50 protein-coding genes (1 of these 50 running past the window's edge) are annotated in these 57,671 nt (G+C 64.3%); 31 read left to right on the forward strand and 19 right to left on the reverse strand.

The features are described from left to right. The 5 genes from F757_RS33430 to F757_RS0112360 all read right to left on the reverse strand — a co-directional run. On the reverse strand, window positions 1-347 hold a 347-nt coding region (locus F757_RS33430), incomplete at its 3' end, for a pyridoxal-phosphate dependent enzyme (protein WP_035466727.1). Window positions 348-470: 123 nt separating this feature from the next. Continuing rightward, window positions 471-842, reverse strand: a complete 372-nt coding sequence (locus F757_RS0112345) for a hypothetical protein (RefSeq protein ID WP_013338002.1) — start codon at window positions 840-842, stop codon at window positions 471-473. A gap of 46 nt (window positions 843-888) precedes the next feature. After that, complete coding sequence (locus F757_RS36150) at window positions 889-1,065, reverse strand: hypothetical protein (protein ID WP_013338003.1); 177 nt, start codon at window positions 1,063-1,065, stop codon at window positions 889-891. 54 nt (window positions 1,066-1,119) lie between these two features. Beyond that, a complete protein-coding gene (locus F757_RS0112355; RefSeq protein WP_027211657.1) occupies window positions 1,120-1,326 on the reverse strand; it encodes a hypothetical protein in 207 nt (68 codons plus the stop codon). 83 nt (window positions 1,327-1,409) lie between these two features. Next, the gene (locus tag F757_RS0112360) at window positions 1,410-1,916 is read right to left on the reverse strand and encodes a hypothetical protein (protein ID WP_027211821.1); all 507 of its coding nucleotides are present in this window, start codon (window positions 1,914-1,916) and stop codon (window positions 1,410-1,412) included. On the opposite strand from F757_RS0112360, the gene F757_RS33435 reads away from it, so the two are divergent. From F757_RS33435 to F757_RS0112460, 20 genes are all read left to right on the forward strand, one after another. Beyond that, entirely contained in the window at window positions 1,915-3,393 is a 1,479-nt protein-coding gene (locus F757_RS33435) for an SDR family oxidoreductase (RefSeq protein ID WP_035466729.1), read from the forward strand. The genes F757_RS0112360 and F757_RS33435 overlap by 2 nt on opposite strands. Before the next feature lie 8 nt (window positions 3,394-3,401). After that, complete coding sequence (locus F757_RS0112370) at window positions 3,402-3,866, forward strand: DUF2269 family protein (protein WP_027211658.1); 465 nt, start codon at window positions 3,402-3,404, stop codon at window positions 3,864-3,866. Between the two features lie 740 nt (window positions 3,867-4,606). Next, window positions 4,607-8,701, forward strand: coding sequence for a DUF3683 domain-containing protein (locus F757_RS0112375; protein WP_027211659.1), 4,095 nt, complete (start codon window positions 4,607-4,609; stop codon window positions 8,699-8,701). A gap of 34 nt (window positions 8,702-8,735) precedes the next feature. Then, window positions 8,736-9,164 carry an HIT family protein gene (locus F757_RS0112380; RefSeq protein WP_013338009.1) on the forward strand — a complete coding sequence of 143 codons (429 nt, stop codon included), beginning with the start codon at window positions 8,736-8,738 and terminating at the stop codon, window positions 9,162-9,164. Window positions 9,165-9,243: 79 nt separating this feature from the next. Further along, a complete protein-coding gene (locus tag F757_RS0112385) occupies window positions 9,244-9,657 on the forward strand; it encodes a gamma-butyrobetaine hydroxylase-like domain-containing protein (RefSeq protein ID WP_027211660.1) in 414 nt (137 codons plus the stop codon). A 68-nt stretch (window positions 9,658-9,725) separates the two neighbouring features. Then, window positions 9,726-10,457 (forward strand): bifunctional demethylmenaquinone methyltransferase/2-methoxy-6-polyprenyl-1,4-benzoquinol methylase UbiE, encoded by a 732-nt coding sequence (gene ubiE, locus F757_RS0112390; RefSeq protein WP_027211661.1) that lies wholly within the window; start codon window positions 9,726-9,728, stop codon window positions 10,455-10,457. A gap of 38 nt (window positions 10,458-10,495) precedes the next feature. Continuing rightward, window positions 10,496-11,488: a Tim44 domain-containing protein gene (locus tag F757_RS0112395; protein WP_027211662.1), complete on the forward strand. Its 993-nt coding sequence runs from the start codon at window positions 10,496-10,498 to the stop codon at window positions 11,486-11,488. Between the two features lie 312 nt (window positions 11,489-11,800). Further along, window positions 11,801-12,445: a ubiquinone biosynthesis accessory factor UbiJ gene (locus F757_RS0112400; RefSeq protein ID WP_027211663.1), complete on the forward strand. Its 645-nt coding sequence runs from the start codon at window positions 11,801-11,803 to the stop codon at window positions 12,443-12,445. A 15-nt stretch (window positions 12,446-12,460) separates the two neighbouring features. Continuing rightward, window positions 12,461-14,038 carry a ubiquinone biosynthesis regulatory protein kinase UbiB gene (ubiB, locus tag F757_RS0112405; RefSeq protein ID WP_013338014.1) on the forward strand — a complete coding sequence of 526 codons (1,578 nt, stop codon included), beginning with the start codon at window positions 12,461-12,463 and terminating at the stop codon, window positions 14,036-14,038. Window positions 14,039-14,062: 24 nt separating this feature from the next. Continuing rightward, entirely contained in the window at window positions 14,063-14,692 is a 630-nt protein-coding gene (locus tag F757_RS0112410) for a methyltransferase domain-containing protein (RefSeq protein WP_027211664.1), read from the forward strand. 202 nt (window positions 14,693-14,894) lie between these two features. Next, a complete protein-coding gene (locus F757_RS0112415) occupies window positions 14,895-15,272 on the forward strand; it encodes an FmdB family zinc ribbon protein (protein ID WP_027211665.1) in 378 nt (125 codons plus the stop codon). 72 nt (window positions 15,273-15,344) lie between these two features. Next, window positions 15,345-15,998 carry a DUF502 domain-containing protein gene (locus F757_RS0112420; RefSeq protein WP_027211666.1) on the forward strand — a complete coding sequence of 218 codons (654 nt, stop codon included), beginning with the start codon at window positions 15,345-15,347 and terminating at the stop codon, window positions 15,996-15,998. Window positions 15,999-16,062: 64 nt separating this feature from the next. After that, window positions 16,063-17,862 carry an aspartate--tRNA ligase gene (aspS, locus tag F757_RS0112425; protein WP_027211667.1) on the forward strand — a complete coding sequence of 600 codons (1,800 nt, stop codon included), beginning with the start codon at window positions 16,063-16,065 and terminating at the stop codon, window positions 17,860-17,862. A gap of 190 nt (window positions 17,863-18,052) precedes the next feature. After that, a complete protein-coding gene (gene nudB / locus F757_RS0112430; protein ID WP_027211668.1) occupies window positions 18,053-18,538 on the forward strand; it encodes a dihydroneopterin triphosphate diphosphatase in 486 nt (161 codons plus the stop codon). Continuing rightward, entirely contained in the window at window positions 18,535-19,794 is a 1,260-nt protein-coding gene (gene clsB / locus F757_RS0112435; protein WP_027211669.1) for a cardiolipin synthase ClsB, read from the forward strand. Before nudB ends, clsB begins: the two co-directional genes overlap by 4 nt. Window positions 19,795-20,079: 285 nt before the next feature. Continuing rightward, window positions 20,080-20,679, forward strand: coding sequence for a TetR/AcrR family transcriptional regulator (locus F757_RS0112440; RefSeq protein WP_027211670.1), 600 nt, complete (start codon window positions 20,080-20,082; stop codon window positions 20,677-20,679). Window positions 20,680-20,812: 133 nt separating this feature from the next. After that, the gene (locus tag F757_RS0112445; RefSeq protein WP_027211671.1) at window positions 20,813-22,600 is read left to right on the forward strand and encodes an acyl-CoA dehydrogenase C-terminal domain-containing protein; all 1,788 of its coding nucleotides are present in this window, start codon (window positions 20,813-20,815) and stop codon (window positions 22,598-22,600) included. Between the two features lie 114 nt (window positions 22,601-22,714). Further along, the gene (locus F757_RS0112450) at window positions 22,715-25,150 is read left to right on the forward strand and encodes a 3-hydroxyacyl-CoA dehydrogenase/enoyl-CoA hydratase family protein (RefSeq protein WP_027211672.1); all 2,436 of its coding nucleotides are present in this window, start codon (window positions 22,715-22,717) and stop codon (window positions 25,148-25,150) included. A 30-nt stretch (window positions 25,151-25,180) separates the two neighbouring features. After that, the gene (locus F757_RS0112455) at window positions 25,181-26,380 is read left to right on the forward strand and encodes an acetyl-CoA C-acyltransferase (protein ID WP_027211673.1); all 1,200 of its coding nucleotides are present in this window, start codon (window positions 25,181-25,183) and stop codon (window positions 26,378-26,380) included. A gap of 164 nt (window positions 26,381-26,544) precedes the next feature. Beyond that, window positions 26,545-27,315, forward strand: a complete 771-nt coding sequence (locus tag F757_RS0112460; RefSeq protein ID WP_027211674.1) for an enoyl-CoA hydratase — start codon at window positions 26,545-26,547, stop codon at window positions 27,313-27,315. 109 nt (window positions 27,316-27,424) lie between these two features. On the opposite strand, the gene fdhD is transcribed toward F757_RS0112460, so the two are convergent. Next, window positions 27,425-28,252, reverse strand: a complete 828-nt coding sequence (gene fdhD, locus F757_RS0112465) for a formate dehydrogenase accessory sulfurtransferase FdhD (RefSeq protein ID WP_027211675.1) — start codon at window positions 28,250-28,252, stop codon at window positions 27,425-27,427. Window positions 28,253-28,373: 121 nt separating this feature from the next. Between fdhD and F757_RS0112470 the strand changes: the two genes are divergently transcribed. Both F757_RS0112470 and F757_RS0112475 read left to right on the forward strand, forming a co-directional pair. Further along, a complete protein-coding gene (locus F757_RS0112470) occupies window positions 28,374-28,850 on the forward strand; it encodes a nitrate reductase associated protein (protein WP_027211676.1) in 477 nt (158 codons plus the stop codon). 537 nt (window positions 28,851-29,387) lie between these two features. Further along, window positions 29,388-32,498 (forward strand): sensor domain-containing protein, encoded by a 3,111-nt coding sequence (locus tag F757_RS0112475; protein ID WP_027211677.1) that lies wholly within the window; start codon window positions 29,388-29,390, stop codon window positions 32,496-32,498. Between the two features lie 248 nt (window positions 32,499-32,746). On the opposite strand, the gene F757_RS0112480 is transcribed toward F757_RS0112475, so the two are convergent. Beyond that, window positions 32,747-33,361 (reverse strand): glutathione S-transferase, encoded by a 615-nt coding sequence (locus tag F757_RS0112480; protein WP_027211678.1) that lies wholly within the window; start codon window positions 33,359-33,361, stop codon window positions 32,747-32,749. Window positions 33,362-33,531: 170 nt separating this feature from the next. Here F757_RS0112480 and F757_RS0112485 point away from each other — a divergent pair, with 170 nt between their 5' ends. Continuing rightward, window positions 33,532-34,452, forward strand: a complete 921-nt coding sequence (locus F757_RS0112485; RefSeq protein WP_027211679.1) for a LysR substrate-binding domain-containing protein — start codon at window positions 33,532-33,534, stop codon at window positions 34,450-34,452. A gap of 39 nt (window positions 34,453-34,491) precedes the next feature. On the opposite strand, the gene F757_RS0112490 is transcribed toward F757_RS0112485, so the two are convergent. Beyond that, window positions 34,492-34,887: an acyl-CoA thioesterase gene (locus F757_RS0112490; protein WP_013338031.1), complete on the reverse strand. Its 396-nt coding sequence runs from the start codon at window positions 34,885-34,887 to the stop codon at window positions 34,492-34,494. Window positions 34,888-35,087: 200 nt separating this feature from the next. Between F757_RS0112490 and F757_RS0112500 the strand changes: the two genes are divergently transcribed. Then, a complete protein-coding gene (locus F757_RS0112500) occupies window positions 35,088-36,998 on the forward strand; it encodes an ABCB family ABC transporter ATP-binding protein/permease (protein ID WP_027211680.1) in 1,911 nt (636 codons plus the stop codon). Window positions 36,999-37,026: 28 nt separating this feature from the next. On the opposite strand, the gene murU is transcribed toward F757_RS0112500, so the two are convergent. Beyond that, window positions 37,027-37,734, reverse strand: a complete 708-nt coding sequence (gene murU / locus F757_RS0112505) for an N-acetylmuramate alpha-1-phosphate uridylyltransferase MurU (RefSeq protein WP_198021388.1) — start codon at window positions 37,732-37,734, stop codon at window positions 37,027-37,029. A gap of 9 nt (window positions 37,735-37,743) precedes the next feature. Continuing rightward, a complete protein-coding gene (locus F757_RS0112510) occupies window positions 37,744-38,865 on the reverse strand; it encodes an aminoglycoside phosphotransferase family protein (RefSeq protein WP_027211682.1) in 1,122 nt (373 codons plus the stop codon). Between the two features lie 220 nt (window positions 38,866-39,085). Between F757_RS0112510 and F757_RS0112515 the strand changes: the two genes are divergently transcribed. From F757_RS0112515 to rsmA, 4 genes are all read left to right on the forward strand, one after another. Continuing rightward, the gene (locus F757_RS0112515; protein WP_027211683.1) at window positions 39,086-41,452 is read left to right on the forward strand and encodes an LPS-assembly protein LptD; all 2,367 of its coding nucleotides are present in this window, start codon (window positions 39,086-39,088) and stop codon (window positions 41,450-41,452) included. 67 nt (window positions 41,453-41,519) lie between these two features. Continuing rightward, window positions 41,520-42,881 (forward strand): peptidylprolyl isomerase, encoded by a 1,362-nt coding sequence (locus tag F757_RS0112520; RefSeq protein WP_027211684.1) that lies wholly within the window; start codon window positions 41,520-41,522, stop codon window positions 42,879-42,881. Between the two features lie 5 nt (window positions 42,882-42,886). Then, entirely contained in the window at window positions 42,887-43,897 is a 1,011-nt protein-coding gene (gene pdxA, locus F757_RS0112525) for a 4-hydroxythreonine-4-phosphate dehydrogenase PdxA (RefSeq protein WP_027211685.1), read from the forward strand. 164 nt (window positions 43,898-44,061) lie between these two features. Beyond that, entirely contained in the window at window positions 44,062-44,892 is an 831-nt protein-coding gene (gene rsmA / locus F757_RS0112530) for a 16S rRNA (adenine(1518)-N(6)/adenine(1519)-N(6))-dimethyltransferase RsmA (protein ID WP_027211686.1), read from the forward strand. A gap of 34 nt (window positions 44,893-44,926) precedes the next feature. Here rsmA and F757_RS0112535 read toward each other — a convergent pair whose 3' ends face one another. Then, on the reverse strand, window positions 44,927-45,865 hold the full coding sequence (locus tag F757_RS0112535) for a DMT family transporter (RefSeq protein WP_027211687.1): 939 nt from the start codon (window positions 45,863-45,865) through the stop codon (window positions 44,927-44,929). A gap of 340 nt (window positions 45,866-46,205) precedes the next feature. Between F757_RS0112535 and F757_RS0112540 the strand changes: the two genes are divergently transcribed. Beyond that, a complete protein-coding gene (locus tag F757_RS0112540) occupies window positions 46,206-47,318 on the forward strand; it encodes a porin (protein WP_027211688.1) in 1,113 nt (370 codons plus the stop codon). A 115-nt stretch (window positions 47,319-47,433) separates the two neighbouring features. Continuing rightward, a complete protein-coding gene (gene gloA, locus F757_RS0112545) occupies window positions 47,434-47,820 on the forward strand; it encodes a lactoylglutathione lyase (protein WP_027211689.1) in 387 nt (128 codons plus the stop codon). A 109-nt stretch (window positions 47,821-47,929) separates the two neighbouring features. Here the strand turns inward: gloA and F757_RS0112550 are convergent, their stop codons facing one another. The 8 genes from F757_RS0112550 to F757_RS0112585 all read right to left on the reverse strand — a co-directional run bounded on the left by F757_RS0112550 (window position 47,930) and on the right by F757_RS0112585 (window position 57,012). Next, entirely contained in the window at window positions 47,930-48,814 is an 885-nt protein-coding gene (locus tag F757_RS0112550; protein WP_027211690.1) for a M48 family metallopeptidase, read from the reverse strand. A gap of 44 nt (window positions 48,815-48,858) precedes the next feature. Continuing rightward, window positions 48,859-49,617 (reverse strand): lysophospholipid acyltransferase family protein, encoded by a 759-nt coding sequence (locus tag F757_RS0112555; RefSeq protein ID WP_027211691.1) that lies wholly within the window; start codon window positions 49,615-49,617, stop codon window positions 48,859-48,861. Window positions 49,618-49,657: 40 nt separating this feature from the next. Beyond that, window positions 49,658-50,212: a D-glycero-beta-D-manno-heptose 1,7-bisphosphate 7-phosphatase gene (gmhB, locus tag F757_RS0112560; protein ID WP_027211692.1), complete on the reverse strand. Its 555-nt coding sequence runs from the start codon at window positions 50,210-50,212 to the stop codon at window positions 49,658-49,660. Between the two features lie 10 nt (window positions 50,213-50,222). After that, window positions 50,223-52,325 (reverse strand): glycine--tRNA ligase subunit beta, encoded by a 2,103-nt coding sequence (gene glyS, locus F757_RS0112565; protein WP_027211693.1) that lies wholly within the window; start codon window positions 52,323-52,325, stop codon window positions 50,223-50,225. 15 nt (window positions 52,326-52,340) lie between these two features. After that, entirely contained in the window at window positions 52,341-53,348 is a 1,008-nt protein-coding gene (gene glyQ / locus F757_RS33440; RefSeq protein ID WP_084530841.1) for a glycine--tRNA ligase subunit alpha, read from the reverse strand. Window positions 53,349-53,491: 143 nt separating this feature from the next. Then, on the reverse strand, window positions 53,492-55,102 hold the full coding sequence (locus F757_RS0112575; RefSeq protein WP_027211694.1) for an FMN-binding glutamate synthase family protein: 1,611 nt from the start codon (window positions 55,100-55,102) through the stop codon (window positions 53,492-53,494). Between the two features lie 187 nt (window positions 55,103-55,289). After that, the gene (gene mnmA, locus F757_RS0112580; RefSeq protein ID WP_027211695.1) at window positions 55,290-56,447 is read right to left on the reverse strand and encodes a tRNA 2-thiouridine(34) synthase MnmA; all 1,158 of its coding nucleotides are present in this window, start codon (window positions 56,445-56,447) and stop codon (window positions 55,290-55,292) included. 85 nt (window positions 56,448-56,532) lie between these two features. Further along, complete coding sequence (locus F757_RS0112585; RefSeq protein WP_027211696.1) at window positions 56,533-57,012, reverse strand: NUDIX hydrolase; 480 nt, start codon at window positions 57,010-57,012, stop codon at window positions 56,533-56,535. A 476-nt stretch (window positions 57,013-57,488) separates the two neighbouring features. Between F757_RS0112585 and F757_RS0112590 the strand changes: the two genes are divergently transcribed. Then, window positions 57,489-57,671: the 5' end (the start) of a Re/Si-specific NAD(P)(+) transhydrogenase subunit alpha gene (locus F757_RS0112590; RefSeq protein ID WP_027211697.1), read on the forward strand. Its footprint extends 960 nt past the window's final position; 183 of the gene's 1,143 nt are visible here — the first part of the coding sequence; it begins with the start codon at window positions 57,489-57,491; the stop codon falls past the right edge of the window.

Genomic DNA, 57,671 nt, shown 5'->3' on the forward strand with positions numbered 1-57,671 from the left:
CCGCCGTGGGCGCGTACCGCGTCGACCTTCACCTGCGGCGTGGTGACCGGCACCACGATGATCGCCTTCACGCCCATGCGCGCCGCCGAGAGCGCCACGCCCTGCGCGTGATTGCCCGCCGACGCGGTNATCACGCCGCGCGCGAGCGCGTCGGCGGGCATGTGCGCCATCTTGTTGTACGCGCCGCGNACCTTGAACGAGAACACCGGCTGGTTGTCCTCGCGCTTCAGATACACCGGATTGCGCAGCCGCGCCGACAGATGCGGCGCGCGTTCGAGCTCGGTCTCGCGCGCCACGTCGTAGACGCGCGCGGTGAGGGTTTTTTTCAGGTAGTCGTGGGAGGCCATGCGGGTGGCGCGATGCGCTCTGGAAGGCGGAAAAGCATCAATGATAGCGCCAACGGTGCGGGCACTGGCCCGAGTGGCGTCGGGCCCGCGACGAGGCCCGGCCTGGTGCGTCATGCACGCGTGCTAGAAGATGTGCGGCGGCTTGCCGTCGGTGAGCTCGCGCGGCAACGGTTCGTCGAGCTGCCATTCGACATGCGGCAAAGCGAACAGGTCGCCGTGAAAGTCGACGGGGCCTTCGCTCGTGAACAGCCCGTCTAGGTAATCGAAGCTGAGTTGCGAAGAGACGGCGCGCAGCGCGGCTTCCACCGAATGCGACGGTTGCAGCTCGAGCGGATCGACATCGAGCCGCACCGTGTGACGGCCGGCTTTCGTTTCCAGCGCGCCGATGTCGATCAGCTTGCCGTCGACGTTTTGCGCAAGAACGCGCTCGCCGTTCGCGAACAGCCTGAAAGTGGCCCGTAGCGCCGCGGATGCGGCCGGTTGCTTGCTTGCCATCGCGGTACTCCTTATGAATGCATGTCCAATGCGGTGTCGTGGCGGATCAACCGGCTTCGCCGACTTCCTTCGGGTCCGGCAGGCTCTCGCCGCGGCCCGGTGCGGGCGGCGCCGGCTCGTTCTTCGCAGACTGCTTCTGTTCGTCGGAAAGCGTGCGGTCGCCGGCGGTCGGGTCGTTCGGATTCTGGCGCGGCGGCGTCGGGCGGGCGGATTCGCTGGTCATGGTGAACTCCTTGTCGATGTGTATGAGACAAAGCCGGAAGGCTCGAGCCCGGGCTCAGTCCGGCGAGCGTGTGCGGTCGGCTTCGCTTTGCGTGCCGGGCGGCGTGCCCGGTTTCGTGTCCGGACTGGCGGCCGGTGCGGCGTCTTCGAGGCGTCGCTCGTTCGCGCGCTCGTCCGAGCCGTCGGTGGGAATGTTCTCGGTATGGCCGGGCACCGGTTGCTGCTCGATGTGACCGCCGTTCTTCGGATCGGGATCTGACATGCTGCACCTCCGCGGCTGGTTCGTCGGCTTGCTGGTTCGTCGAAGCCGGTTCGACACAGGTCAGCATGCCGCGTGCCGCGCCTCTATCGCCGGCGCTGCCGGCACAGATCTTCCACGACGAAGGGCGCCACCAGCCCAGCGCCGAAGGCAACGTAGACCGCCGCGATATGCGGCACCCGCAAGTGGAACTCGAAGCCCGGCGTGAAGCGCTTCGGCGCGATCACGTAGTCGCTGAAGGCGGCGACGGCCGTCAACGCGCTCGCGAGTGCAAAGCGCCTGCCGTGTGCGGCGCGCGAGGCGCGGCACGGCTCGACGGACTCCTCGATGGCCGCCAGCGTGTAGGCGTTGACGGCCGCCCACCCAACCGACATCAGGTGATGAATCGCCAGCCCGGTGACGAGGTGCCGTGGGCGCGGACGGGCAGTCTGGTTCACTTCTTGCGGCCATACCCAATGGCTCACGGCGCTCACGGGCGCGGCGGCGCGCTTGCCGACGAGCCGTGCGCAGGCGCTGAGCGCAAGCGTGGAGAGTACGCCGGCAACGAGGCCGGGCAGCACGATGTCTTCTAAAGGTCGAACGTCCAGAGCCATGGTGATTTTCCTTGCAGGTGCTACCGGCATGATCGGAGCGCGGGTTGCAGACGCGCTGGTGGCGGCCGGCCATTCGGTGGTGTGCGGCGTGCGCGATCCGGTCGCCGCAGCAGAGCGCTTGCGCGGCTGCCGGCTCGTTGCCTTGGACTTCGCGGACCTTCGCGATGTAGCAAGCGTGATGCCGCTGCTTGCGGGCGTCGACGTCGTGATCAATGCCGTTGGAATTTTCAGCGACGCGACCGGCCACGAATTCCGCCGCTTGCATATCGATGCGCCGGTCACGCTGTTCAAGGCCGCTGTCGCCGCAGGCGTGCGGCGCATCGTGCAGATCTCCGCGCTCGGCGCGGACGCCGCCGCGCAAAGCCCCTATCACCGCAGCAAGCTGGCCGCCGACGAGGCGTTGCTCGCGCTGCCCGTTTCGTCGCTGATCGTGCAGCCGTCGCTCGTGTTCGCGCCAGAGGGCCGCAGCACGCGCTTTTTCGCCGCGTGGGCGACGCTGCCGATCGTGCCGTTGCCGGGTGCGGGTGCACAGCGCATTCAGCCGGTTCATATCGACGATGTCGTCGCGCTGATCGTGGCAGGCGCGCTCGCCGCGCCGGTCCGCGATGCGCCCGGCACGGAGGCTGCGTTGCCGCGCCGCGTCGCCGCTGTCGGCAGGGAGCCGATGACGCTCAAGGAATATCTGGCCGTGTTGCGGAGCGTAGCCGGCGCCCCACGCGGGGGCTTTCTGCCGGTGCCTATGCCGCTCGTGCGGCTCGCGACCCGGCTCGGCGCGCTCCTGCCCGGCTCGCTGATGAGCGCGGACGCGCTCGCGATGCTCGAGCGCGGTAACGTCGCGCCGACCGATCGCTTCGAACGGCTCCTCGGCAGGGCGCCGCGCGCGCTGCGGGAGATGCCTGTTGACAGCGAAGGCTTCGGCGCGCGGGCGAAGCTGATGTGGCTGTTGCCGCTGTTGCGCGCGTCGATCGCGGCTGTGTGGATCTGGACCGCGATCGTGTCCGCCGGGCTTTATCCGCGCGCGTCGAGTCTGGAACTGCTGGCGCGGGTGGGAGCCCCGGCGGCTCTCGGGCCCTTGCTGCTCTATGGCGCGGCTTTCGTGGATCTTATGTTCGGCGTGCTGTCGCTCGCGTGGCCGCGCCGCCTGGGGCCGCGCGCGCGCCTTTGGGGTTTGCAGATCGCGCTGATCGTGCTTTATACGGCGCTCATCAGCTGGCGCTTGCCCGAATTCTGGCTGCATCCGTATGGGCCGCTTTCAAAGAACCTGCCCATGATCGCGCTGCTCATCTTGCTGATCCAGTTCGAGGAGGGCAGCGGCCGCCGGCCCCGCCGGCTGGCGAACACGGCAACCAGGCCGGTCAGCCGAACCGCAGCCACGGCACCTACCACCGCGCCTACCACGCCCCCGGCCACGCCCCCTACCACGCCCCCTACCACGCCCCCTACCACGCCCCCGGCCACGCCACCCGCGCGGCAATGAGTTCGCCCATGACTTACCTCGTCATCAAATGGCTGCATGTACTTTCGTCGACGATCCTGTTCGGCACCGGCATTGGCTCCGCCTTTTACATGCTGCTGACGAGCCTCGGCCGGGATGCCAGGACCGTCGCGCGCGTCACAAAACTGGTGGTGCTCGCCGACTGGCTCTTCACCACGCCCACTGCGATCGTGCAGCCGGTCACCGGGCTCTACCTCGTGCATCTTGCGAACATGCAGCTAGGCAGCCGCTGGCTTGCCTGGTCGATCGGGCTATATGTGCTGGCAATCGCCTGCTGGCTGCCGGTGGTGATCCTGCAAATGCGCCTCGCCGCGTCGGCCCGGGTGAGCGCCGACACCGGTCGGCCGTTGAGCGCCGCCTACTGGCGAATGCTGGCGATTTGGGCCGCGCTTGGCGCAGTCGCATTTTTTGCGTTCCTCGGCATTTTCTGGTTGATGGTTACAAAGCTGGCCTGACTGCCTTGAGAGCAGGGGACGCATGGGCCAATGCGCGCGAGCCAGAGCCGACCCCGAGCGAACCCGGAGCGAACCCGGAGCGAACCCGGAGCGAACCCGGAGCGAACCCCGGAGCGAACCCGGAGCGAACCCGGAGCGAACCCGGAGCGAACCCGGAGCGAACCCGGAGCGCGCCGGGAGCACACCTGAGCAGACCTGAGCAGACCTGAGCAGACCTGAGCAGACCGGAGCAGACCGGAGCAGACCGGAGCAGACCGGAGCAGACCGGAGCGGACCCAAAGCGGACCCAAAGCGGACCTGAGGCGGACCTGGGGAGGGCCCGAGGCAGACCTGAAGCGGACAGAAAGAAGACCGAAAGCACACCCAAAGCGAGCCAGCTCCTAGGCGTCACAGTGCTCCAGGGACGCTCCGCTTGTCCCTGCCGCTGCCATGGCGGCCGTCAACGCGCGACTGGCCGATGCGGTAGAATTCCATTTTGGAATAAGGATCGGAAGATGCATTGGCAGCCTCGGATCGCCCACTTGATGCCCGTCCCGCGTGAGTCTTGCCCCGCGGCGGAGCGTCACGTCCGCCACGCACGATCGTGTAGCAGTATCTGAGCGCCGCGAAGCGACCGACGTGGGTACACCGTCGGTGGCGCTTCGCTCCCAAAGAAGATTTCCAAGCATTGCGCCCCACGCGCACCGTCAGACGGCGCCTCTGCCTGAGCGCGCCGGACTGACCCACCGAGTCGTCCGCCCATGAACGCACCTCAAGTTTTCGACCCGCACGGAGCCGCCGCCGCGGTTGCCGCCGATCCCGAAGCGCGCCTGCGCGAAATTCCCTACAACTACACGTCGTTTTCCGACCGCGAAATCGTCATTCGTCTGCTGGGCCAGGCTGCCTGGGACGCGCTGGCCGAATTGCGCGCCGAACGCCGTACCGGCCGCTCGGCCCGCATGCTCTACGAAGTGCTCGGCGACATCTGGGTGGTGCGCCGCAATCCGTATCTGCAGGACGATCTGCTCGACAACCCCAAGCGCCGCGCGATGCTGATCGAGGCGCTGCATCACCGTCTGTCGGAAATCGAGAAGCGCCGCCGCGCCGATCTCACGGAGCATGGCGACGAAGCGGGTGTGGACCGGGCGGCGCGCGTCGAAACGCTGGTGCAGGCCGCGCGACGCGCCGTCGACGAATTCGAAAGCGAGTTCCAGAAGACCTACGATCTGCGCCGCCGCGCGACCAGGGTGCTCGGACGCGTCACGCAAAAGGACAACATCAAGTTCGACGGTTTGTCGCGCGTCTCCCACGTGACCGACGCCACCGACTGGCGCGTGGAGTATCCGTTCGTCGTGCTGACGCCGGACACCGAGGCCGAGATCGCCGGCATGATCAAGGCGTGCTTCGAACTCGGGCTGACCGTGATTCCGCGCGGCGGCGGCACCGGCTACACCGGCGGCGCGGTGCCGCTCACGCCGTTTTCCGCCGTCATCAACACCGAGAAGCTCGAGCAGCTCGGCGCGGTGGAAATGACCGAACTGCCTGGTGTGGATCGCAAGGTCCCTACCATTTTCTCCGGCGCGGGCGTCGTCACGCGGCGCGTGACCGAGGCGGCCGAGCAGGCGGGCTTCGTGTTCGCCGTCGACCCGACTTCGCTCGACGCGTCCTGCGTGGGCGGCAACGTCGCGATGAACGCGGGCGGCAAGAAGGCCGTACTGTGGGGCACGGCGCTCGACAACCTCGCCTGGTGGCGCATGGTCGATCCGGAAGGCAACTGGCTCGAAGTCACGCGTTTGGGCCACAACCTCGGCAAGATTCACGATGTGGAGGTGGCGCGCTTCGAGCTGAAATGGTTCGACGGCAACTACGCGCCGGGCGAGAAGCTGTTGCGCACCGAATCGCTCGACATCAAGGGCCGCGTGTTCCGCAAGGAAGGCCTCGGCAAGGATGTGACCGACAAATTCCTCGCGGGCCTGCCGGGTGTGCAGAAGGAAGGCTGCGACGGCCTCATCACGTCCGCGCGCTGGGTGCTGCACAAAATGCCGGCGCATACGCGCACCGTCTGCCTCGAATTCTTCGGCCAGGCGCGCGAGGCGATTCCGAGCATCGTCGAAATCAAGGATTACCTGTTCGAGACATCGAAGCAGGGCGGCGCGATTCTCGCCGGCCTCGAACATCTGGACGAGCGCTATCTGCGCGCAGTCGGCTATGCGACCAAGAGCAAGCGCAATGCGTTTCCGAAGATGGTGCTGATCGGCGACATCGTCGGCAATGACGCAGACGCGGTCGCGCAGGCGACTTCGGAAGTGGTGCGCATGGCCAACGGCAAGAGCGGCGAGGGCTTTGTCGCCGTGAGCGCCGAGGCGCGCAAGCGCTTCTGGCTGGACCGCAGCCGCACGGCCGCAATCGCGAAGCACACCAACGCGTTCAAGATCAACGAAGACGTGGTGATTCCGCTCGACCGCATGGGCGAATACACGGACGGCATCGAGCGGATCAACATCGAGCTGTCGATCAAGAACAAGCTGCAACTGGTCGACGCACTCGAAGTCTTTTTCAGGGGCGGCAAGCTCCCGCTCGGCAAGAGCGACGACGCCAACGAAATTCCGAGCGCCGAACTACTGGAAGACCGCGTGCAACAGGCGCTGGATCTGCTCAAGCGTGTGCGCACGCGCTGGGAATTCCTGCGCGACAAGCTGGACCTGTCGTTGCGCGAGGCGCAGCACTATCTGGTGGGGCTCGGCTACGAGGCGCTCGCCGAAAAATTCGCCGACCGCGCCGATGCGCAGCCCGACGCCACCGTATTCCACGTCACGCAGGACCGCACGATCCGCGTGTCGTGGAAGCAGGAAATTCGCGCTGAACTGCGGCAGATCTTCAACGGCGGCGAGTTCAAGCCGATCCTCGACGAAGCGCAGGCCATCCACAAGCACGTATTGCGCGGCCGCGTGTTCGTCGCGCTGCACATGCATGCGGGCGACGGCAACGTGCACACCAACCTGCCGGTGAACTCGGACAACTACGAGATGCTGCAGGACGCCCACACGGCGGTCGCGCGCATCATGAAGCTCGCGCGCTCGCTTGACGGCGTGATTTCCGGCGAGCACGGCATCGGCATTACGAAGCTCGAATTTCTCACCGACGACGAGATCGGCGAATTCCGCAAGTACAAGCAGCGCGTCGATCCGCATGGCCGCTTCAACGCGGGCAAGCTGCTCGAAGGCGCCGATCTGCGCAACGCCTACACGCCGAGCTTCGGCCTGATGGGCTACGAGTCGCTGATCATGCAGCAAAGCGACATTGGTGCGATCTCCGAGTCCATCAAGGACTGCCTGCGTTGCGGCAAGTGCAAGCCGGTGTGCGCGACCCACGTGCCGCGTGCGAACCTGCTGTACAGCCCGCGCAACAAGATTCTCGCGACTTCGCTGCTGGTCGAGGCGTTCCTGTACGAGGAGCAGACGCGCCGCGGCGTGTCGATCAAGCATTGGGACGAGTTCAACGACGTCGCCGATCACTGCACCGTGTGTCACAAATGCGTGACGCCGTGCCCGGTGAAGATCGACTTCGGCGACGTGACCATGAACATGCGCAATCTGCTGCGCAAGATGGGCAAGAAGAAGTTCAATCCGGGCAACGCGGCCGGCATGTTCTTCCTGAACGCGACAAACCCGCAGACCATCAACCTCGCGCGCACCGCGATGATGGGTATCGGCTACAAGGCGCAACGCCTCGGCAACGACGTACTCAAAAAGTTTGTGAAGAAGCAGACGGCGCACCCGCCCGCAACGGTCGGCAAGCCGCCGGTCACGCAGCAGGTGATCCACTTCATGAACAAGAAGATGCCGGGCAATCTGCCGAAGAAAACCGCGCGCGCGCTGCTGGATATCGAGGACAACAAGATTGTCCCGATCATCCGCAACCCGAAGACGACCACCGCCGACACCGAAGCGGTGTTCTACTTCCCCGGCTGCGGCTCCGAGCGGCTTTTCTCGCAAGTGGGCCTCGCCACGCAGGCCATGCTGTGGGAAGCGGGCGTGCAAACGGTGCTGCCGCCGGGCTATCTGTGCTGCGGCTATCCGCAGCGCGGCTCCGGCCAGTTCGACAAGGCCGAGCAGATCGTCACGGACAACCGCGTGCTGTTCCATCGCGTCGCGAATACGCTCAACTATCTCGACATCAAGACGGTGGTGGTCTCGTGCGGAACGTGCTACGACCAGCTCGCCGGTTATGAATTCGACAAGATTTTCCCGGGTTGCCGGATCATCGACATTCACGAGTTTCTGCTCGAAAAGGGCATGAAGCTCGACGGCGTGACGGGCACGCGCTACATGTACCACGACCCGTGTCACACGCCGATCAAGACGATGGACCCGGTCAAGCTCGTCAACTCGCTAATGGGCTCCGAGAAAGACGGCTACAAGATAGAGAAGAACGACCGCTGCTGCGGCGAGTCGGGCACGCTCGCGGTGACGCGTCCTGACATTTCGACGCAAGTGCGTTTCCGCAAGGAAGAGGAAATCCGCAAGGGCGCGGCGAAGCTGCGCGGCATTCCGCTCGTCGCCGAAGCGGGCGCGAACGCCATCAACCCGGCCAATGCATCGGCCGGCACGGCGGGCGCGGCGAATGGCTCGGTGCTGAAGGCCGGCGACGGTCCGCAACCGAAGGGCGCCACCGACGTCAAGATTCTCACGAGCTGCCCGTCCTGCCTGCAAGGGCTGTCGCGCTACAACGAGGACGCGGGTATCGAGGCGGATTACATCGTCGTGGAAATGGCGCGTCATGTGCTCGGAGAAGACTGGATGGTCGACTACGTGCAGCGGGCGAACAATGGCGGAATCGAGCGCGTGCTGGTTTAATGGCACGACTGACGATTTTTGCCTGAGGACGACGATGGATTGCGTTTTTTGCCGTGAAGAAGGCGGCGATGTGCTGTGGCAGGACGACACGCTGCGTGTCGTCCTCGCCGACGAACACGATTACCCGGGCTTTTGCCGGGTGATCTGGAACGAGCACGTAGCCGAGTTTTCGGACCTGGATGCAGCGGGCCGCGATCGCGTGATGAAAGTCGTGTATGCGGTCGAGTGCGCGATGCGGCGCGTCCTGCAGCCGGCCAAGGTGAACCTCGCCAGCCTCGGCAACCAGGTGCCGCACGTTCACTGGCACGTCATTCCGCGTTTCTCGAACGACGCTCATTTTCCGCTGCCTATCTGGGCGCCGCGGCAACGCACCGTGTCAGAAGCCATGCTGTCGTCGCGCCGCGCGCAAGCCACGCTGCTGCGTGAAGCGGTGCGGCACGAGATCGGGCAGGCGCTAGCCTGAGCGACACAACGCGCCGCTGCGTGCCGGGGTGCCTCGCGGGGCGCATCGGGCGCGGCGGCGCTTTCATATTGAGGCCATCATGAGCGGACTGACTCCCGATACGCCGGTGCCGAGCGGCGTAGTCGTGCATTCGAAGTCGCGCGTGCTCGAACTGCAGTACGCGAGCGGCGAATCGTACCGGCTGCCGTTCGAACTGCTGCGCGTGTATTCGCCGTCGGCGGAAGTGCAGGGCCACGGCCCCGGTCAGGAAACGCTGCAAACTGGCAAGCGCGACGTCACCATCACGATGATCGAGGGCGTCGGCAACTACGCGATCCAGCCGACGTTCTCCGACGGACACAACACCGGCATCTATTCGTGGGACCTGCTCTACGACCTGGCGCGGCGCCAGGATGAACTCTGGCGCGCGTATCTCGACAAACTGGCTGCGGCAGGCGTCGACCGCGACGCGCCGATGCCTCCGGCCGGCGCTGCGCACGGTCACCGTCACTGATACGATTCGCCAGACCCGCCGCACGCATGCGGCGCAACATTTCAGAATACGCGGAAAGGACAAGCGCGATGAGCAAAACCCACTTCGGCTTTCAATCGGTCGACGAACAGGAAAAGGCGCGGAAGGTGGCGGGCGTGTTCCACTCGGTTGCCGCCAACTACGACTTGATGAACGACCTGATGTCGGGCGGGTTGCACCGGGCGTGGAAGATGTTCACGATCGCCCAGGCCAACGTGCGGCCGGGCTACAAGGTGCTCGACATTGCGGGCGGCACCGGAGACCTGTCCAAGGCATTTGCGAAGCAGGCCGGCGACACCGGCGAGGTCTGGCACACGGACATCAACGAGTCCATGCTGCGCGTGGGCCGCGACCGGCTGCTCGACAAGGGCGTGATCACGCCGGCGCTGCTTTGCGACGCCGAGCAAATCCCTTTTCCGGACAATTACTTCGACGTGGTGACCGTGGCATTCGGCTTGCGCAACATGACGCATAAGGATGTCGCGCTGGCCGAAATGCGCCGCGTGCTGAAGCCGGCGGGGCGGCTGCTGGTGCTGGAATTCTCGAAGGTTTGGGACCCGCTGAAAAAAGCCTACGACGTCTACTCATTCAAGGTCCTGCCGTGGCTTGGCGAGCGCTTTGCAAAAGACGCCGACAGCTACCGCTACCTGGCGGAGTCGATCCGCATGCATCCGGACCAGGAAACTTTGAAAACAATGATGGAACAAGCGGGCCTCGATGGCGTCAAATATTACAATTTGTCAGCTGGCGTGGTAGCTTTACATGTGGGGACCAAATACTAGGGTCTCTAACCCGTCGATTTCTAAAGGAAAGTGCCAAAATGTCCGATTCATTGTCGTTATCTCCCCGTAAGGTTAGGCAATCGCTGGCGAGACGAATCGGACTGATCGCGATGGTCGGTCTGATCGCGGCCGGCTCCCTCGCCTCGCTGGACGCCGAAGCGCGCCGCATGGGCGGTGGCCGTAGCATCGGTCGCCAGTCGAACACCGTTCAGCAGCAGAGTGCGCCGTCGCAACCGTCGCCCACCAGTCCGGCCATGCAGCAGCGCGCGCAACCCGCGCCTGCGCCAGCACCGGCACCCGCGCCGCAGCCTAACCGCTCGCGTTGGCTCGGGCCGATCGCCGGTCTGGCAGCCGGCCTTGGCATTGCCGCGCTGCTGTCGCACTTCGGTCTGGGCGGCGCGTTCGCCGGCGCCATGGCCAACATCATCGTGATTGCCTTGCTCGCGATGATCGGCATCTGGCTGATCCGTCGCTTCATGGGCCGCAAGCGGGATGCGTCGCAACCGGCTTACGCCGGCCAGTCGCCGTCGCTGAACTCGGGTGCCACCGGCTACACGCAGGAGCCGCGCTATACGGCGCCGCCTGCCGGCTCTTATCTGGAACCGCAAGGTAATCCGCTGACCACGCCGTCGGTCGGCGCCACGCCGAGCGTGCCGGCCGGGTTCGATTCGGAAGCGTTCCTGCGCAACGCCAAGGTGTATTTCGTGCGCCTGCAAGCCGCGTGGGACGTCGGCAACATCGAAGACATTCGCGAATTCACCACGCCCGAGATGTTCGCCGAGGTGCGTGTCGATCTGGCTTCGCGCGGTGCCCAATCGAATCAGACCGACGTGGTGCAGCTGAACGCCGATTTGCTTGGCGTGGAAGAACGCGCGAACGAATACTTTGCGAGCGTGCGCTTTTCCGGCCTGATCCGAGAAGCGCCTGGCGCGCCGGCCGAGCCGTTCGTCGAGGTGTGGAATCTGTCGAAGGCGAATCGAGCGGGCGAGGGCTGGTTGCTCGCCGGCATCCAGCAGGTCGCGCAGCACTGAGAGAGCCGCTCGGGCAGAGCGGCGGCGTAGGGCACTTGGCTGGCGCCGCCGCCTGGAACGCTCTCTGGACGTTCGCTAGACGTTTGCTAGACGTTCGTTCGCTAGGCGTTTGCTCCAGGCTCGGCATTCGACGGCGCGCCGTTTGCCCAGTGCCCAGGTGTTGTCAAGCTGCCTCGGCGCGACGGTCGCTTCCGCCTGACTCACCGTTGAGCGCAGTTGGCCGTTCGGCCGAGCAGGCCGCGAAGCGAACGGACGTTACAATAGGAACCCGCGTGAGCAGTCGCTTGCGCGGGTTTTTTCTTGCCACCTTCAATGACCCTCGCCGCCAAGCCCTTCGTCGCCGCCGTCAATCATCTGCTCGCTCGCGAATCGTGGGCCCGCGAGCGCCTCGCTCCCTACGCGGGCAAGACCGCCAGGCTGTCGTCGCCGCCGCTCGTGCTGACGCTGCTGGTGCAGCCTGACGGATACCTCGGCACCGTCGGCGAAACCGACGCGCAGCAGTTCGACGTCACGCTCTCCGTGCCGGCCGACGCGTTCCCCGCCTTCGTGCAGGGCGGCCAGGCCGCCGTCATGAAACACGTGAAGATCGAAGGCGACGCCGAGTTCGCCACGGTCATCGCCAAACTCGCGGAGCATCTGCGCTGGGAGCCGGAAGAGGACCTTGCGAAGCTGATCGGCGACGGTCCCGCATGGCGTGTTGGGTCGATCGTGCGCACGCTGGGCGAACATGTGCAGCGCACCGGTCGCAATCTGCTCGACACAGCCAGCGAGTATCTGCTCGACGAGAATCCGCAGCTCGTGCGCCGCGCCGCACTGGCTGACTTCAACGCGGAACTTGCGCAGGCGCGCGACTCGCTCGCGCGGGTCGAAAAGCGCCTCCAGCGTCTTGAACAGAAGGTCGAAGCCCGCGGCGCCATTGCGCCGGGCGGCGCCGCCACGTCGCGCGGCACGCGCTAGTCACCGGGCACAACTATGCGTTTTCTGCGTTTCCTCAAGATTTTCTTCACGGTTATCCGCTTCGGTCTCGACGAGATGATGCTCGGCCGCGTCAACGACCGGCGCGTGCGCATGCTGCTGCGTATCACCACCATCGGCCGCAAGTTCGAGGCGCCGCCGGGCGTGCGCTTGCGGCTCGCGCTGGAAAGCCTTGGGCCGATCTTCGTCAAGTTCGGGCAAGTGCTGTCCACGCGGCGCGACCTGTTGCCGGTGGATATCGCCAACGAACTCGCGAAGCTGCAGGACCAGGTGCCGCCGTTCGATTCGGCCGTCGCCATTGGCCTTGTCGAGAAGTCGCTTGGCGCGCCGGTCGACGTGCTGTTCGACGATTTCGAGCGGGTGCCCGTGGCGAGCGCGTCGATCGCGCAAGTTCACTTCGCGACGGTCAAGGCTGGGCAGCACGCGGGCAAGGCCGTCGCCGTGAAGGTGCTGCGCCCGAACATGCTGCCGGTCATCGACTCCGACCTTGCGTTGCTGCGCGACATCGCCGTATGGGCCGAGCGACTCTGGGCCGACGGCAAGCGCCTGAAGCCGCGGGAAGTCGTGGCCGAGTTCGACAAGTATCTGCATGACGAACTCGATCTGATGCGCGAGGCGGCCAACGGCAGCCAGCTGCGCCGCAATTTTGCCGGCCTTGACCTGCTGCTCGTGCCCGAAATGTATTGGGAGTTTTGTACGCCCACCGTGCTCGTGATGGAGCGTATGGTCGGCGTGCCGATCAGCCAGGTCGACACGCTGCGCGCCGCGGGCGTGGATATTCCGAAGCTCGCGCGCGAAGGCGTCGAGATTTTCTTCACCCAGGTGTTTCGCGACGGTTTTTTCCACGCGGACATGCACCCGGGCAATATTCAGGTGAGTCTCGACCCGGCGCATTTCGGCCGCTACATTGCGTTGGATTTCGGCATCATTGGGGCACTGTCGGATTTCGACAAAAACTACCTCGCGCAGAATTTTCTCGCGTTCTTCAAGCGCGACTACCACCGGGTTGCGACGCTGCATCTCGAATCGGGCTGGGTGCCGCCGACCACCCGCGTGGAGGAACTCGAAAGCGCAATCCGCGCGGTGTGCGAACCGTATTTCGACCGCGCGCTGAAGGACATTTCGCTGGGTCAGGTGCTGATGCGACTCTTTTCGACGTCGCGCCGCTTTAACGTCGAGATTCAGCCGCAACTCGTGCTGCTGCAAAAAACCATGCTCAACGTGGAAGGGCTCGGTCGTTCGCTCGACCCGGAACTGGACTTGTGGAAGACCGCGAAGCCCTATCTGGAGCGTTGGATGAACGAGCAGATCGGCCTGCGCGGCTGGTACGAGCGGCTCAAGATCGAGGCGCCGCAATGGAGCAAGACGCTGCCGCAGTTGCCGCGGCTGATCCATCATGTGCTGGCCGAGCGCCACGACCACGGGCGCGTCGGCAACGACGACATGATCCGGCAGATTCTTCTGGAGCAAAAGCGCACTAACCGGCTGTTGCAGGGCTTGCTGCTGTTCGGCGTGGCAGTCGGTGTCGGCGCGGCGCTGGCGCGCGTGTTCCTTGCGCTTGCGTACGGTGCTTGAGGCGACCAGTTTGCGAGGCGAGCTATGAGCGATCCGACCCAATCCCCGGCGCCCGAATTCGAGAGCCGCGATCCGAACTCGCCCGCCTTTTGGGACGAGCGCTTCGAGCGGCATTTCACGCCTTGGGACCAGGCGGGCGTGCCATCGGCGTTTGAGGCTTTCGCCAGGCGCCATGTTGGCGAGGCGGTATTGATTCCGGGCTGCGGCAGCGCCTATGAAGCCGCGTGGCTGGCCGCGCACGGCAGCCCGGTGCGCGCGATCGACTTTTCGCATGCGGCGGTTGCCGCGGCGCGCGCGCAGTTGGGCGAACAGCACGCCCAACTCGTCGAGCAGGCGGATTTTTTCGCCTATGAGCCGCCATTCACACCCGCATGGATCTACGAGCGTGCGTTTCTATGCGCGTTGCCGCCGGCGCGCCGCAGCGACTACGCGCGGCGCATGGCCGACCTTCTGCCGGCGGGCGGGCTGCTCGCCGGGTTCTTTTTTCTCGGCGCGACGCCGAAGGGCCCGCCGTTCGGCATGGAGCGTACCGAGCTCGAAACGCTGCTCACGCCCCATTTCGAACTGATCGAAGACGAGCCGGTAAGCGATTCGATTCCGGTGTTTGCGGGGCGCGAGCGCTGGCTGACCTGGCGCCGCCGTGTCCGAGCGTAGGGCGTCGTCGGGAGTTTGCCGCCTGATCGGCACAGTGCCCGGCAAGCGAGGGCCGGGCTCTTGATTTTTGCCTCGGCCGCCCCCATTTGGCGCAACGGCGGTCGCGTCGGGCGCTAATCCCGAAATGCCGGGGAGCGATTCCGTTTGCGGCTATAATTCAAGGCTTTGCAAGCGTTTACAAGATTTCAGTAGGGAAAAGGTCATGCCGATCTACGCTTATCGTTGCGAGTCATGCGGCTTCGGGAAGGACGTGCTTCAGAAGATGAGCGACCCCCAGTTGACGCAATGTCCCGAATGCGGGAAAGACACTTTTCGGAAACAGGTCACGGCCGCGGGCTTCCAGTTGAAGGGCTCGGGCTGGTACGTAACCGACTTTCGCGGCGGCAACAGCAGTGCGGGCGCGCCGGCGAACGGCGCGCCGAGCGGCGCCTCGAATGGTGCGGATAGCGGCGCCTCGAACGCCAACGGCAACGGCGCGGCCCAATCCGACACGGCCGCGGCAAGCAGTTCCGCCGCCACGCCGGCCGCACCTGCAGCGGCGCCGGCTGCCGCCGCGGCAAGCGGCTCAGGCAGCGCCTAGTAGCACGGCCGCCCTCGCGGGCGGCGCACACACCGCGCGTTGCTCAGGCGGCGCGGCATTCTGGCGGTACACATGACGACGAAAAAAACAACGCTCAAATCGGTGTTTCTGACTGGCCTCTTGGTGCTGGTGCCTTTGGCCATCACGCTGTGGGTGCTCGGTCTCATCATCGGTACGATGGACCAGACGTTGTTGCTGCTGCCAAGCGCATGGCAGCCCGAGCGCGCGTTCGGCTTCCGCCTGCCCGGCCTCGGCGCAGTGCTCACGCTCGCATTCATTTTTGTCGTCGGCCTGCTGACCCAGAACTTCGTCGGGCAGAAGCTCGTGAAGTGGTGGGAGCTCGTGGTCGCGCACATTCCGGTGGTCGGGCCGATCTACACGAGCGTCAAGCAGGTGTCCGATACGTTGCTGTCGAGCAGCGGCAACGCGTTTCGCAAGGCGCTGCTGATCGAATATCCGCGCCGCGGCTGCTACACGATTGCGTTCCTGACCGGTATTCCGGGCGGCGACGTGATCAATCACCTGAAAGTAGATCACGTCAGCGTATACGTGCCGACCACCCCGAACCCCACGTCCGGCTTCTTCCTGATAGTGCCCAAGAGCGAAGTGATCGAACTCGACATGACGGTCGACGCCGCGCTCAAGTACATCGTCTCGATGGGCGTCGTGGCGCCGTCCGCGCCCCCGGCGCCGGTGCGCCGCACCACCGTCGAGCCGCCGCTGTAATGCGGGCGCGCAGCCGTTCACGGCGGCGCGCCGTTTAACCAATGCAAAACGAAAGTCAAACATCATGTCGATGAGATCTGAATACTGCGGTCTGGTGACCGAAGAACTGCTGGGCCAAACCGTCTCGCTGTGCGGCTGGGTTAGCCGCCGCCGCGACCATGGCGGCGTTATCTTCATCGACCTGCGTGACCGGGAAGGCCTCGTGCAGGTCGTCTGCGACCCGGATCGCGCGGAGATGTTCAAAGCCGCGGAAGGCGTGCGCAACGAGTTCTGTCTGCAAATCAAGGGCGTAGTGCGCAGCCGTCCGGAAGGCACGACGAATGCCGCACTGAAGAGCGGCAAGATCGAAGTGCTGTGCCACGAGCTGGTCGTGCTGAACGCGTCCATCACGCCGCCGTTCCAGCTCGACGACGACAACCTGTCGGAAACCACGCGTCTCACGCATCGCGTGCTCGACCTGCGCCGTCCGCAGATGCAGCACAACCTGCGCCTGCGCTACCGCGTCGCGATCGAAGTGCGCAAGTACCTGGACACGCTGGGCTTCATCGACATCGAAACGCCGATGCTCACCAAGAGCACTCCGGAAGGCGCGCGCGACTACCTCGTGCCGTCGCGTACCAACCCCGGCCAGTTCTTTGCGTTGCCGCAATCGCCGCAGCTCTTCAAGCAGCTGCTGATGGTCGCGAACTTCGACCGCTATTACCAGATTACCAAGTGCTTCCGCGACGAAGACCTGCGCGCAGACCGTCAGCCGGAATTCACGCAGATCGACTGCGAAACCTCGTTCCTGTCGGAGCAGGAGATTCGCGATCTGTTCGAGGCAATGATCCGTCACGTGTTCAAGGAAACGATCGGCGTCGAGCTCGACGCGAAGTTCCCGGTAATGGAGTATTCCGAAGCCATGCGCCGTTTCGGTTCGGACAAGCCGGACCTGCGCGTCAAGCTGGAATTCACCGACCTGACGGACGTGGTCAAGGACGTCGAATTCAAGGTGTTCAGCACGCCGGCCAATTCGAAGGACGGCCGCGTTGCGGCGATCCGCGTGCCGAAGGGTGGCGAGCTCTCGCGCGGCGACATCGACAGCTACACGGAATTCGTGCGCATCTACGGCGCGAAGGGCCTTGCGTGGATCAAGGTCAACGAAGTGGCAAAGGGCCGTGACGGTCTGCAAAGCCCGATCGTCAAGAACCTGCACGACGAAGCCGTGAAGGCGATTATCGAGCGCACCGGCGCGCAAGACGGCGACATCATTTTCTTCGCAGCGGATCGTGCGAAGGTGGTGAACGACAGCCTGGGCGCGCTGCGCCTGAAGATCGGCCATTCGGAATTCGGCAAGGCCAACGGTCTGGTCGAGTCCGGCTGGAAGCCGCTCTGGGTGGTCGACTTCCCGATGTTCGAATACGACGAGGAAGACAACCGCTACGTGGCCGCGCACCATCCGTTCACGAGCCCGAAGGACGAGCACCTCGAATACCTGGAATCGGACCCGGCGCGCTGCCTCGCCAAGGCGTACGACATGGTGTTGAACGGCTGGGAAATCGGCGGCGGCTCGGTGCGTATTCACCGCGAAGAAGTGCAGAGCAAGGTGTTCCGTGCGCTCAAGATCAACGCGGAAGAAGCGCAAGCCAAGTTCGGCTTCCTGCTCGACGCGCTGCAATACGGCGCGCCGCCGCACGGCGGCATCGCGTTCGGCCTCGACCGCATCGTCACGATGATGGCCGGTGCCGATTCGATCCGCGACGTGATCGCGTTCCCCAAGACGCAGCGCGCGCAAGATCTGCTCACGCAGGCGCCGAGCGAAGTGGACGAACGTCAGTTGCGCGAATTGCATATCCGTCTGCGCACGCCGGAACCGAAGGCGTAATCGCACGAAGCAGTGGCTTCAGGCGACTGAGTGCTGTCTGAAAACGACAGCCGAAGCAAAACAGAAAGGCGTGGGAGGAAACTCCCGCGCCTTTTTCGTTTTTTGCGTTACAGTCGATGCAACAAGCTTTGACCAATCCTCGACCATCCCCGACATGTATTGCGCCAGCGTTGCGCCTGCTTTTCACGCCATGCCGAAACCGCCGAAGATCCCGCAGTCCGTACTCGTCGTGATTCATACGCCCTCGCTCGACGTGCTGTTGATCGAGCGCGCCGATATGCCGGGGTTCTGGCAGTCCGTGACCGGCTCGAAGGACCGCATCGACGAACCACTTGCAGAAACGGCAATACGTGAAGTGGCCGAAGAGACCGGCATCGTGATCGGCGGCGCGCTGGTGCCGCAGAGTGCGCTCTTCGACTGGCAATACTCGATCGAGTACGAGATCTATCCGCAGTTCCTGCATCGCTACGCCGAAGGTGTGATCCACAACACCGAGCACTGGTTCAGCGTCGAGGTGCCCGAGCGGCTGGAAGTCACGCTCGCGCCGCGCGAGCATACGGCGTTTCTCTGGTTGCCCTATGAAGAGGCGGCGTCGCGCTGTTTTTCTTCGTCGAATGCGGATGCGATCCTGCAACTGCCGAAAAGATTGCTTATGCGTTCGGAGTCTCGCCGATGAGCGTGGGCGGCGCACGCCGTTTCGCCCGTTTGCGGCAATCGCTGCTCGGCCGCCGCTATTGGCAACGCTACCGCTTCACGAGCGGCAACGAGGTCAAGCTGCTGCGCTCCGGCGACGAGTTCTTCGCCGCGCTGGTGGAGCGCGTGGATGCGGCCGCGCGCGACGTGGTCCTCGAAACGTACATTTTCTGCTACGACGAAGCCGGGCAGATGGTGAACGCAGCGCTTCTGCGCGCGGCGGCGCGCGGCGTGCGTGTGCGCGTGATCACCGACGGCGTGGGCACCGCGCGCCTGCCGATGTTCGACGAATGGGCCGGCATGGGCATCGAGCATCGCATCTACAACCCGCATATCTTCGGGCGCTTCGGTTTCTCGCGCACGCATCGCAAGCTGGCTGTGATCGACGATCAGTTTGCGTACTGCGGCGGCATCAATATCGTCGACGATTACGAGAACAACGGCGAGACGCTGCCATTCCGGCGCTGGGACTTCGCGGTCGAATTGCAGGGGCCCGTGGTCAACGACGTGCGCCAGGCCTTTGAAGTGCAATGGCGGCGGATTCGCGTGGGGCATCGGCCAATCGAGCAGCTCGAGCCGGATCTCACCCCGAAGACCACGGCGTCGCTCGGCAGCCTGCGCCGGCGTCGGCGCCGCCGCAACGAAGAACTGTGGGCCGGTGGCCAGCCGTGCGTCGCCTTCGTTGCGCGCGACAACCTGATCAATCGCCGTGCAATCGAAAAGGCGTATCTGACGGCAATCGGCCAGGCGCGCAGCGAGGTGCTGCTCGCGAATCCGTACTTCATGCCTGGCCGGAAGCTGCGGCGCGCGCTCGTCTACGCGGCACGGCGCGGGGTGCTGGTGAAGCTGATCATCGGGCGCAAGGAGTTCAAGGCGCTCGACTACGCCGTGCCCTTCCTCTATCGCGCGTTGCTCAGGGCCGGCGTGCAGATCGCCGAGTACGAGAAAACCCTGCTGCACGGCAAGGTCGCCGTGGTGGACTCCAATTGGGCAACCGTGGGCTCGTCCAATCTCGACGCGCTCAGCCTGATGCTGAACAACGAAGCGAATGTGGTGCTGGTGAACGACCCGTCCATCGACGCGCTCCGCGACGCGCTGCTGGCCGCCTTCAAGGACGCACGGCGCATTGACGAAGCCCACTACGACGCCCGTCCGGCCGGCGAGCGCCTGCTCAACTGGCTGGCTTACACGACCTACCGGGTCGCCATGAAACTTTTGACGGTGGGCGGCTACGACTAGATTCCGCGGGGCGTCCGTTCACGATGCAGCGGCAGAGCGAATCAGGATTTAGTCCGCACGAGCAGTGACAGCAGCAGTGACACCAGCAGTCGCAAGGAGCGACGCAAGGAATAACTAAGGCGAAGTCCTCTAAAAAAATCCGATTCGTCTGATTGCCACATGCCCCAAAATTGAAACCAGGTTAGAAACCGGTTTCTAATAAAGTCCTTGTTTCGCGGACGGCGCCACTCAATAATAGTACGGCCGTTCGATTTTTGATTCGGTCACATTAGAACGGTAAAAGCTATGCGAAAAGGCGAACAAACGCGAGCCGCAATTCTCGATGCAGCACTTGATCTTGCAAGCCGCGACGGGCTCGAGGGCCTGACTATCGGCCTCCTGGCCGAGCGCATGCAAATGAGCAAGAGCGGCGTGTTTGCGCACTTCGGGTCGCGCGAGGACTTGCAGGTGGAAGTCGTGCGCGAATACCACCGTCGTTTCGAAGACGAGGTATTTTTCCCGAGCCTGCGCGAGCCGCGCGGATTGCCGCGCCTGCGCGCGATGATTTCCCGCTGGATCGAAAAGCGCATTCAGGAAGTCACCACGGGGTGCATCTACATCAGCGGAGCCGTCGAGTACGACGACCGTGCGGACAACCCGGTGCGCGAGCAACTGGTGTCGAGCGTGACGATCTGGCGGGCGGCGCTCACTCGCGCCATTTCGCAGGCAATGGATGAAGGGCATCTGCGCGCGGACACCGACCCGCAGCTGATGCTGTTCGAACTGTACAGCTTCACGCTCGGTCTGCATCACGACGCACGCTTTCTGCATTTGCCGGATGCGGTGCGTCTCACGTGGGCCGCGCTGGAAAAACTGATTGTTTCGTATCAAAGCGAAGGCCGTTAGCCGAAGCCGCCGGATCTGCAAAGAGCCGACGGGATGAGCGGCAAAGCGCAAACAGCGCTCGAGCGACAGACGAGATCCGCATCACGCGGTCGCGCTAATGGCCTCGCTTCTTGCTCAAACTTTGGAGAGAGTCATGGGACAGTACGCCGCGCCGCTGCGCGACATGCAATTCGTGTTGCACGAGCTGCTCAACGTCGAGGCCGAGATCAAGCAGATGCCGAAGCACGCGGATCTCGACGCCGACACGATCAACGCCGTGCTCGAAGAGGCCGGCAAGTTCTGCTCCGAAGTCCTGTTTCCGCTGAATCACAGCGGTGACCAGGAAGGCTGCACATACGTCGGCGACGGCGTCGTGACCACGCCGAAGGGTTTCAAGGAAGCGTATCAACAGTATGTTGAAGCCGGTTGGCCCGCGCTCGGTTGCGATCCGGAATACGGTGGCCAGGGGCTGCCCGCGTTCGTCAACAACGCGCTCTACGAGATGCTGAACTCGGCGAACCAGGCGTGGACGATGTATCCGGGCCTCTCCCACGGCGCCTATGAATGCCTGCACGCGCACGGCACGCCGGAACTGCAGCAGCGTTATCTGCCGAAGCTGGTGTCCGGCGTATGGACCGGCACGATGTGTCTGACCGAGCCGCATTGCGGCACCGACCTCGGCATTCTGCGCACCAAGGCCGAGCCGAACAGCGACGGTTCCTATTCGATCAGCGGTACGAAGATTTTCATTTCGAGCGGCGAGCATGACCTCGCCGAGAACATCGTGCACCTCGTGCTCGCGCGTCTGCCTGATGCGCCGAAGGGCACCAAGGGCATTTCGCTTTTCATCGTGCCGAAGTTCATTCCGAACGATGCAGGCGAGCCCGGCGAACGCAACGGTGTGAAGTGCGGTTCCATCGAACACAAGATGGGCATTCACGGCAACGCGACCTGCGTGATCAATCTCGACAACGCGAAGGGCTGGATGGTCGGCGAGCCGAATAAAGGCCTCAACGCAATGTTCGTGATGATGAACGCCGCGCGCCTCGGCGTCGGTATGCAAAGCCTCGGTCTCACCGAGGTCGCCTATCAGAACTCGCTCACGTATGCGAAAGAGCGCTTGCAGATGCGCTCGCTGACCGGCCCGAAGGCGCCGGACAAAGCCGCCGACCCGATCATCGTGCATCCGGATGTGCGCCGCATGCTGCTCACGCAAAAGGCCTATGCCGAAGGCGCGCGCGCATTCTCGTACTGGTCTGCGCTGCATATCGACAAGGAGCTCTCGCACGCCGATGAAGCCGTGCGCAAGGAAGCCGCCGATCTCGTCGCACTGCTCACGCCGATCCTCAAAGCGTTCCTGTCGGACAACGCGTTCGAAGGCACCAATCACGCAATGCAGATTTACGGCGGTCACGGCTTTATCGCCGAGTGGGGCATGGAGCAGTACGTGCGCGACGCGCGCATCAACATGATCTACGAAGGCACCAACGCGATTCAGGCGCTCGACCTGCTCGGCCGCAAGATTCTCGGCGACATGGGCGCGAAGATGAAGAAGTTCGGCAAGCTCGTCACCGAGTTCGTCGAAGCTGAAGGCATCAAGCCGGAAATGCAGGAGTTTGTGAACCCGCTCGCCGACATCGGCGAAAAGGCCCAGAAGCTCACGATGGAAATCGGCATGAAGGCCATGCAGAACCCGGACGAAGTCGGTGCCGCCGCCGTGCCGTATCTGCGCACGGTCGGGCATCTCGTGTTCTCCTACTTCTGGGCGCGCATGGCGCGTATCGCGCTGGACAAGCAAGCGTCGGGTGATCCGTTCTACAAGGCGAAGCTCGCCACCGCGCGCTTTTACTTCGCGAAGCTGCTGCCGGAAACGGCCATGACGATCCGCCAGGCGCGCGCCGGTTCCAAGCCGCTGATGGACGTCGAAGAAGCGCTGTTCTAACTCATCTCAGGCAAAGCGCCGCGTCTAAGCAGACAGCGCGGCGCTTGTGCAGCCCTATTCATCGCGAGTCAGTCGGAACATTCGCGACACCGCATAACTCCCCGGAGGAACGACGTGAGCAATCTGATCATTCGCAAGGTCGCCGTGCTCGGCGCCGGCGTGATGGGCGCGCAGATCGCCGCGCACCTGATCAACGCCAAGGTGCCCGTGCTGCTGTTCGACCTGCCCGCCAAGGAAGGTCCGAAGAACGCCATTGCGCTGAAGGCGATCGACAATCTGAAGAAGCTGTCGCCGGCGCCGTTCGGCGTGAAGGACGACGCGCAATACATCCAGCCCGCGAATTACGACGACGACATCGACAAGCTCGCCGAATGCGACCTGGTGATTGAAGCGATTGCCGAGCGCATGGACTGGAAGCACGACCTCTACAAGAAGGTCTCGCCGCATATTGCGCCGAACGCGATCTTCGCGACCAACACCTCGGGTCTTTCCATTACCGAACTCTCGCAAGGTTTCGCGGACGAGCTCAAGGCGCGCTTTTGCGGCGTGCACTTCTTCAATCCGCCGCGCTACATGCACCTGGTCGAACTGATTCCGACCACGGCCACGCGCCCGGAAATTCTCGATCAACTCGAAACGTTCCTGACGAGCGTGGTCGGCAAGGGCGTGGTGCGCGCGAAGGACACGCCGAACTTCATCGCCAATCGCGTGGGCATTTTCTCGATTCTCGCCGTCATTACCGAAGCCGCGAAGTTCGGCCTGCGTTTTGACGAAGTGGACGACCTGACCGGCGCGCGTCTGGGCCGCGCGAAGTCAGCCACGTTCCGCACCGCGGACGTGGTCGGTCTCGACACGATGGCACACGTCATCAAGACGATGCAGGACAACCTGAAGGACGACCCGTTCTTCCCGGTCTACGAAACGCCGGCTGTGCTGGCTGAACTCGTGAAGAAGGGCGCGCTCGGCCAGAAGACCGGCGGCGGCTTCTACAAGAAGGAAGGCAAGGCGATCAAGGTGCTCGACCCGAAGACGGGCGAGTACGTGGAGGGCGGTGCGAAGGCGGACGAACTGGTTGGCCGCATTCTGAAGCGCCCGCCGGCGGAGCGCCTGAAGCTGCTGCGCGAATCGGAGCATCCACAGGCGCAGTTCCTGTGGGCGATTTTCCGCGACGTGTTCCACTACATCGGCGTGCATCTGGAATCCATCGCCGACAATGCCCGCGATGTCGACCTGGCTATTCGCTGGGGCTTCGGCTGGAACGAGGGTCCGTTCGAAGGCTGGCAGACGGCAGGCTGGAAGCAGATCGCGCAGTGGGTGCAGGAAGACATCACCGCGGGCAAGGCGCTCGCGAACGTGTCGCTGCCGTCGTGGGTGCTGGAAGGCCCGGTCGCGGAAGCGGGCGGCGTGCATACCAATCAGGGTTCCTGGTCGCCGGCTTCGCAGACCTTCGTGCCGCGCTCCTCGCTCAGCGTGTATGAGCGGCAGGTGTTCCGTGCGCCGCTCGTCGGCGAAACGTCGGCGGACCCCAAGACCTACGGCAAGACGCTGTTCGAGACCGACGCCGTGCGCGCATGGGTTGACGACCGTGCCGGTGAAAACGACGTGTTGATCGTGTCGTTCAAGAGCAAGATGAATACCATCGGACCGTCGGTGATCGACGGCCTCACGCAGGCAATCGAACTCGCGGAGAAGGACTACAAGGGCCTCGTCGTCTGGCAGCCGACCTCGCTCAAACTCGGCACGCCGGGCGGTCCGTTCTCGGCGGGCGCGAACCTCGAAGAAGCGATGCCTGCGTTCATGATGGGCGGCGCCAAGGGCATCGAGCCATTCGTGAAGAAATTCCAGCAGGGCATGCTGCGCGTGAAGTATGCGAGCGTGCCGGTGGTCTCGGCGGTGTCGGGAATCGCACTCGGCGGCGGTTGCGAACTGCTGCTGCATAGCGCGAAGCGGGTCGCGCATATCGAAAGCTATATCGGTCTCGTTGAAGTGGGCGTTGGCCTCGTTCCCGCGGGCGGCGGTCTGAAGGAAGCCGCGCTGCGCGCGGCCGAAGCTGCGACACAAGTCGGCGCGACCAACGACCTGCTCAAGTTCGTGCAGAAGTCGTTCGAAAACGCGGCCATGGCGAAGGTTTCGGCGTCCGCGCTCGACGCCCGCGCAATGGGCTACCTGAAGCCGTCGGACACGATCGTCTTCAACGTCTTCGAACTGCTGGACGTCGCTAAGAAAGAGGCGCGCGCGCTGGCCGGCGCGGGTTACCGTCCGCCGCTGCGCGTGACGCAGGTGCCGGTGGCCGGACGCTCGGCCATCTCCACGATCAAGGCTTCGCTCGTGAACATGCGCGACGGCCGCTTCATCAGCGAGCACGATTTCCTGATTGCGAGCCGTATCGCCGAAGCGGTGTGCGGCGGCGACGTGGAAGGGGGCAGTCTGGTCGACGAAGAATGGCTGCTGCAACTCGAGCGCCGCGCGTTCGTCGATCTGCTCGGCACGCAGAAGACGCAGGAACGGATCATGGGCATGCTGCAAACCGGCAAGCCGGTGCGGAACTAACAGCGACGAGCGGACATTCTGGAGAAACAAATGAGCAAGCAATTGCAAGACGCCTACATCGTCGCCGCGAGCCGCACGCCTATCGGCAAGGCGCCGCGCGGCGTGTTCAAGAACACGCGTCCCGACGAACTGCTGGTGCACGCGATCAGATCGGCGGTGGCGCAGGTGCCTGGCCTCGACACCAAGGTAATTGAAGACGCGATAGTGGGTTGCGCGATTCCCGAGGCGGAGCAGGGGCTGAACGTCGCGCGCATGGGCGCGCTGCTGGCCGGTCTGCCGCAATCGGTGGGCGGCGTCACGGTGAACCGCTTCTGCGCGTCGGGCCTGACCGCGCTCGCCATGGCCGCGGATCGCATCCGCGTCGGCGAATCGGACGCGCTGATCGCGGGCGGTTGCGAGTCGATGAGCATGGTGCCGATGATGGGCAACAAGCCGTCGCTGTCGCCGCATATCTTCGATCGCAATGAAGACATCGGCATTGCATACGGCATGGGCCTGACCGCCGAGAAAGTTGCCGAGCGCTGGAAGATCAGCCGCGAAGCGCAAGACGCGTTCTCGGTCGAGTCGCATCGCCGTGCAATTGCCGCACAGCAAGCGGGCGAGTTCAACGACGAAATCGCCACGTACACGGTCACAGAGCGCTTTCCGGATCTGGCCACCGGCGAAGTGCGCGTGAACACGCGTGAAGTCTCGCTAGACGAAGGCCCGCGCGCCGACACGTCGCTCGAGGGCCTCGCGAAACTGCGCACCGTGTTCGCGAACAAAGGTTCGGTGACGGCCGGCAACAGCTCGCAGACGTCGGACGGTGCGGGCGCGCTGATCGTCGTGTCGGAAAAGGTCCTGAAGCAGTTCAATCTGACGCCGCTTGCGCGCTTCGTGAGCTTCGCGGTGCGCGGCGTGCCGCCGGAAATCATGGGCATCGGACCAAAGGAAGCGATTCCGGCGGCGCTGAGGGCCGCGGGCCTCAAGCAGGACGACCTCGACTGGATCGAGTTGAACGAAGCGTTCGCCGCGCAATCGCTCGCCGTGATCCAGGACCTCGGCCTCGATCCGTCGAAGATCAACCCGCTCGGCGGCGCGATCGCGCTGGGTCATCCGCTTGGCGCGACGGGCGCGATTCGCGCGTCGACGGTCGTGCACGGCCTGCGTCGCCGCAACTACAAGTACGGCATGGTGACGATGTGCGTGGGCACCGGCATGGGCGCAGCGGGCATTATCGAGCGGCTGTGATACGGCCGGCCTCGACCCCGGCGCCAGGCCGCGCGGCGCCAACAGATTGAGGCGCCACAAACGGTTCGCAGGCTCGACGCTTGCGGACCGTTTTCGCATTTTCAGCAGCAGTGCTGCGCAGCGGTCCGTGCAGCAGATTCGTGCAGCAGTTCAAGGAGACGACGATGACGACAGATATTCTGGTCGAGCGGGCGAACGGTGTGCTGACCCTTGCCTTTAACCGGCCGGACAAGAAAAACGCGATCACGGCCGCGATGTATCAGATCATGGCCGACACGCTGGTCGGGGCTCAAGACGACGCCTCTGTGCGCGCAATCCTGCTTCGCGGCAGCGCGAAGATTTTCAGCGCGGGCAACGATCTCGAAGACTTCATGAAGTCGCCGCCCATGGGCGAAAACGCGCCGGTATTCCAGTTCCTGCGCGCGATCAGTTCGGCCGAAAAGCCGGTGGTGGCGTCGGTGGCAGGGCCGGCCGTGGGCATCGGCACCACGCTGCTGCTGCATTGCGATCTCGTGTATGCGGCCGATTCTGCGAGCTTTTCGCTGCCGTTCGCGCAGCTCGGGCTGTGTCCCGAAGCAGCGTCGAGCCTGCTTTTGCAACGCGTCGCCGGCTATCAGGCGGCGGCCGAAAAGCTGCTGCTCGGCGAGGCGTTCGACGCCGCCGAAGCGCAACGCATGGGCTTCGTGAACCGCGTGCTGCCGGCTGCGGAAGTGGACGCGTTCGCGGCATCGCAAGCTGCGAAGCTCGCCGCGCTGCCGGCCTCGTCGTTACGTGTGACAAAGAGCCTGATGAAGCGGGCAAGCCGGGAGGAACTGCAAACGCAGATGTCGGAGGAGGCGGTGCACTTCGGCAAGATGCTGGTTGCGCCCGAAGCGCGCGAGGCGTTCAAGGCGTTCTTTGAAAAGCGCAAGCCGGACTTCCGGCAATTCGACTGAGCGAAGCGCCGCGCGGATCGGGGAAGCGCGGCGCGGACCGACGGAAGCCGGGCGCGTCAACGCGCTCGGCCGCGCGGTGCGTCGAAGCGCTCGGCCCGCGCAGGGCGGCTCAAGCTTGCGCGGTATCGTAGTCGACGTAACTGGTTTCGCGGCAGAAGCTGACGAGCCGCACCCCCGCCTTGCGTGCAATCGCAATGGCCAGCGACGACGGCGCCGAGATCGTCGCGAGCATCGGCACGTCGACGCGCGCCGCTTTGCGCACCAGTTCGTAGCTCGCGCGGCTCGACAGGAACACAAAGCCTTCTTTGGTGTCCACTCGATCGAGCACGAGCTGGCCGATCAGCTTGTCGAGCGCATTGTGGCGGCCGACGTCTTCGAACGCGTAGCGGATCGCGCCGGCCGCATCGCACCACGCGGCCGCATGCAGGCCGCCGGTCAGCCGGGTCAAGGCCTGGTGCGCGGGCAATTCGCGGGCTGCGCGCGCAATCGCGTCGGGCGCGAGCCGTTGCAGGAAGCCGGTGTCGGGCACGCGTTCGGGCTTCAGATCGAGCAGATCGATGCTCTCTATGCCGCACACGCCGCAGCCGGTGCGGCCCGCTAATGCGCGGCGCTTCTCCTTCAGCGCGACGAACGCCTGCTGTACGACCTGCAGGTGTACTTCCGCGTGCGGCAATTCGCCGTTGTCATGCAGCTCGACCTCGATGTCCTGAATGTCGCTGCCGCGCTCGACAATCCCTTCCGAAATGGCAAAGCCCACCGCGAACGCTTCCAGATCGCAGGGCGTGCACATCATCACCGCGTGCGAAATGCCGTTGAAAACGAGCGCGACCGGCCACTCCTGAACGATGTGGTCGGTGACCGTTTCCACCGCCGCGCCGCGATGGCGGTGCACCTCGCGCTCTACCGCGCCGGGCTGGCCTGTTTGCAGTTCGTCCAAGCTGATTGACTCCATTGATGCCGCGCGCGTGCGGCTTGCTGCGCCGCCGACGCACGAATAAGCTTCTAAAATACCTCAAGCCGGGCTTGTGCGTTTGCCCATCATTCACGAGGACACTGTCATGGGACTGAACGAAGCACCGCTGCTGTTCGACTTCGAGGTGGAGTCGTCGGAGAATTTCACCTATATCCCGATGTCGGTTCGCTTTAATCTCGATCGTTTCGGATTGCGCATTTCGCTCGCGCAATGGCAGATGCTGCCGCTGGAGGACCGCAAGCTCCTCGCGCGTTTTCCCGTTGCGGAAGACACCGAGATCGAGCCCAACTTCGATCACGCGCTGTTCGAGATGCTGCGCACTCACGCGAATGTCGAGCCAGAGTGGTTCGCGCCGGAGGAAGCGCCGGCGTGGCGCAATACGGAGAGCGTGCCCGATAGTGTCGAGCGTCAGGCCAAACTGGCGGGCCTCGCCGCGCCGAGCGCCGCGCGCTGGGCGCAACTCGACCCGTTCCAGCGGTACGTGCTCGCCAAGCTGTCGCGCAAGCAGGAGATCAATCACGACTTCATCCCCGCGATGAAGGAATTTGGCGCGGCCGGCTAGGCGCGGCCGGCAAGGTGCGGCTGGCTGGGCGCTGTGGACTAGGCGCGGTCGGCTACACGCGGCTGAGCAAGTGCGGCTGATCAGTGCGGCTGACCAGTGCGGCTGACCAGTGCGGCTGACCAGTGCGGCAGGCTGGTGCGGCAGGCCCGGCGGACCCGGCGGGGCACGCGAACCGCTTGCCCCGCTACCGCATAACCCGCTACAGAGCACGAGCGCCACCGCCCCCCGCCGACGCGCACCCTGCCAGCGCCCCCCCTGCCAGCGCACACCCTGCCGACGCACACGCCGCCGACGCACACTCGCGCCGACGCACACCCGCGCCGAAGCACCTCCGCGGCACCCCACCTCCCGCGGCACCCCACCTCTCCCCGCCNCCCCACCTCTCGCCCCGCCAATTTTTTCACCCCGCACCCTAAATCCCGCCCGAACGCTGCCGTTATCCATAGGTTGGCGCGTAAAAGACTCGCATCGATGCTGCCGGGCGCATCGCAAGCGGCCTCGCGCTCCCGCCCGAAGAACGATCGACGTTCGGAACCCATGACTCCTTTCATCTCGAAGCGGCTGCTGATCAACATAGCGGTCGTGGCTGTCGCACTTGGCGCAAATGCGTTCGTCGCGTGCTTGCAGATTGCCGGCCAGCACGAGGCCGACGCCCGCATGCTGCATTCGACGCGCGTTCGCCACAGCCTCGACGCCTATCAGTCGGCGCTCGACGGCGGCCTCGCCGCGCTCGCCCGCTTCGAAGCTTCGGGTAAAGCGGCACCCGTCGACGCCGCCACGACGATGAGCACGGCGCTCGTCAGTCTGGAAACCACGTTGCGCGGCGAACTGGCTACAGAGCCGCCCATGCTCGTTACGCTGGCACAACTCGGCACGGACCGCGACGCGCTGCAACGCGACATCGACGATGCACTGCTCGCGCGCGACGCACAGGACCCGGCCGCCTCGCGCGCATGGGCCGCGGCGTCATACATGCATGTGGGGCTGGGGCTGCAACGCGTCGAGGCGGGCGTAGCCGCGCTGCGGGCCGCCGAGAACCGTGCGCTGGACCTGACGCTTGCCGCGTCGTCGAAACAACGGCGGCGCGCCACCGTCCTCCTGATCCTGACCATGCTCGCGGGCAGCGCGCTTTTGCTTTTCACGTTCGGCGCACGCGAAAGCAGCGCGCGCAAGAAGCTGCACAGCGTGCGCGCGCTAGGCCGCAACGACGAGCGCTTTCGGAGCCTGTTCGACGATCATCCGGTGCCGATGTATATCTTCGACCGCGAAACGCTGCGCTTTCTCGCCGTCAATTCGGCCGCGATCCAGCAGTACGGCTATTCGGAGAGCGAGTTTCTCGACATGACAATTCGCGCGATCCGGCCGAACAGCGAGATTGCGCGGCTCGAATCGCATTTGCAGCGTTCCGACAGCGCGCAGCCGGGGCGCACGATGGCGGGCATCTGGCATCACCGGCGCAAGGACGGTTCGCTGATTAGCGCAGACATCTCCTATCACGCGCTGAACTTCCTGGGCCGCGCAGCGTTTTTTGTTCTCGCCGACGACGTCACCGAGCAGATCAACGCCGAAGCGGAGGCGCAGCGCTCCAACCAGATGCTCGAAACGGTGATCGACAACATTCCACAGCGCATTTTCTGGAAGGACCTGGAGTCGCGCTATCTGGGCTGCAACATGGCGTTCGCACGCGACGCGGGGTTGTCGTATCCCGAGCAGGTGGTCGGCAAGAGCGACGCGGACATGCCGTGGCGCGCGTTCGCAGAGCTGCTGAACGCGCACGACCGCGAAGTGGTCGAGACGGGCGTGCCGAAGATGAGCTTCGAAGTCGACGTGGTGATCGACGGTGTACACCGCACCACGGTCACGAGCAAGCTGCCGTTCACCGACGGCGACGGCCGGGTGATCGGCGTGCTCGGCTCGTATACGGACATTACCGAACGCAAGCGGGCGGACCTCGCGCTGCGCCTGCAAAGCCGCGCGCTGGATGCAAGCGTCAACGCGATTCTGATCACCGCGCCTTCGCCGGCTGGCAACCTGATCGAATACGTGAATCCGGCCTTCATGCGTATTACGGGCTACGATCCGGCAGAGGTGATCGGCCACGACTGCCGTGTACTGCAACGCGACGATCGCGAGCAGGAGGGCGTCGCGCTGATCCGCGAGGCGCTCGCCGCCAATCGCGAGGTGAGCGCGGTGGTGCGCAACTATCGCAAGGACGGCGCGCTGTTCTGGAATCAGCTCTTCATTGCGCCGGTGCCGAACGCCGAGGGCGTGATCACGCACCACATCGGCGTGATCAACGACGTGACCGACCTGATGCGCTATCAGGAACAGCTCGAATACCAGGCCAACTACGACAGCCTCACGCGCCTGCCGAACCGCAACCTGCTGCGCGACCGTCTGCAGCATGCGCTGATCGTCGCGCAGCGGCAGCACAAGGGCGTCGCGGTGGTGTTCATGGACCTGGACGGTTTCAAGAACGTCAACGACAGCCTCGGTCACAGCATGGGCGACAGGCTGCTCGGCGTCGTCGCCGAGCGGCTCGCGCGCTGCACCCGCACGAGCGATACGGTCGCGCGCCACGGCGGCGACGAGTTCGTGATCGTGATGACCGATACCGTCGACGAACAGTCGCTGATTGCATGGATGGAGCGCGTGCGCGCGTCGGTTTCGGAGCCGGTCTGGCTCGACGGCACCGAGCTGTACGTCGGCTGCAGCATGGGCGCAAGCCTTTTCCCGCAAGACGGCGACGACGCGGAAACGCTGATGAAAAAGGCCGACCTCGCGATGTATCGCGCGAAGGACATGGGCCGCAACACGTTCCAGTTCTATCAGCCGGAGATGAACGCGAGCGCGGGCGCGCGGCTGAACCTGGAGAGGCGTCTACGGCGTGCGCTTCGGGACAATCAGTTTCTGCTGCACTATCAGCCGCAAGTGGACATCCACACCGGACAGATTGTCGGCACAGAGGCGCTGGTGCGCTGGCACGACCCCGAAGGCGGGTTGATACCGCCGTCGTCGTTCATTCCGGTCGCCGAGGAAAGCGGGCTGATCGGGCCGCTGTCGGAGTGGGTGCTGCGTGAAGCCTGCCGTCAGAACAAGGCGTGGCAGAACCTGGGCTTGCCGCCGGCGCGCGTTTCGGTGAACCTGTCGGCGCGCGTGTTCCAGCAGCGCGACATCGCCAGGCTCGTCATGCAGGTGCTGGACGAAACCGGGCTCGAGCCGCAATACCTGGAACTGGAGCTGACCGAAAGCGCGATCATGCGCAACGCGGAAGAAGCCGTCTCCATGCTCAACGAACTGAGCGCGCTCGGCATCGGCCTTGCGATCGACGACTTCGGCACCGGCTATTCGAGCCTTAGCTATCTGAAGCGTTTTCCGGTGGACCGGTTGAAGATCGACCGCTCGTTCGTGTCCGACATCGGCATTTCAGCCGACGACGAGACCATTACCTCGGCGATCATCGCGCTCGCGCATTCGCTGAAACTGCAGGTGATTGCAGAGGGCGTGGAGACCTCGGCGCAGCTGGACTTCCTGAAAGAGCGCGCGTGTGACGAGATGCAAGGCTTCTACTTCGCGAAGCCGATGTCCACGGACGCCATCTCCGAACTGATGAAGGGCGGCACCGCCCGCGAGGCGGCGCTCGCGTGAAACCGCGGCGAGCCGGGCGGCCGCGAGATGGCTACGAGAAGGCGACGCGACGAGAAGGCCACGAGAAGGCCGCGAGAAGGCGACGAGATGGCCACGGGGCATTGCCTCGTGGCGGCGGATGATCGGCCCGTGCTGCGAGCCGCACGCTTGGAGCCGTGCCGCGAGCCGTCAGCGGCGGTGTATATCGCGGCGGTTGCTCCGCGCTGCCTGGCTGGCAATCCGCTCACGCGTCGGCCGCCGCGTATGGCTCACACCGCCGGCGTGCTCACGAAAACCGGCAACTGCTCCGCCGCCGCCGAAAACGCCTGCAAATGGGGATGCGCGCTCGCGCTGACGATCTGCGGCAGCATCATCTGCGTGAAATTCCAGGCGACCGCAAGCGTGACCTCGGCCGCGCCGAAGTCGTCCGCGCGAGTCGGTAGCGGCGAGGTTGCCGCTTCCCGTTCGAGCTCGTTATACGCTGCGAGCAGCTGCCCGCGCACGCGCTCCATCCAGGGTTCGTGCTGCTTGTCGAGCGGCCGCAGATTGCGCTCGTAGACGATCTGCACGGTCTTGTCGCAAGCCGCGAGCGCGAGCCCGGTCAGACGCGCGGCGCGCAGGCACTCGTCGGGGCGCGACGGGAATAGCCGCTGCCCGGGGCCCGCGAGCGACGCGAGGTATTGCAGGATCACCGTCGAGTCCATCACGGTCTTGCCATTGGCCGCGACGAGCGTCGGCGCCTTCACGACCGGGTTGATGGCCGCGAACTGGTCGTAGGTGCTGAATACCGAAATCGGCGCATGCTCAAAGTCCAGGTTGAGCATTTTCATGCAGATAGCGACCCGGCGAACGTATGGCGAGTCGAGCATTCCGATCAGTTTCATGTCTTTTCCGTTAGAAGTTCTATCATGATGCGCCAGCGCTGGCCGCCGCTCCGGTGGTGGACTGTCCACACCGCGTGGTCGGGCGCAGCACACCTCAGGCCAATAGGTTAAGCATCCTCGCGCGCGAGAAAAAGCGAAATTATTCGACGATTTACGTCAGAATCCCTTACATGAAGCCCATTCCGCCCTTGACCGCTTTGCGCTGCTTCGAGGCCGTCGCGCGCCTCGGCGGCGTGACGCAGGCCGCCCGCGAACTGCACGTCACACATTCGGCGGTGAGCCAGCAAATCAGGGTGCTCGAGGAGACGCTGGGCGTCGCGCTCTTCGTGCGCGAGGCACGCGGTCTGCGACCGACCGACGAAGGGCGCTTCTACGCGCTCGAGGTTCGCGCGGCGCTGCGCGACATCACGCAGGCCACGCGCCGCGTGCTCGCGCGTCCGCACGAGAGCGAGCTGGTGATCGCGACCTTGCCGTCGTTCGCGCAGCATTGGCTGGTGCCGCGTTTGCCCGGCTTTCGCGAAGCGCATCCGTATTACCGGGTTCGGCTCGTTACCAGCTTGCAGCTCGAAGATTTGCGCCACGGCGCGAGCGATATCGGCATTCGCATGGGGCAGGGCCATTGGCCCGACGTCGCCCAGCAAAAGCTATTCGACGATGAAATGATCGTGGTGGCCGCGCCGCATTTCGCGCTCGCGCCAGATGGCCGCTTTCCGGTCACTGCAGAGGAGGTGATTGCGTGTCCGCTGCTCTCGAGTCCCGACGCGCCGTGGGCCGACTGGTGCGCAGCCGCTCAGGTGGAGCAACCGCCTGCTGCACGCGTGGTGTTGTCCGCGAATGATTCGAATGTGGTGATCGGCGCGGTGTTGCTCGGCCAGGGTGTCGCGCTCGAGCGGCGCAGTCTCGTGGCGCACGCGCTCGCCCGTGGCGAGCTGGTGCAGATTACGGCGGTTCGCGTGCCTTATCGCTACCCGTACTGGCTCGTGTGGCAGCAGCGCGAAACGCTCACCGCGCAGCAGGCGCATTTCGCGCAGTGGCTGGAGGCAGAGGTCGACGCGTATCTGCGAGCGAACGCGGCGCTGACGGATCAGTAGTGCCGCAATGGGGCGCGCGGCGCGGGCCGCGGCCGTCGTTCAGTCGAGGGCGGGCAGCGCGCGCGGGCGGCGGTCGCTGTCGGTGGCGACATAGGTCAGCGTGGCCTCCGTCACCTTCACGATGTCTTGCGCGAGGCTCATACGCTGCGCGTAGACCTCGACCGAAACGGTGATGGACGTATTCCCCGTTTTCACGATGTCCGCATAAAAGCTCAACAGATCGCCGACGAACACCGGCTGCTTGAACAGAAACGAATTGACCGCGATGGTCGCGACGCGTCCGTTCGCGCGGCGGCTTGCCGGAATCGAGCCCGCAATGTCGACTTGCGCCATGATCCAGCCGCCGAACACGTCGCCGTGAATATTGGCGTCTGCCGGTTGCGGCATGACGCGCAGCGCGCAAGGTTTCTGCGGGAGTTGGAGAAGGTCGGTCATCGGGTTGCCCTGGAAATGCCAGTTAGCCGGCGAAAGCGGGGTGAGCCCGCTTCTGCGACAATATAAAGATCAGGAATTGTACGGGAAAGCACCTCACGAGGTTGCGCGACCAGCCGTGCGCGGGCAAGTGCGTCCACGCGTGCTGCGCTCTGGGCCACTGCTGCGGGCTCCGGCATTCCACCTCCTCCCCACCCGAACCCATGCGCCGCTCGCTTCCGTCCGAACCCTCGCCCATTTCCACTCAGCCGCGCAACGACTGGCAGACCATTCTGTCGCTGTTGCCGTATCTCGCCACGTACAAATGGCGCGTCGCCTTCGCGCTGAGCTGCCTGATCGGCGCGAAGATAGCCAACCTGGGCGTGCCGATCGTGATGAAGCGCATCGTCGACAGCCTCGCTTCGGTGCAGCATCTCACCGCGCTCGGCCGCGCTCACGATTCGCCAGGCATCGTGCTGCTCGGCGGAGTCGGCCTGCTGGTGGTCGCGTATGCGGTGGTGCGCCTCTCCACATCGCTCTTCACCGAGCTGCGCGAAATCCTCTTTTCCAAAGTCACCGAGAGCGCCGTGCGCCAACTCGCGCTCAAGGTGTTCCGGCATCTGCATGGCCTGTCGTTGCGTTTTCATCTCGAGCGGCAAACCGGCGGCATGTCGCGCGACATCGAACGCGGCACGCGCGGCATCACCCAGCTCATTTCATATTCGCTGTACAGCATTCTGCCTACGCTCGTCGAAGTCGGCCTCGTGCTGGGCTTTTTCGTCGTCAAATACGAGGCGTATTACGCGGTGGTCACGTTCGTCGCGCTGGCCGTGTACATCGTATTCACGGTGAAGGTGACTGAGTGGCGCACGCATTTTCGCCGCACGATGAACGATCTGGACTCGAAGGCGAATTCGCGCGCAATCGACTCCCTGCTGAACTACGAGACCGTCAAGTACTTCGGCAATGAAGAGTGGGAAGCGAACCGCTACGACGAAAACCTGAAGCGCTATCGCACGGCGGCAATCAAGTCGCAGCGCTCGCTGTCGGCACTGAACTTCGGGCAGCAGGCGATTATCGGCACGGGGCTCGTATTCATTCTGTGGCGCGCCACAGAAGGCGTGATGGCCGGGCGCCTCACCCTCGGCGATCTCGTGCTGATCAACACGTTCATGTTGCAGCTGTATATTCCGCTCAATTTTCTCGGCGTGGTGTATCGCGAGCTCAAGCAGAGCCTCACCGACATGGACCGCATGTTCACCCTGCTCGGCGCCGCACAGGAAGTGCCCGACGTGCCGGATGCGCCCGGGCTGCAGGTGAGCGGCGCGCAGGTGCGCTTTGAACACGTGAACTTCTCGTATGAGCCGGCGCGGCAGATTCTTCATGACGTGAGCTTCACGATTCCCGCCGGCACCACGACCGCGGTGGTCGGGCATAGCGGCTCGGGCAAGTCGACGCTCGCGCGGCTCATGTTCCGCTTTTACGATCTGGATCGAGCGACTGGCGGCGCAATCAACATCGACGGTCAGGACATTCGCGATGTAGCGCAGGCCTCGCTGCGCGCGTCGATCGGCATCGTTCCGCAGGACACGGTGCTCTTCAACGATTCGATCTACTACAACATCGCCTATGGGCGGCCATCGGCCACGCGCGAGGAAGTCATCGCGGCGGCGCGCGCCGCGCATATCCACGAGTTCATCGAGGGGCTGCCCAAGGGTTACGACACGCCGGTCGGCGAGCGCGGCCTGAAGCTCTCGGGCGGCGAGAAGCAGCGCGTAGCCATTGCGCGGACCATCCTGAAGAATCCGCCCATTCTGCTGTTCGACGAGGCGACTTCGGCGCTCGATTCGCGTTCGGAGCGCGCGATCCAGCACGAACTCGATCAGATCGCGCGCGAACGTACCACGCTCATCATCGCGCACCGGCTCTCCACCGTCGTGCACGCTCAGCAGATCATCGTGATGGATAAGGGACGCATTGTCGAACGCGGCACGCATGCCGAGCTGCTGCGCGCGAATGGCCTGTTCGCACAGATGTGGGCGCTACAGCAGCAACGCGCGGCCGAGGCGTCGCAAGCGGTGGACAGTGCCGGCGCGGCAGTCATGCCGGACAGCGCGGACTTGCCCGCGCGTTGAGCGCTTCTGTGGGGCCGCGTCGCGGCGCTCAGCCTGCGCGCAAACGCCTGTCCAGTTGTTCAAGCTGCGCGGGCGTACCGACGTTTTCCCACAATCCCTCGTATAACTCGCCGGTTGCTAGGCCCCGCCCAATCGTTTCACGGTAGTACGGCCTCAGCGCGCGCCGCGTGCCGCGCGGCAGATCGCGGAACATGCGCGTGTCGTAGAGACCGATGTTGCCGAACGTGAAGCGCGGTCCAGCGTCGAGCGAAAGAACATCGCGGGTGAGTCCGAAGTCGCCGTCCGGATGAAACGGCGGATTCGGCACCATCACGAGGTGCATGCCGGGTTCCGGCAATCTCTTCAACGTTTCTGCGCAGCGCTGTAAAGAGGCGTAATCGAACTCCGCGTACACGTCGCCGCTTACCGCAACGAACACTTCGCTCGAACCTTCGTTTTCGAGGAGAGGCAGCGCTTGCACGATGCCGCCGGCGGTTTCCAGCGCTTCATGCTCGGGTGAATAGCGCAACTCGACGTTCCAGCGCGAACCGTCGCCGAGCGCGGCTTCGATCTGCTCGCCGAGCCACGCGTGATTGATGACGATGGTCTCAAAGCCCGCGCGCGCGAGCCGTTCGATCTGCCAGACGACGAGCGGCTTGCCGCCGGCTTCGAGCAAGGGCTTCGGACGCGTGTCGGTCAGCGGACGCATGCGCTCGCCGCGGCCCGCGGCGAAAATCATCGCTTTTTTCAGGGACATTGTGATTAATCAGAACGTGTAGCCGACTTCGTTCGCGCGGCCTTCAAGCTCGTCGAGCAGCTTCGCGAACGGACGCAGCGGCGCATAACGTTCGGCCACTTTGCGCGCATAGCCGATAAAGCGCGGCAAGTCGTTCATGTAATGCGGCTTGCTGTCGCGATAATTGATGCGGCAGAAAAGACCCAGTACCTTGATGTGCCGTTGCAGGCCCATCCATTCGATCTGACGGTAGAACTCTCCGAAATCGGCGTCGACGGGCAGGCCGGCTTTCCTCGCGCGCTCCCAGTAGTACACGAAGCAATCCAGCTCGAACTCTTCGTCCCAACTGAGAAAGGCGTCGCGCAACAGCGAGGCGACGTCGTAAGTGATCGGGCCGTACACCGCGTCCTGGAAGTCGAGCACGCCCGGGTTGGCCTGCTTCGCCGCGTTGACTTCGCCGGGGGCCCCGCCCGCCGGCTCCATCACCATCAGATTGCGCGGCATGAAATCGCGCAGCATGAACACCTGCGGCTGGGCTCGTGCGCTTGCAATCAGGAGCGCGAAGGTGCGGTCCAGCACGCCGCGCGTGCTCTCGTCGACTTCGCGCGTCAAGTGCCTGCCGATGAACCACTCGGGCATCAACTCCATCTCGCGGCGCAGGAACGCTTCGTCGAACGGCGGCAGCACGTCTTCGCGTGAGGCGAGCTGCCAGCGGATCAGCGCGTCGAGCGCGTCGCGCATCAGCGTGCGCGCGCGGCGCGAGTCGTTGTCCTGCTGCGCGGCACTCAGCGCGCCGAGGTACGACGCGGTGCCCAGATCGGTGACGAGCATCAGGCCCGCGTCGAAATCCACTTCCAGAATGCGCGGCACATGCACGCCGGCAGCCTCGAGCAAGCGGGCGACCTGCACGAACTCGCGGCATTTTTCGGGCGGCGGGGCGTCGACGGCGATCAGCGTGCCGAGGTTTTCGCCTTGCGCCGCCTTACCCGCGAGCCGGAAATAGCGGCGAAAACTGGCGTCGGACGAAGCCGGCGCGAGCGTACCGAGATCGAGTGCATAGCGCTGCGCATGGCTTTGCAGCCAGGCCGTAAGCTGTGCGAGGCGGCTGTCGCCGCGAGGGGGTGTGAAGTCTTGGGAAGGAGGCAGCGTCATGAAAACCGGCGGCAAATTCAGAGGGGCAACGTCTTGCCATATAATACCCCACGACTTTTTTGACGCGACTCACGCCAGCTTTCGCGTATTCCGCTTCACCGCCCGCCTCACCGTTCGGAGATTGTAAATATTGATGTGCAGCCGACTGTCACGGTCGTGGTGTGCAGGCGGTGGATCGTGACTGCAAAGCTGACGGACGGGCCGATTCGCCAAATGATACATGCCGCCTAGACAGCTTTCCCAAACGAATCCCTCTTGTGCCGCGATGCCGCGCAAAAGGCGGCTCGTCGCGGCGTTAATCGCCGTTCCGGGCCTCGTGCCCGCGCTTGCTCACGCCCAACTGGTCGGCGAGGCCGCGCAGCCGCAGCCAATCGACCCACCGTGGGGCATGCGGCTCGCTCCGCAGCTCGAAGACCATGTGCTGCAGCCCGGACAGAAGCCGGCCACCTTCGTACTCGGCGACTCGACCAACGGCACGACAGACCAGGACATGGCCGTCAAGGGCGCAGCGGAAGTGCGCCGCAATACGGTGGTGATCAAGGCCGACGCGCTGCATTACGATCAGGACACGGACATGGCCGATGCATACGGCCAGGTCCACGTGAACAACAACGGTACGACGTTTGCCGGGCCCGAAGCACATCTGCGCGTGGATTCCAGCGAAGGTTTCATGACGGCGCCCAAGTACCGCTTCAACGTGACGGGCGGCTCGGGCAGCGCGGAGCGCGTCGATCTGCTCGACAACGAGCGCTCTGTGTTCACCAAGGGCACCTACACGGCCTGCGCGTGCTCGGACAACCCGGCGTGGTACATCAAAGGCAGCGAGTTCGATTTCGACACGGGCGCCGACGAAGGCGTGGCCTACAACAGCGTGCTGTTCTTCCAGGGCCTGCCGGTGTTCGCATCGCCGTGGCTGTCGTTTCCGCTGTCGGGCGAGCGGCGCAGCGGTCTTCTGCCGCCCACCTTCTCATTGAGTTCGACGAACGGCTTCGAACTCTCGGTGCCGTATTACTTCAACATCGCGCCGAATCGCGATCTGACGTTCACGCCGCGTCTGATCTCCAAGCGCGGTGTGCAGTTGCAGACTTCGTTCCGCTATCTGTCGCCCACCTATTCGGGCTCGATTACCGGCGAATTCCTGCCGAACGACCGGCTGACAAAGACCAACCGCTACGCGCTGTATATCCAGCACAACCAGAACTTCGGCAACGGGTTCGGCGGCTACATCTACTACAACAAGGTTTCGGACAACACGTATCCGGAAGACCTGTCGTCGTCGGTCAATCAGTTCATGAACGGCACCCAGCTCCTGTATCAGCAGGAAGCGGGGTTGACCTATAACAACGGCCCGTGGTCCGTGCTCGCGCGCGAGCAGCACTGGCAGACGCTCACGCCGTCGGTCGCGCCGTATGGCCGCGAGCCGCAATTGAACGTGAAGTACGCGAAGTACAACGTGGGCGGCTTCGACTTCGGTGCCGAGGCGGACTACACGAACTTCCGCATCACGACCGAGGACATGACCCAAGGTCAGCGGGTGATGTTCAACCCGTACATTTCGTACTCGGTGGTGGGGCCCGGCTACTTTGTCACGCCGAAGGTGCAGTGGCATTTCGCGTCATATAACCTCAACAACATCAGCGGCGACGTGCCCGTTGGTACGCCGAAGAATTTCACGGAATCGATTCCGACGCTGACGTTCGACACCGGCCTGATTTTCGACCGCTCGGTGCGCCTCTTCGGCGAGGATTACATCCAGACGCTGGAGCCGCGCCTGTACTACGTGTACACGCCGTATCGCAATCAGGCGTCCGCGCCGCTCTTCGATACCGCCGAGTCCGACTTCGGTCTCGCGGAAATCTTCACGCCTAACACGTTCGTCGGCAACGACCGTATCGCGGACGCGAACCGGCTGACCGCGGCCATCACCACGCGCTTCATCAACCCGGCAACGGGCGACGAGCGCGCGCGCTTCGTGATCGCGCAGCAGTACTACTTTCAGGATCAGCGTGTCACGCTGCTGCCGAATCAGACCAGCACGCAGGCCACGCATTCCGATCTGATCGTGGGTGCGTCAGTCAAACTCGGAGCCGGTTTCGCCTCGGAAACTGCGTTCCAATATAATGCGGACAACAACCAGCTGGTCAAGACGAGCGTGGGTTTCGGGTTCAGTCCGGCCAGCGGCAAGGTGCTCAACGTCGCCTATCGTTACACGCGCGCGAACACCACGCTCGTCAACCAGCCTATCAACCAGGTGCTGGTTTCGGGGCAATGGCCGCTGTCGCATCGGGTATTCGGGGTTGGGCGGTTCAATTACGACCTCGGCGGGCATCGGGTTGTCGACGGACTCGTCGGTCTGCAGTACGACGCCGACTGCTGGACGCTCGGCGCGGGTATTCAACGCTACGCAAACGGGCTGAATACGTCGGGGCACCAGCAGTCGAGCACGCGCTTTCTCGCGCAGTTGACGTTCAAGGGTTTGTCGAGCGTCGACAACGGGCTGATTGCCGCGTTCCGCAGCAGCGTGGCAGGCTATACGCCGCTGCCGCCACCGCCGCCGCCGGAATCGCGGTTCATCAATTACGAATGACGCTCGCCCGGTCATTCATCGAATGCGAAAAGACGGGCCAGGCGTGCCCGACATCATTGGAGTATCTGTGGCAATCATGAAAAAGCTTCGCTTGGCAACGCTCGCGGCAGGTCTTGCCGCGGTGGCGTCTTTCCTGTCGGTCGCGCCGGTACAGGCGCAGGCGCTCGCCGGCAACCGTGGCCAGACTGTCGACACGATTGCCGCCGTGGTCAACAACGGTGTCATTACGCGGCGCGAGCTCGACGAGCGCGTGGGCCTGATTGCCCGGCGTCTGAACCAGCAGAACGCGCCGGTTCCGCCGGCCGACCAGTTGCGTCAGCAGGTGCTCAACCAGATGGTGCTGGAGCGCATCCAGTTGCAGAAGGCGAAGGAAGTCGGCATCAACATCGACGACGCGGCTGTGCAGAAAACGCTCGAGCGGCTCGCCCAGGCCAATAACCTGTCGCTCGACACGTACCGCGCGCGCATCGAGGCGCAAGGCGTGCCCTGGTCCACGTTCACGAGCGACGCACGCACCGAGCTCACGCTTTCGCGTCTGCGCGAGAAGGAAGTGGACAGCAAGGTCACGGTGTCGGACGCGGAAGTCGCGAACTACATTGCCAGTCAGCGCGGCCCGAATGCCGGCGCGACGAGCGACCTGCACATGCAGCACATCTTCCTGAAGGCGCCCTTGAACGCGCCGCAAACGGATATCGAGGCCGCGCAGAAGAGGGCCGACGCCTTGCTCGCCGAAGCGAAGGGCGGCGCCAACTTCGAAAAGCTCGCGAAGTCGAATTCGCTAGCGCCGGATGCGGGCAAGGGCGGCGACATGGGCTACGCGTCGCCGTCGAAGCTGCCGCCGGAGTTCGTCAAGGCGGCTTCGTCGCTGCGGCCGGGGCAGGTTAATCCGGAAGTCATCCGCACCAGCGACGGCTTTGAAATCGTGCGTCTCGTTGACCGCCGCACCGGTCAGGGCACGAGTTCGGACGCACCGAAGCTCATGCAAACGCACGTGCGTCACATCCTGCTGCGCGTGGGCGACGGCATGTCCGAGCCGCAAGCGCGTCAGAAACTGCTCGAAATCAAGCGGGAAATCGCCGCGGGCGGCGACTTCGCGAAGTTCGCTCACACCTATTCGCAAGATGGTTCGTCGTCGCAAGGCGGCGACCTCGGCTGGATCAGCCCGGGCGAAACCGTGCCGGAATTCGAGCGTGCGATGAACACGCTGCAGGACGGCCAGATCAGCGACCCGGTGCGCAGCGAATACGGTTATCACCTGATTCAGGTGCTCGAGCGCCGCGAGGCGCAAGGCTCCATTGCGCAGCAAATGGACCTCGCGCGCCAGGCCATTGGTCAGCGCAAGGCGGAGCAGGCTTACGCCGACTGGCTGCGCGAACTGCGCGACACCGCTTATGTCGAAGTGAAGCCTGACCTGTCGAGCATTCAGTAACCGTCATGAACAGCGCCGCCCCGTCCGCCAGCTTGCCGTTGCAAATTGCGATCACCACCGGCGAGCCGGCCGGCGTGGGTCCCGAGCTCACGGTGCAAGCGTTGGCCGGCGCGGCAACGCACTGGCCCGGCGCGCAGTTCACGGTGCTGGGCGATGCGGCGCTTCTCGCGGAACGCGCCCGGGCAGTGGGCGTGGACTGGCATGCGCTGGTGGCGGACGGCAAGCGCGTTCAGGTGCAGCATCGGCCGCTCGGCGCGCCGGCGATTGCGGGCACGCTGAACGCGGCTAATGGACGCTACGTGCTCGACCTGCTGGACAGCGCGATAGACGGCGCGATGGCCGGCACTTTCGACGCAATCGTCACCGCGCCGCTGCAAAAAAGCACCATCAACGACGCAGGCGTGCCCTTTACCGGCCACACCGAATATCTGGCGGAACGCACTCACACGCCGCGCGTCGTCATGATGCTAGCGGGCACCGGCAAGCGTGCGTTGCGGGTGGCGCTCGCCACCACCCATCTGCCGCTCAAGGACGTGTCCGCCGCGCTTTCCATCGAGGGGCTCGTTCAAACGCTGCGTATTGTCGATCACGACTTGCGGCATCACTTCGGTCTGCCCGCGCCGCGCATCCTGGTGACGGGACTCAACCCGCACGCGGGCGAAAACGGCTATCTGGGCCGCGAGGAGATCGACGTCATCTCGCCGGCGCTCAAGCTCGCGAACGGGGAGGGCATCGACGCGCGCGGTCCCTACCCGGCCGACACGCTGTTTCAGCCGCGTTATCTGGACGAAGCGGACTGCGTGCTCGCCATGTTCCACGATCAGGGCTTGCCGGTGCTCAAGTACGCAACGTTCGGCGAAGGCATCAACATTACACTCGGCTTGCCGATCATCCGCACGTCGGTCGATCATGGAACCGCGCTGGATCTCGCGGGCACCGGCCGTGCCGACGCGGGCAGTTTGATCGCCGCGATCGACACCGCGGTTTCCATGGCGCAGCACCGCCGCGCGGGCTGATTCAACGCTGCTTATGCCGCGCTCGTCGTTCGGCGCGGCTGCGCGGACCTTGGCGATTCGGCGTTGCTGATTGAGCCTCGGTGGTTCGGCCTCGATAATTCAGCGTTGTACCAGCAGCCTCGCGTGGTCTTTTTTCAAGCAGTTCTCACTTTAGCGTTTCTCCGATGTCCACCAGCAGACAGCAGCAAGGCCGACACCAAGGTCATATCGCCCGCAAGCGTTTCGGTCAGAACTTTCTGGTCGACATGGGCGTGATCGATTCGATCGTCGACGTGATCCGGCCGCAGCGCGGCGAGCGCATGGTCGAAATCGGGCCGGGGCTCGGCGCACTCACCGAGCCGTTGATCGAGCGTCTGGCCACGCCCGAGGCGCCGCTGCATGCCGTCGAACTGGACCGCGATCTGATCGGGCGTCTGAAAAACAAGTTCGGCGCTCTGCTCGAGCTGCACGCGGGCGACGCGCTCGCGTTCGACTTCGGCTCGCTTGCGGCCCCGGGCGACGCGCCGTCGCTGCGCATTGTCGGCAACCTGCCGTACAACATTTCGAGCCCGCTGCTGTTTCACCTCACGTCGTTCGCGCATCGTGTCATCGATCAGCACTTCATGCTGCAGAACGAAGTTGTCGAGCGGATGGTGGCCGAGCCCGGCACGAAGGCGTTCAGCCGTCTTTCGGTGATGCTGCAGTACCGTTATGTGATCGACAAGCAGCTCGACGTGCCGCCCGAGGCGTTTCAGCCGCCGCCGAAAGTCGATTCGGCCATCGTGCGCATGATTCCGTATGCGCCGCACGAACTCACGCCGGTCGACGAGCGCGTGCTGGGCGAGGTGGTCACCGCTGCGTTCTCGCAGCGGCGCAAGATGTTGCGCAATACGCTCGCCGCATTGCGCGATAGGGTGGATTTCGACGCGATCGGCTTCGATCTGCAGCGCCGCGCCGAAGACGTGCCGGTGGCGGAATACGTGCGCGTGGCGCAACTCGTGGCGGCCAAGGCCTGAGCGCGCGGCGCCGCGCTTGTCGCCGGCGTTTGCGCTAGCTTGCCGCTGTACGCTTGCCCGGCGCATTGACGAGCGCGATGCCCGTCAGCACCAGCGCTGCTGCCATGAGAAAGCGCAGGCTGAACGATTCGCCGAGCAGCAGCACGCCGAAGGTCACGCCGAAAAGCGGCGTCAGAAACGAGAACACCGACAGCCGCGACGCGACGTAGCGCGTGAGCAGCCAGAACCACAGCAAATAGCTGACGAACGCAACCACCACGGCCTGGTACGCGAGGCTCGCAACCACGAGCGGCGTGACCGCGTCGACGTGCGCGTCGCCGAGCGCGAGGGCCAGCGCGAGTAGCACCACCGCGGATACCGTGAGTTGATAGAAGAGCGTCTTGCTCGCGCTCGAATGCGCAAGCCGGGTGGCGCGCACCACCACGGTCGTCGCGGCCCAGGCGACGCCCGCCAGCACGCCGAGGGCGTCACCGGCCACGCCGGCCAGCGACGAGCCGCGGGCCGCCGCGCCGTGCAGGAAGCCATCCGCGAAAGCCAGCGTCATGCCGGCGAACGCCACGGCAATGCCGAGCCATTGGAACGGCCGCATCCGCTCGCCTTCGACGAACCAGTGCAGACCGAGCGCCGTGAAGCACGGCGCGGTGTAGAGAAACACCGCCATGCGCGACGCGCTGGTCAGCGTGAGCCCGAGGAAAATGCACACGAACTCGGCCGCGAACAATATGCCCGCCAGCAGGCCCGCGCCGAGCGTGCCGTCGTCGCGAAACAGCGGCGTGCCGCGCGAGCGAGCCCATCCCCACACGAGCAGCGCTGCGATGGTGGAGCGCAAGCCCGCCTGAAAGAGCGGCGGCAGCGCCGCATTGGTGGTCTTGATAGCCACTTGCTGGAAGCCCCAGATCGCGCACAAGCCGACCATCAGCAGAACGGCGAAACCATCGGGGGCGCGACGCGTAGGCAGGGCAGTGGTGCTCATGTGGGCAATGTGTATGGCTCGAGGCGAGACAGGTTGAACGGCGCAGTGAGTACGATAGCAAACCTGCTCGCCTGCCTAGCCGATCACCCCATCGCCTACGCGTGCTTCTCGCAAGTCGCAAGTCATTTGCTGATTTGACGGACGCGGCGCAACGCTCGCGCAACACCTATTTCTTGCCACGACGGTTTCGCGCTAAGGTTCGACGGAAGTTCTGTCGGTACATTCACACGCGTCGGCGTCGAAGGTTCCGAGCTTCCGTAGGAAGCCGCGCCAGCCGGCAATGCCCGCGTCAGCAGCCAGACTCTGTCCGCGCGAAGCGGACCCGCTACGAGGAGAGCACATGATGACCCTGAGCAAAGGCGCGGCGGCGGTGGCGTTGATGTCGCTCGGTTGTCCGGCGGCGCAGGCGCAGTCCAGCGTGACGCTCTACGGCGTGGTGGACGAGAGCGTGCGCTATCTGACTCACGCCAACAAGGCCGGCGATTCGTCGCTCGGTCTCGGCACGGGCGGCATGACGCAAAGCCGCTGGGGCCTGAAGGGCGTGGAAGATCTGGGCGGCGGCTGGTCCACCTTCTTCAAGCTCGAGAATCGCATCTACATCAACAGTGGGCAGAGCGACCCGACCTTGCCGTTTTTCAACGAAGCGCAGATCGGCGTGCGCTCGAATTCCTACGGCCAAGTGATTTTCGGCCGTCAGTACAACGTCATGATCGAAGGGATCACGGTAGCCGGTTACGGCAGCAATCCGTGGATTCCGTACGACTTCAGCTTTCAGCCCGAAGTGACGATGACAGGCGGCATCTGGACCAGCAACCAGGTGCAGTATCAGGCGAAGTACGAGGGCCTCAGCTTCGCGGCGGGCTATGCGTTCGGCGGCAACGCGGGCAACTCGTATGGCACCCAGATCGGCGCGGCGGCGGCCTATGCGCCTGGGGGCGGACCGTTCACCTTCGGGGGCGCGTATGAAGAGTCGAAAGACTCGGTCAACGGCGCGTCGGCAAAAGCGTGGACCTTCGGCGGCTCCTACACGTGGGACAAGACGCGCTTTTCGCTCGGCTATATCGTCAATCGCGCCGACGCCGGCTTTTCCACCTTCGCCAACGGACCATTCACGGCACCTGTGCTTGCCGCGCTCAAATACACGGATTTTTCGCGGCGGCGCATGTTCATGGGCGGCATCACGCAACAGGTCGGCAACGCGTGGCACTTCGCAGCGAACGTTTGGCGGACATTGCAGGACGGCAAGACCGCCGCGAAAGACGGCTCGGCATGGCAATACCAGCTCGTGGCCGACTACGCGCTGTCAAAGCGCACGGACGTCTACGTCGAGGGCGACTATTCGCTGTATCGCGGCGATCTGATCGGCGCGCAACTGCAAGGCGTGAACGGCGTCGGGCTCGCGCAAAAGGGCTCGCAAATCGGCTTGATGGCGGGGCTGCGGCATCAGTTCTGAAACGCGGCGACGGGCAGCTTCACGGCAGCTTTGTGAACGCTTTGCCGCCTGCAGCGGCGGTCGAATCGGGGTACATTTACGCTCTCGACATACATCAAGCAACAGGGAGTACACGATGCGCCTGCTTCACACCATGCTCCGGGTCGGCGACCTGGACCGTTCGATCGCGTTCTACACCGAACTGCTCGGCATGAAGTTACTGCGCCGCGAAGATTATCCGGAAGGCAAGTTCACCCTGGCATTCGTCGGCTACACGGACGAGCGCGACGGTACCGTCATCGAATTGACGCATAACTGGGACACGCCGTCGTATGACCTCGGCACCGGTTTCGGACATCTGGCCGTCGAGGTGGAAGACGCGTATGCGGCCTGCGACAAGATCAAGGCGCAAGGCGGTACAGTCGTGCGCGAAGCCGGACCGATGAAGCACGGCACGACCGTGATCGCGTTCGTGACCGATCCTGACGGCTACAAGATCGAGTTCATTCAAAAGAAAAAATAAGCGCGGCGTGAGTGACGAGGCCGCGCGCCGTGCCATGTCGGAACCGCGGCTTGGCACGGCGCTAGAGCATTAACGCGGTTGCACCGCGGCAGAGCCGCGCAGCGCACGACTATAACGTCGGCAGCAACTCCGGCGGATGCGACTTCAGCGTCTGCCGCGCCTCGCGGAACTCCGGAAAAATTGATTCCACCGTTTGCCAGAAGCGCGGGCTATGGTTCATTTCCCGCAGATGCGCAAGCTCGTGCGCGACGACGTAGTCGATGATGGAAAGCGGGAAGTGAATCAGCCGCCAGTTGAGGCGAATCTTGCCGTCGCTCGAACAACTGCCCCAGCGCGTGGCCGCCGACGAAAGCGCATACGCGCGATAGTTGACGCCCAGTTTCTCGGCATAAATAGCGAGGCGCTCGCCGAACAGACGCTTCGCCTCTCCTTGCAACCAGCCTTGCACACGGTCCTTGATCTGCTGCGGGTCGGCTTGCAAAGGCAGCGGCACTTGCAGCGCGCAATCTTGCGCGCTGAACGCGAGCGTGCCTTGCGGCGAGCCTAATTTCACGCGCACCGGCTGGCCGAGATAGGGCACTTGCGCGCCGTCTTTCCAGTCCACCTTCGGCAGCGCACGCTGTTCGACACGCGTTTGCCACTCAATCAGCTTCGCGAAAATCCAGCGTTGCTTTTCCGTGATCGCGGTTTCAATGTCGGCGAGCGTGACCCAGCGCGGCGCGGTGATCGTGAGTCCGGTGCTGTCGATGGCAAAGCCAATCGAGCGGCGCGCCGAACGCTTGAGCGCGTAATGCAGCGTGCGTGAACCGATGGTGAGGCTGCGTAGCTTGCTGCCGTCCGGTGCGAGCGGCACGGCAGGCTGCTCGCGTTGAGTCGAGCTGGGCCCGGACGGGGAAGGGGACGACGACGTCGACCCCGGCTCGGCAAAGAGCGGGAGATCGAGCTGCCGGTTATCGAGCGCCGCAGCGGGCTGTGGCGTAGGAGACTTCTGCATCGGATTCGGCTTCGCGCTGTTACGCCTTCGAGGGCGTGGGCGCGTCAGATTGGTGCGGCGGCGGAACCGCTTTCCGCCGCGCGATACGCAGCGGGATCGATGCGACGCATTTCAGCTTCGATCCACTGTTCGACGCGCGTGTTCACTTCATCGGGCGTGAGCCCCGTTGTCTGAATCGGCTTGCCGATCGACACTGTGACTATACCCGCATATTTGAGAAACGAGTTGCGAGGCCACACGCGTCCGGCGTTGTGCGCGATCGGCACGACTGGCGCGCCGCTGGCTATCGCGAAGCGTGCGCCGCCCGTCTTGTACTTGCCCTGCTTGCCGGTGGGCGTACGCGTGCCTTCCGGAAACATGATGACCCAGGCGCCTTCCGCCATGCGCGCCTTGCCTTGCCTGATGACCGACTCGAACGCGTACTTGCCTTCCTTGCGGTCGATGTGAACCATCTTCAGCAGGCCGAGCGCCCAGCCGAAAAACGGCACGTACAGCAGTTCGCGCTTGAACACGTAGCACAGCGGCCGCGGCATCAGCGCGGGAAAGGCGAGCGTTTCCCATGCCGACTGGTGTTTGGAGAGCAGCACGGCTGGACCGTCGGGCAGATTCTCCATGCCTTGAATCGTGTAGCGAATGCCATTGAGCCAACGCACCACTATGAGCGTGACGCGGCACCAGCCGGCCGCCATCCAGTAGCGTTTATCGGCGCGCATGAACGGAAACGCGATGAAGCAGGCCATCGCGTACGGCACCGTGAACAGTACGAAGTAGATCAACAGCAGCAAGGAACGGATGAAGCGCATCGGCGTGGTCTGTATGGGTTGAGGACGCGCGCGGTGCGCGTCATTCCTGGGCGTCGGCGAGAAAGTCGAGCACGAATGCGCGCAGATCGTCATGCACGACTGTGCCTTCCGGCAGGCCGCCGGCCGCGAGCGTCTTGCGGCCCTTGCCGGTCAATACCAGATGCACCGGATGCCCGAGTGCCGTGCCTGCTTGCAGATCGCGCATCGCGTCGCCGACCACGGGCGTGTTCTCGGGATCGACCTCGAAGCGCTCGTTGATCATCTTCAGCATGCCCGGTTTCGGTTTGCGGCATTCGCAGTGATCTTCGGCCGTGTGCGGGCAAAAGAACACCGCGTCGATGCGTCCGCCGACAGCCGCCGCCATGCGGTGCATCTTGAGATGCATCGCGTTCAGCGCATTCATGTCGAACAGCCCCCGGCCGATGCCCGACTGATTCGTCGCGACCGCGACGCGATAGCCGGCCTGGCTCAGGCGCGCGATCGCTTCGAGCGAACCCGGCAACGCGACCCATTCGTCCGGCGACTTGATGAACGCGTCCGAATCGACGTTGATCACGCCGTCGCGATCGAGGATCACTACTTTCTTGGTCGGCATGGCGTGCGGCTCAGGCGGCGAGTCGGGAAATGTCCGCGACGCAATTCATCTGCTGATGCAGCGCGCCGAGCAAGGCCAGACGGTTCGCACGCAACGCCGGATCTTCCGCGTTGACCATAACGTCGTTGAAGAACGTGTCGACGGGTTCGCGCAGCGCGGCGAGCGCAGTGAGCGCGCCCGTGTAGTCGCGCGCGGCGAGCTGCGTCTGCACGCGCGGCGCGACCTGTTCGAGCTGCGCGTGCAGGGCCTTCTCCGCCGCTTCGACGAAGAGCGCGGGCTGTACGCCGCCGCTCGCGGTTGCGCTTTCCGACTTCTTCAGAATGTTCGAGATGCGCTTGTTGGCGGCCGCGAGCGACGCGGCTTCCGGCAACGCGGCGAACTCGCGCACCGCAACGAGACGCGCGACGATGTCGTCAAGACGCGTGGGCTCGAGCGCCAGCACCGCGTCGATTTCGCCCGGCGCATGGCCGCGTTCGCGCAGCAGACCGCGCAGGCGGTCCATGCTGAATTCGTAGATGGCTTGTGTCGAATCGGTCACGTTCGGCAGCGCGGCGAATTGAGCGTGAGCCGTGCGCAGCAGTTCGACGAAGTCCACGGCCAGTTGCTTCTCGACCAGAATACGCAGCACGCCGAGCGCGTGGCGGCGCAGCGCGAACGGGTCTTTCTCGCCGGTGGGTTGCAGACCGATGCCCCAGATGCCGACCAGGGTTTCCAGCTTGTCGGCGAGCGCGACCACCGTGCCGGTTGCGGTAGCCGGCAATGCGTCGCCGGAAAAGCGCGGCTGATAATGTTCCGAGCACGCGAGCGCGACTTCTTCCGGCTCGCCGTCGTGGCGCGCGTAATACGTGCCCATGGTGCCCTGCAGCTCGGGGAATTCGCCGACCATGTCGGTGATCAGATCGGCCTTGGCCAGACGCGCGGCGCGCCTGGCGAGCGCCACGTCGGCGCCGATCAGCGCGGCGATTGCGCCTGCCAGCCCTTCGAGCCGCTCCACGCGTTGCAGCGCCGAGCCCAGCTTGTTGTGATACACGACGTTCGCGAGCAGCGGCACGCGCTCGGCGAGCGGCTTTTTCTTGTCCTGTTCGAAGAAGAACTTCGCGTCTGCGAGACGCGGGCGCACCACACGCTCGTTGCCTTCGATAATGTCGCCGGGCGTTGCCGTTTCGATATTCGACACGATCAGGAAACGCGAGCGCAGCTTGCCGTTCGCATCGGTCAGCGCGAAGTATTTCTGGTTGGTCTGCATCGTGAGGATCAGACATTCCTGCGGTACTTGCAGGAACTCGTCCTCGAAGCGGCACGAATAAACCACCGGCCATTCAACCAGCGACGTCACTTCGTCAAGCAGCGACTCGGGCATCACCACCTGGTCGCCGTCAGCGTGCGCGAGCAGATGCGTGCGGATGGTTTCCTTGCGATCCGCGAAATTCGGTACGACGCGGCCTTTGTGCATCAGCGTGTCCACGTACGCATCGGCGTGCTGGATCTGCACGAAGCCTTCGGACAGAAAGCGATGGCCGAGCGTGGTGTCGTCGGCGTCGATGCCGAGCGCGCTCACCGGCACGACGCGCTCGCCGTGCAGCGCGGTCAGCCGATGCACCGGGCGCACGAACTGGACACTAGAGCCGTCCGGACGCTGATAGGTCATCACCTTCGGAATGGGCAGCTTCGTCAGCGTTTCGTCGAGCGCCGCTTGCAGACCTTCCGCGAGCGTGGCGCCCGGCGCGGCGTAGCGCAGGAAGAAAGCTTCCGCCTTACCGTCCTGCGCGCGCTCCAGGTCGCTCACCGAAAAATCGGGGAAGCCAAGCGCGGCGAGCTTCTTCGCGAGCGGCGCGGTGGGCTGGCCGTCTTTGTCCAGCGCGACGGAAACCGGCAGCACTTTTTCGCGCACGTGCCTTTCCGGCGCGACAGCGCGCACGTTCTTCACCATGACGGCGAGCCGGCGCGGCGTCGCATAACGCTCGAACGACAGTTCGCCTTCGATCAGGTCGCGCGCCGCGAGGCGCTCTGCAATACCTTCTGCGAAAGCGTCGCCGAGACGGGCGAGCGCTTTGGGCGGCAGTTCCTCGGTCAGCAGTTCGACCAGCAGGGTAGCTTGATGGGGTTGAGTCATTTCTTGATGTTCTCGTCAGTCCGGGTCGATCTTGCGTTCGACTTTCAGCGGCGGCGCCCACGCGGGCTTGGCGGCGTCCTGCTCGTCGGTGGTGAGGCCGGGCACGCCGTGCACCGGATTGCCGAGCATCGGAAAGCCGAGCTTTTCGCGCGAATCGTAGTAAGCCTGTGCAACGAGACGCGACAGCGCGCGAATCCGGCCAATGTACGCCGCGCGCTCCGTCACCGAGATCGCGCCGCGCGCGTCGAGCAGATTGAACGTGTGGCCGGCCTTCAGCACGAGTTCATAGGCGGGCAGCGCGATCTGCGCTTCGATCATGCGCTTTGCTTCCGCTTCGTAGCTGTTGAAGAACGTGAACAGCAGGTCGACGTTCGCGTGCTCGAAGTTATACGTGGACTGTTCGACTTCGTTCTGGTGATACACGTCGCCATACGTGAGGCGGCGCGTTTCCGGGCCGTTCGGGCCTTCCTCTTCCCACTCGGTCCAGACGAGGTCGTAGACGTTCTCGACCTTTTGCAGGTACATCGCGAGGCGTTCCAGACCGTAGGTGATTTCGCCAAGCACCGGCTTGCAGTCCAGACCACCCACCTGCTGGAAATACGTGAACTGCGTGACTTCCATGCCGTTCAGCCACACTTCCCAACCGAGGCCCCATGCGCCGAGCGTGGGGTTTTCCCAGTCGTCCTCGACGAAACGCACGTCGTTCTGCTGCAGGTCGAAGCCGAGCGCTTCAAGCGAGCCGAGATACAGATCGAGAATGTTTTCAGGCGCGGGCTTGAGCACCACCTGGTACTGGTAATAGTGCTGCAGACGGTTCGGGTTCTCGCCATAGCGGCCGTCTTTCGGGCGGCGCGACGGCTGCACGTAGGCCGCGCGCCACGGCTCCGGGCCGACCGCGCGCAGGAACGTGTGGACGTGCGAGGTGCCCGCGCCGACTTCCATGTCGATCGGCTGGAGCAACGCGCAACCCTGCTTGTCCCAATAGGACTGCAGTGTCAGGATGATTTGCTGAAACGTGAGCATGAAGTGCCTTTCGGGCATGAGGCCGCGCCGCGGGCGCTGAGGCACGCGGGGCGACCGTGGAGCAAAGTGCTAAACCTGTGATTTTAACGGAAAGGCGGGGGGGTGTCCGGTTTGCGGGAAGCGGCATTTTTCGATGAAGCGCTTCACGCCACCGCCAACTCCACCTTCGGCGAAAACGAATCGCTGCGCGCAACCGGCCACCACTTCTCATACAACGAATAACGATAATTCCCATTGAGAAGATCGTTGGGCTCCAGATACTTCAGCAGCTCCGACATCAACTGCACTTCATGCGACGACACCCGCCGCACGATGTGATGCGCGCGCAGTTCCGCCGGATGTTTCAGCCCCGCGGCCTGAACGATTTCCTTCAGCGCGTGCAGCGTGTTGTGGTGGAAGTTGAACACGCGATCGGCCTTGTCGGGCACTACGAGCGCACGCTGACGCACCGGGTCTTGCGTTGCGACGCCGGTCGGGCAGCGCCCCGTGTGACAGGTTTGCGCCTGAATGCAGCCCACCGCGAACATGAAGCCGCGTGCGGCGTTGACCCAGTCCGCGCCGATTGCAAGCGTTCTGGTGATGTCGAACGCCGTGATCATCTTGCCGCTCGCACCAATGCGAATGCGTTGCCGCAAGCCAATGCCCACCAGCGTGTTGTGCACGAGCAGCAAGCCTTCCTGCAGCGGCACGCCGACGTGGTCGGTGAATTCGAGCGGCGCGGCGCCGGTGCCGCCTTCCGCGCCGTCCACGACGATGAAGTCCGGCAGAATGCCCGTCTCCAGCATGGCCTTTGCAATGCCAAAGAATTCCCACGGATGCCCGATGCACAGCTTGAACCCCGTCGGCTTGCCGCCCGACAGCGTGCGCAAGCGCTCGACGAATTCGAGCAGGCCGCGCGGCGTCGAAAACTCGGAATGTGTGGCCGGCGAAATGCAGTCGCGGCCCATCGGCACGCCGCGCGTTTCCGCAATTTCAGGCGTGATTTTCGCGGCCGGCAATACGCCGCCATGACCTGGCTTCGCGCCCTGCGAGAGCTTCACTTCGATCATTTTCACCTGCGGCTCGGCCGCCTGCTTCGCGAATTTCTCCGCGCTGAACGTGCCGTCGTCGTTACGGCAGCCGAAGTAACCGGAGGCAATTTCCCAGATGATGTCGCCGCCATGCTCGCGGTGATACTTCGACATCGAACCCTCGCCGGTGTCGTGCGCGAAGTTGCCTTTCTTCGCACCGAGGTTCAGCGCCATGATCGCGTTTGCCGAGAGAGAGCCAAAGCTCATCGCCGACACATTGAAGATCGACATGGAATAAGGCTGCGCGCGCTCTGCGCCCACCACGATGCGAAAGTCGTGGCTGTCGAGCGTGGTCGGCGCGAGCGAGTGGCTAATCCATTCGTGCGCGACGGCCTTCACGTCCAGTTCCGTGCCGTAGGGTCGGCTATCCACGTCGTTCTTCGCGCGCTGATAGACGATGCTGCGTTGAGCACGCGAAAAGGGCTTTTCGTCGGTGTCGCCTTCCACGAAATACTGGCGGATTTCCGGGCGAATGAATTCGAACAGGAAACGCAGATGCCCCCACAGCGGATAGTTGCGCAAAATCGCGTGGCGCTGTTGGGTCAGGTCGAACAGGCCGAGCGCGACGAGCGCGAGCGGCACCGCGAGCCACCACCACGAAATATGATGAGCCGCGGCGAGCGCCGCGCACAGGGCGAGGAGCGCGACGGCGCACCACATGGCCAGATAACGTCGAGAAAACATGCAGACTCCGGTGCAGTGTCACGGAGGGATTGCACGCGCTCAAAGCGCGGGCGGATCCACCGTGCGGGAAACGAGCGACTGCCTGGCGGGAAGCCGCAAGCGCGTAGATGATACGGCTCAGACCCGGTGGCTCAAAAGAGTGGCCTCGCAACGATCGGCGTTGCAACGGGCGGCCGGAGAAACGAAGTTAGCGTCCGCCCAGCAGTGCGGCTTTCTGCAACGTGCGCGCGGCCGGCTGCCCGGTCGCCGCATGTTCGATGATGCCGCCGCCCAGGCACACGTCGCCATCGTAGAGCACTGCGGATTGCCCCGGTGTGACAGCCCACTGGGCCTCGTCGAAGGTAAGCTCGAAAAGGTCTTCGCCGTTGGTTGCCGCGTCGCTCGCGCTGCGGAACGTGCAGCGAGCGTCGGCCTGCCGGTAGCGGGTCTTCGCGCCGCACGCGAAGCCTTCTGGCGGCGGCTCGCCCGCGACCCAGCTCGTGTTGCCCGCGCTGAGCGTATGACTGAGCAGCCACGGATGGTCGTGTCCTTGCGCGACAAAGAGCGTGTTCGACGCGATGTCCTTGCCGGCCACGAACCACGGCTCGCCGCTGCCGTCCTTGCTGCCGCCGAGGCCGATGCCCTTGCGCTGGCCGAACGTATAGAACGCAAGGCCGATGTGCTCGCCGACCACCTTGCCGTCGGTGGTTTTCATCGGGCCAGGCTTCGTCGGCAAGTAGCGGTTCAGGAAGTCGCGGAACGGCCGCTCGCCGATAAAGCAGATGCCGGTCGAGTCCTTCTTCTTCGCATTGGGCAACGCGATCTGCTCGGCGATCTCGCGCACTTTCGTTTTGGGAATTTCGCCGAGCGGAAACAGCGTTTTCGACAACTGCGCCTGATTCAGCCGATGCAGGAAGTACGACTGGTCCTTCGTATGGTCGAATGCCTTCAGCAGTTCGAAGCGGCCATTGTTCTCGCGCACGCGCGCATAGTGGCCGGTCGCTATGGTTTCGGCGCCGAGCGACATCGCGTGGTCGAGAAAGGCCTTGAACTTGATCTCGGCGTTGCACAGCACGTCCGGGTTGGGCGTGCGGCCGGCAGAATATTCGCGCAGGAATTCGGCGAACACCCGGTCCTTGTATTCGGACGCGAAGTTGACCGCTTCCACGTCGATGCCGATCAGATCCGCTACCGACACCACGTCGATCCAGTCCTGACGCGTCGAGCAGTATTCGCTGTCGTCGTCGTCTTCCCAGTTCTTCATGAACAGGCCGACCACGTCGTAGCCCTGTTCCTTCAGCAGCCACGCGGTGACCGACGAATCGACGCCGCCCGACATGCCTACTACGACTTTCTGCTTGCTCATAAGATGCTCACTGGGTACTGCATGACTGCATGGATCGTGGGTCGCGGATCTAAGCTCGCGCCTGCCGCGAGGTTTATCTCGAGGCTTATCTTTTTGGCCCGACCGAATGCGTGTGCACGAAGTCGAGCGGGAAACGCCGGCCCGCCAGGTAGTCGTCGATACATTGCATGACGAGCGGCGTACGGTGCCGGTGCGGGCAGGCGCGCAATTCTTCTGCGCTCATCCACAAGGTTCGGACGATGTCCGGATCGAGCGCGCGTGCCGTCTCGGGTTCGCCGCCGGCGCCGCAATAAGTGAAGCGCAGATAGGTGACGCCGGCGCTTTCCGGCCGCTCGAAATGCGTCATGTACATGCCGACCAGCGCCTCGGGCGTGAACGGATGAGCCGTTTCTTCGAGCGTCTCGCGAATTACCGCTTCCAGCAGCGTTTCGCCGGCTTCCAGATGGCCGGCCGGCTGGTTCAGCCGCAGGCCGGCGGCGGTGTGCTCCTCGACCACGAGAAAGCGCCCGTCACGCTCGACGATGGCCGCGACGGTCACGTGCGGCAGCCAGGTTTCCGGTTTCATGGGTGCGCATTTTACCGTTTATATCGGCGAACTGCCGGGAAGTGGGCGACTGGCGGAGGGGCGACTGCGGGAGGTGACTGGCGATCAGCGAGCGGTGAGTGCCGAGCAGCGAGTGGTGAGTGGCGAGCGGCGTGCGGCGAGTGGCGAGTGGCGTGCGGCGAGTGGCGAGTGGCGAGTGGCGTGCGGCCACCGCCGACCGGCAGCACTGTCCAGCAACAGCCGACAGTACCAGGCGCCATTAGCGTGAGACCCGACGCGTCCCCCGCCACGAAAAGCCGGCAGCCCCCGCCCGCCCTCGCGCACCCGGCACAACCCGCCGCCTCAGGGCCGCATGCTCCGTCGGCAACCCCGGATTGTCCCCGATTTCTGCGGACCCCCGGGTTTCGGGTAAAGTGAGGCGTTAGCCGTTGCACTTGCAAGCCGGCGTGCCTCGTCGGCCGATCTGTCGTCAAACAGTAAGTCGAGGAGGAACAACGATGCACATCGGAGTGCCAGCCGAGACGCGCGCGCACGAAACCCGCGTCGCCGCGACGCCCGAGACCGTCAAGAAGTACGTGGCTTCCGGCCATCGGGTCACCATCCAGAGCGGCGCCGGCGCCGGCGCGAGCTTTCCCGACGACGCCCTCGCCGCAGCCGGCGCGGAAATTGTCGATGCCGCC

The organism is Burkholderia sp. WSM2232 (assembly GCF_000472545.1).
In the GTDB taxonomy this organism is placed as follows: Bacteria; Pseudomonadota; Gammaproteobacteria; order Burkholderiales; family Burkholderiaceae; genus Paraburkholderia.

What these genes read in the sequence shown, in the direction of transcription:
- F757_RS0112345 (WP_013338002.1), bottom strand. Translation starts at nt 842, where the DNA reads ATGGCAAGCAAGCAACCGGCCGCATCCGCGGCGCTACGGGCCACTTTC.
- F757_RS36150 (WP_013338003.1), bottom strand. Translation starts at nt 1,065, where the DNA reads ATGACCAGCGAATCCGCCCGCCCGACGCCGCCGCGCCAGAATCCGAAC.
- F757_RS0112355 (WP_027211657.1), bottom strand. Translation starts at nt 1,326, where the DNA reads ATGTCAGATCCCGATCCGAAGAACGGCGGTCACATCGAGCAGCAACCG.
- F757_RS33435 (WP_035466729.1), top strand. Translation starts at nt 1,915, where the DNA reads ATGGTGATTTTCCTTGCAGGTGCTACCGGCATGATCGGAGCGCGGGTT.
- F757_RS0112360 (WP_027211821.1), bottom strand. Translation starts at nt 1,916, where the DNA reads ATGGCTCTGGACGTTCGACCTTTAGAAGACATCGTGCTGCCCGGCCTC.
- F757_RS0112370 (WP_027211658.1), top strand. Translation starts at nt 3,402, where the DNA reads ATGACTTACCTCGTCATCAAATGGCTGCATGTACTTTCGTCGACGATC.
- F757_RS0112375 (WP_027211659.1), top strand. Translation starts at nt 4,607, where the DNA reads ATGAACGCACCTCAAGTTTTCGACCCGCACGGAGCCGCCGCCGCGGTT.
- F757_RS0112380 (WP_013338009.1), top strand. Translation starts at nt 8,736, where the DNA reads ATGGATTGCGTTTTTTGCCGTGAAGAAGGCGGCGATGTGCTGTGGCAG.
- F757_RS0112385 (WP_027211660.1), top strand. Translation starts at nt 9,244, where the DNA reads ATGAGCGGACTGACTCCCGATACGCCGGTGCCGAGCGGCGTAGTCGTG.
- ubiE (WP_027211661.1), top strand. Translation starts at nt 9,726, where the DNA reads ATGAGCAAAACCCACTTCGGCTTTCAATCGGTCGACGAACAGGAAAAG.
- F757_RS0112395 (WP_027211662.1), top strand. Translation starts at nt 10,496, where the DNA reads ATGTCCGATTCATTGTCGTTATCTCCCCGTAAGGTTAGGCAATCGCTG.
- F757_RS0112400 (WP_027211663.1), top strand. Translation starts at nt 11,801, where the DNA reads ATGACCCTCGCCGCCAAGCCCTTCGTCGCCGCCGTCAATCATCTGCTC.
- ubiB (WP_013338014.1), top strand. Translation starts at nt 12,461, where the DNA reads ATGCGTTTTCTGCGTTTCCTCAAGATTTTCTTCACGGTTATCCGCTTC.
- F757_RS0112410 (WP_027211664.1), top strand. Translation starts at nt 14,063, where the DNA reads ATGAGCGATCCGACCCAATCCCCGGCGCCCGAATTCGAGAGCCGCGAT.
- F757_RS0112415 (WP_027211665.1), top strand. Translation starts at nt 14,895, where the DNA reads ATGCCGATCTACGCTTATCGTTGCGAGTCATGCGGCTTCGGGAAGGAC.
- F757_RS0112420 (WP_027211666.1), top strand. Translation starts at nt 15,345, where the DNA reads ATGACGACGAAAAAAACAACGCTCAAATCGGTGTTTCTGACTGGCCTC.
- aspS (WP_027211667.1), top strand. Translation starts at nt 16,063, where the DNA reads ATGTCGATGAGATCTGAATACTGCGGTCTGGTGACCGAAGAACTGCTG.
- nudB (WP_027211668.1), top strand. Translation starts at nt 18,053, where the DNA reads ATGCCGAAACCGCCGAAGATCCCGCAGTCCGTACTCGTCGTGATTCAT.
- clsB (WP_027211669.1), top strand. Translation starts at nt 18,535, where the DNA reads ATGAGCGTGGGCGGCGCACGCCGTTTCGCCCGTTTGCGGCAATCGCTG.
- F757_RS0112440 (WP_027211670.1), top strand. Translation starts at nt 20,080, where the DNA reads ATGCGAAAAGGCGAACAAACGCGAGCCGCAATTCTCGATGCAGCACTT.
- F757_RS0112445 (WP_027211671.1), top strand. Translation starts at nt 20,813, where the DNA reads ATGGGACAGTACGCCGCGCCGCTGCGCGACATGCAATTCGTGTTGCAC.
- F757_RS0112455 (WP_027211673.1), top strand. Translation starts at nt 25,181, where the DNA reads ATGAGCAAGCAATTGCAAGACGCCTACATCGTCGCCGCGAGCCGCACG.
- F757_RS0112460 (WP_027211674.1), top strand. Translation starts at nt 26,545, where the DNA reads ATGACGACAGATATTCTGGTCGAGCGGGCGAACGGTGTGCTGACCCTT.
- F757_RS0112470 (WP_027211676.1), top strand. Translation starts at nt 28,374, where the DNA reads ATGGGACTGAACGAAGCACCGCTGCTGTTCGACTTCGAGGTGGAGTCG.
- F757_RS0112475 (WP_027211677.1), top strand. Translation starts at nt 29,388, where the DNA reads ATGACTCCTTTCATCTCGAAGCGGCTGCTGATCAACATAGCGGTCGTG.
- F757_RS0112480 (WP_027211678.1), bottom strand. Translation starts at nt 33,361, where the DNA reads ATGAAACTGATCGGAATGCTCGACTCGCCATACGTTCGCCGGGTCGCT.
- F757_RS0112485 (WP_027211679.1), top strand. Translation starts at nt 33,532, where the DNA reads ATGAAGCCCATTCCGCCCTTGACCGCTTTGCGCTGCTTCGAGGCCGTC.
- F757_RS0112490 (WP_013338031.1), bottom strand. Translation starts at nt 34,887, where the DNA reads ATGACCGACCTTCTCCAACTCCCGCAGAAACCTTGCGCGCTGCGCGTC.
- F757_RS0112500 (WP_027211680.1), top strand. Translation starts at nt 35,088, where the DNA reads ATGCGCCGCTCGCTTCCGTCCGAACCCTCGCCCATTTCCACTCAGCCG.
- murU (WP_198021388.1), bottom strand. Translation starts at nt 37,734, where the DNA reads ATGTCCCTGAAAAAAGCGATGATTTTCGCCGCGGGCCGCGGCGAGCGC.
- F757_RS0112510 (WP_027211682.1), bottom strand. Translation starts at nt 38,865, where the DNA reads ATGACGCTGCCTCCTTCCCAAGACTTCACACCCCCTCGCGGCGACAGC.
- F757_RS0112515 (WP_027211683.1), top strand. Translation starts at nt 39,086, where the DNA reads ATGCCGCCTAGACAGCTTTCCCAAACGAATCCCTCTTGTGCCGCGATG.
- pdxA (WP_027211685.1), top strand. Translation starts at nt 42,887, where the DNA reads ATGAACAGCGCCGCCCCGTCCGCCAGCTTGCCGTTGCAAATTGCGATC.
- rsmA (WP_027211686.1), top strand. Translation starts at nt 44,062, where the DNA reads ATGTCCACCAGCAGACAGCAGCAAGGCCGACACCAAGGTCATATCGCC.
- F757_RS0112535 (WP_027211687.1), bottom strand. Translation starts at nt 45,865, where the DNA reads ATGAGCACCACTGCCCTGCCTACGCGTCGCGCCCCCGATGGTTTCGCC.
- F757_RS0112540 (WP_027211688.1), top strand. Translation starts at nt 46,206, where the DNA reads ATGATGACCCTGAGCAAAGGCGCGGCGGCGGTGGCGTTGATGTCGCTC.
- gloA (WP_027211689.1), top strand. Translation starts at nt 47,434, where the DNA reads ATGCGCCTGCTTCACACCATGCTCCGGGTCGGCGACCTGGACCGTTCG.
- F757_RS0112550 (WP_027211690.1), bottom strand. Translation starts at nt 48,814, where the DNA reads ATGCAGAAGTCTCCTACGCCACAGCCCGCTGCGGCGCTCGATAACCGG.
- F757_RS0112555 (WP_027211691.1), bottom strand. Translation starts at nt 49,617, where the DNA reads ATGCGCTTCATCCGTTCCTTGCTGCTGTTGATCTACTTCGTACTGTTC.
- gmhB (WP_027211692.1), bottom strand. Translation starts at nt 50,212, where the DNA reads ATGCCGACCAAGAAAGTAGTGATCCTCGATCGCGACGGCGTGATCAAC.
- glyS (WP_027211693.1), bottom strand. Translation starts at nt 52,325, where the DNA reads ATGACTCAACCCCATCAAGCTACCCTGCTGGTCGAACTGCTGACCGAG.
- glyQ (WP_084530841.1), bottom strand. Translation starts at nt 53,348, where the DNA reads ATGCTCACGTTTCAGCAAATCATCCTGACACTGCAGTCCTATTGGGAC.
- F757_RS0112575 (WP_027211694.1), bottom strand. Translation starts at nt 55,102, where the DNA reads ATGTTTTCTCGACGTTATCTGGCCATGTGGTGCGCCGTCGCGCTCCTC.
- mnmA (WP_027211695.1), bottom strand. Translation starts at nt 56,447, where the DNA reads ATGAGCAAGCAGAAAGTCGTAGTAGGCATGTCGGGCGGCGTCGATTCG.
- F757_RS0112585 (WP_027211696.1), bottom strand. Translation starts at nt 57,012, where the DNA reads ATGAAACCGGAAACCTGGCTGCCGCACGTGACCGTCGCGGCCATCGTC.